The following is a 45,070-nucleotide window of genomic DNA, read 5'->3' on the forward strand; positions in this document are numbered from 1 at the left end:
ACCGCCCCCCGCGCTGCCGTCCGCACCGCCGCTACTCCCGCTGCCCCCGCGGCTCCCGCCGAAGGGGTCGTCAGCACCGAACGAGTCCGTCTCGCCCCCGGAACCGGCGTCCGGGTCGGGAGCGCTCGCTTCGCTCGCGCCGGCGTCGCTCCCGCCGCCGAAGGGGTCGTCCGCACCGAACGACCCGAACTCTCCGCCGCCGCCGACATCGCCGAACGCGTCCGCCGGTACGCCGTCTGCCGTCGAGTCGTCACCGGACCGGTCGCCCCCGGACCGGTCGCCGCTCGGCTCGTCGGTCCCTCCGAACGGGTCACCGTCGTCGGCCGTGTCGCCGGAGGAGCGCGCCTCGCCGTCATCGGTCGCACCGCCGAACGGGTCCCCGTCGCCCGCGTCGGCGTCCGATTCCCCGCGGTTCCCGCCGAAGGGGTCCGCGGGCTCGGCGTCGTCACTCGATGCGCCGAGTTCGACCGCCGGGTCGTCGAACTCCCGCTCCGCACCCCCGTCGCCGGGAGCGTCGGACTCGTCCGGTACTCCCGTCGCGTCCTCCGCCTCGTCCGGCGCGTCATCCCGCTCTTGCGCATCATCCGACTCCCCGGGCCCGCCGTCGGATCCGCGCTCCGCGTCGCCCACCGGCCGCTCGTCGGACTCCTCGTCGGTCTCGCGCAGCGCGCGCTCGAACCAGTCGTCCTCCTCGCTCATCGTTTCCGCCGCCCGTGGGGGTTCGGCATGAGCCGAGCAACGCGACCAAGCGGCTTGAAACTTTCCGGCGAACTCCCGCGCGTTGAGAACTCGATCGGGCTCCCCGATGTCCGCACGCTTTTATCCGGGGACGGGGATGGCTTCCGCATGGAAGTGGGCATCGTCGCGCGAAAGGGCAGCGAGCGGGCGGCGTCGCTCGCGGCGACTCTCCGAGACATCGTCACCGAAGAAGGAGAGAGCGTCTGGCTCGACGCGGAGACCGCCGCCGCGCTCGACGCGGGCGACGACGCCCGGGCGGTCGACGCGTTCGACGACTGCGACCTGGTCGTCGCCGTCGGCGGCGACGGCACGTTCCTGTTCGTCGCGCGCAACGCCGGCGACACCCCCATCGTCGGGGTGAACCTCGGCGAGGTCGGGTTCCTCAACGCGGTCCCGCCTGCCGACGCGGCGGCGGCGCTCCGCGCCGAGGTCCGGGCGTTCCGGAACGGGGGGCTGGACGTCCGGGAAGCCCCGCGGCTCGCCGCCAGCGCCGGCGGCTGGACGTCGACGCCGGCCGCGAACGAGGTGGTGATTCAGGGCGACCGACGCGGCCCCGGCGGCGGGATCGACTACGAGGTGCGGGTCGACGGGTCGCGGTACGCCGGGGGGCACGCAGACGGGGTCCTCGTGGCCACGCCGACCGGGTCGACCGCGTACAACCTCTCCGAGCGCGGGCCCCTCGTCCACCCCGAGGTGAACGGGCTGATCGTCAACGAGATGGTCGCCGAGGATGGGATGCCGCCGCTCGTCGTCGACGCCGACGCGAGTATAACCGTCGCGGTCGCGGACGACGCGGGGGCGACCGTCGTCAGCGACGGACGCGACACCGCGGCGCTCGACGGGCCGACCGAAGTGACCGTCGAACGCGCCGCGCCGCCGATACGGATCGCCGGCCCCCCCTCCGACTTCTTCGAGGCGCTCGGCAAGCTGTCCTGAGCCGGCGGCTGCCCGGCGGCGGCCGGACGCACCCACAAAGGGTTTACCGGACGCCCGCGGACGCCGGAGCGTGAATCGCCGGTCGGCGCTCGGACGGTACGCGGTCGCCGGGGTCCTCGTCGCGGCGGTGGCGGCAGTGACCCTCGCGGTCTCTCCCGAGGCAGCGCTCTCGCGGCTCCGGTGGCTCGCGACAGACCCGCTGCGGTTCGGCGCCGCCGTCGTCGCGCTCGCGGCGGTCAGGCCGCTCCTCGCGTGGCCCACGACCCTGCTTGCCGTCGCCGTCGGCTTCGGGTACGGCTGGGCCGGGACGCCGCTCGCGCTCGCGCTCGTCGTCGGCACCGCGCTCCCCCCGTACGCGCTCGCCCGGGCGGGGAGATTCCGCCTCCGAGACGGCGCCAACGCGGGCGACGCGTCGGGAATCGCCGACAGGTTCTGTCGCGCCGGCGAGCGCTTCGCGGCCGAGTCAGGGAGCGTGCGCGCCGTGACCGGGACCCGCCTGCTGCCGCTCCCGTCGGACGCGGTGACGGTCGGGGCCGCGGCCGCCGGCGTCGGCGTCCGGCCGTTCATCGCCGGTACCGCGTTCGGCGAACTCCCGTGGGTCCTCGCCGGGGTCGCCGTCGGCGTCTCGCTCGACCGCCTTGCGGCGAGCGGCGGGTCGCTCGTCGACCCGGCCGTGGTCCTCGGCATGGCCGCCGTCGGCGTGCTGATACTCGCCGGACCGCTCTACCGGACGTTCCTCCGGACGGACGCGACGACGGTCTGACTCGGCGGACACTGGGCGCCGATACGGCGGATGGATCGCAGAAAGCGAAAAGACCGCCCGGGCGTGTCGTCGCTCGGGCGGTCGTGCGGGCCGTGTGCCTCTGACAGCAGACGGGTGCTCTGCGTCGGGAACCGCTCGCAGCGACGCGCGCATTCCCCCGGTCCCCGAATCCCGGGAACCGACCCAGCCCTGACCCCGAAGCCGCGGTGCGGTCCGCGCTCGCCCCTGCGAGCGCCGGACGCGGCCGCGACTCCAACGGGGGACCGGGAGAGCGCGGCGTCGCTACGAGTCGCCGTCGGTCGAGTTCTCGCCGCTCGAACCGTCCTCCGACGCCTCGGACTCGTACTCCACCTCGATCCCGCTCGGCACCGGGCGGAGGAGGTAGCGGCCGTTCCCGCGCAGCACCGGCGCGAAGTCCGCGGTGAACGTCGTCCGCGCGTTCTCGCGGATCTCGAACTGCTCGTTGAACTTCAGCGGCGCGTTACCCGGGAGATCGACGGCCGCGTCGCTCCCGTCGGTGAGGGTCCCGTCGGCCGACGACACGTCGAGCTGGAGGTACGGGTACTCGCCCGTCTGGAGCTCCCGCTCGTCGATCAGCTGCGTCTCGCCGTTCTGGAGTTCGACGAGGTCAGCCTCCTGTGACTCGTCGAACTCGAAGTACTCGCGACCCTCGGCGGCGTCCCCCTCGTCGTCGGTCCCGTTGCCGTCGGTGGTCTCGTTCCCGCCGGCGTCGGTGTCGTCGCTCCCGTCGTCCGGGTCGGTCTCGTTCGCGCCGTCAGCGTCACCTTCCTCCGGATCGGCGCCCTCCGGGCCGAGCCAGAACCCCTCGACGGTGACGACGAGCGACTCGAAGTCGCCGATGTCGGCGGGCTGGTCGGTCACCTGCGTCGCGAGCGTTCCCGTCGCGCGACCGACACAGCCGGCGAGGCCCGTCGCCCCGAGGGCGGCGGCGCCGGTCGCCTTGAGGTAAGTGCGCCTGTCGAGCGCGTCAAGGTCGAGCGCGCGGTCAGTCACGTCACGCACCCCCCGCTCCGTCGGCGGTCGTCCTGTTCTCCGCGTCGGTTCCGTCGCCCTCGCCGGCGCCGTTCCCGGCGATATCGCTCACGGTCTCGCCGAGGTCATCGACCCCGCCGCCGAGGAACTCGTTCACGCTGTCGAGGATCCCGCCGACGAAGTCCGGCACTTGGTCCGGGAGGTCGCTCGGCGGGCCCGCGTCGCCCGAGGCGTTGTCCGGGCCGGGCGTCGCCGCGACGGCACCGGCGGCCGCGCCGGTCCCGATCAGTACCACCGTGGCGACCGCCACGAGCAGCGTCGTTCGGAGTGCGTTCATTGCGACTCATCCTCGGAGCGCTACACGGTTTAATGCCCCAAGCCGTTCAGCCGAATTACGCCCGATTTAACTCGGTTTAATCGGCAGAAGACGGCCTAAACCGGGAGATCGACCTGAATAGCGGGTGATATATAAAAGGATAACTCCGGCAGCCGAGATCGGCGACGCGCCCGCGGACCGTAACCGGGGGCGCGGCCGTGGACCGTAGTCGGCGGGCGCGGGCGGGCAGGGTGGGCGTCGTTCGAACCGACTACGGCTCCAGCCGGTTGGGGTCACGCGGGAACATGATCGCCTCCTTGATGTTGTCGAGGTCGGCGACCTTCTGGACGAGGCGGTCGATACCGAGCCCGTAGCCGCCGTGGGGGGGCGTGCCGTAGCTCAGCGCCTCGATGTAGAACTCGAAGTTCGCGGTCTCGACGCCCTCCGCCTCCATGACCTCGACCATGCGCTCGACGTCGTGTTCGCGCTGGCCGCCCGAGGAGAGCTCTTGGCCCTTGTAGATGAGGTCGAACTTCCGGGAGGCGATCTCGTCGTCCGGCACGTCCTGCATGTAGTAGAACTTCTCGTCGGGGTAGCCGACGACGAAGAACGCCGGATGCCCCTGCTCCTCGAAGTGCTCGCCGAGCAGCTTCTCGCCCTTCGTGTCGAGGTCCGTCGGGTCGTCGGGGAAGTGGCCGAACTCGGTTTCGAGGATGTCGAGTGCCTCGTCGAAGGTGATCCGCGGGAAGTCGTCCTCGGGGACCTCCAGGTCCACGTCGAGAAGGTCGAGTTCGCGCTCGGCGTTCTCGGCGACCTCGCGGAGCGCGTAGCGCAGCGACTCCTCTTGGACGTCCATCACGTCGTCGTGGTCGTCGATGTAGGCCAGCTCCACGTCGAACATCGCGATCTCGGAGACGTGGCGAGAGGTGGCGAAGTCCTCGGCGCGGAACGCGGTCCCCGTCTCGTAGACGGCCTCGTAGCCCGAGGCCATCAGCATCTGCTTGTACAGCTGGGGGCTCTGCGAGAGGAACGCGTCCTGGTTGTAGTAGAGGATCGGGAACAGCTCGGCGCCGCCCTCAGCGCCGCCCTTCGAGATCAGCGGCGTCTTGATGTCGACGTACCCCTCGGCTTCGAACCACTCCTCCATCGCGGTGATCAGCTCGGAGCGCAGAGTGAACACCGCCAGCGTCTCCGGCTTCCGGAGGTCGAGCGCGCGGTTGTCGAGCCGGGTCGAGAGGTCGACCTCGATGTCCTTCGAGATCTCCAGCGGGAGCGGGGACTCAGCCTCGTCGATGACCTCGTACTCGGTCGGCGCGATCTCGACGCCCCCGGGCGCCTGATCGCTCTCCAGCGGTTCGCCGACGACGCGGACAACGTCCTCGGCGCCGACGTCCTGAACGGCCTCGAACAGCTCCGGCTCGCGCTCCTCTTTGAAGACGATCTGGATGAGCCCCTCGCGGTCCCGCACGATGAGGAACACGAGGCCCCCCAGGTCGCGGATCTCGTGGACGTGGCCGGCGATGGCGACCTCGTCCGCGTCCGGTTCGACGTCCGACGTGTGAATTCGCTCGATCATGGCGGTGACTGCTTACGCGCAACTGGTCGGGCGGCCGGCATAGGCCTGTCGTCTCGGGGGCGACTGAACGGGTCGCCCGCGGCCGCTCCGGCGGATTATCGGCGGCTTCCGGACCGAATTAGCCATGTCATGAGGTAGCATAACTAACATGATTTTAATACGAAACCGGTACTGAGGTTGGACGACGGCGCATTCAGCGCCTCGGAGACCGACCATGACCCGTTCCACCCTCCCGACGCTCGTGCGGTCCGTGAGCGTCGCGTCCCTCGGGTGGATCGGGATCGGGTATTCGGCTCCGAACTCACGGTCCGTCCGCCCGACCGCGTGACGCGCGTCGGCTGGGGAGGTTTCCCCGCGGGACGGACCACACCCGTTCTCTCCAGCCGCCGCGTTCGTCGCGCGGGTCGAACCGGACGACCGTTGCCCTCGCGAGCGCTGCCGCCGGCGACCTCGCCGCCGGCGCGTTCGAGGCCGCGGACCGGTCGCGTTCCGGGTTGTGACCCCGGGCGGCCGACCGGCCGCACCGCGTTCGACTCGCGGCGGGGGCGTATGGCGGCAGCCATCCACACGCCGTCGGTCGAGGCCACGGTGACCGTCCGCGTCTCGCAGGCGGCCACCGGCGACCTCGTCGCCGGCGCACGAGCACAGATCGAGCGAATCGACGGCCTCCGCGTCGAGGAGATCGAGATCGCCGGCCTCCGTCCCGGCCTCAACGACACCACGGTCGAGGCGGTCGCCACCCTCGCGGTCGGCGAGGAGGCGGGCCTCAACGAGGACGCCGAGGAGTTCGTCGTCGATCGCGTCCGCGAGCGCCTCGCCGACGGCTTCGGCGTCGACCCCGAGCGCGTCGAGCGGGTCGACCCCCCCCGACTGACGGGGGTGCCGGGGCGTCACCTCCCGCCCTGTTCTCGCGGGAGCTGCTCTCGCACCTCGGCTTCGACGCGGCGAAGCACCTCGCGGATCGGGAGGCCGGTCGCCTCCGCGACCGCGGCCGCGTCGTCGTACTCCCCACTGACGTCGTACACCTCCCCGTCGGTCGTCGAGGCGACCTTCACGTCGACCTCGTGGTCCTCGCCGTCGACCCGGAGCGTCGCCGTCTCGAACGCGCGGTCGGCGATCCAGCGGTGGCTCGCGCCGGACTGGCGCACCCCGAGCGTTCCCGTCTCGCGGGCGAGGCGCTCGGCGACGGCCTCGGCGTCCGCCGGCTTACAGATCACCTTCACGAGGTGTCCCGGGCGCGACTTCTTCATCGTCGTCGGGACGATCGTCACGTCCCGCGCCCCGGCCCGCGAGAGCGTCTCCTGAAGCCCGCCGAGCACCTCCGGCGCGGCGTCGTCGAGGTTCGTCTCCAGGACGGCGATGTCGTCGTGTGCGAGCCGTCCGTCGACGGGCTGCCCGGCTCGGGCTCGGTCATCGTCGCGTTTCTCGCGGTCGCCGTCAGGTCCGGGTTCTCCCCCGTCGCCGACGAGCGCGCGGAGGACGTTCGGGTGGCGCTCGAAGTCGGCGTCGCCCGCGCCGTAGCCCGCGCGTTCGACCGCGAGGTCCGGGACCGCGTCGAAGCCGTCGGCGACCGCTCCCAGTATCGCCGCGCCGGTCGGCGTGAGCAGTTCGTGGTCGATCGGCCCGCCGGCGATCCGGAACCCGGCCCGGCTCGCGATCTCGGTCGTCGCCGGGGCCGGGACGGGGTACGTCCCGTGGCTCATCTCGACCGTCCCCCCGCCGGCGGCGACCGGCGTCGTGACGACTCGCTCGGGACCGAGGTCGGCGAGCAGCAGCGCGGCGCCGACCACGTCGGCGATCGCGTCGTCCGCGCCGACCTCGTGGAAGTGGGTCTCGTCGAGGTCGGTGCCGTGGACCGACGCCTCGGCGCGGCCGAGCAGCTCGAAGGCGTCGAGCGCGGTCGACTCGACGGCCGGCGGAAGGCCCATCGACTCGACCAGATCGACCACTTCGCGGTAGCTCCGGTGGACGCCGGCCCCCTCGGCCGGTTCGTCAGATCCGGAGGTGCTCAGATCGTTGTCGTGGTCGTGGCCGTGGTCGTGGCCGTGGCCGTGGTCGTGGTCTCCGTCGGTCTCGACCGTCCTGTCATCGACGAGGACGTCGACCGTCGTCGCGCGGATCCCGTTCTTCTCGACCTCGCCGACGGCGTACCGGACCGGAAGCGCGTCGCTCACGGGGGCGAGCGCGTCGGGGTCCGCCCCGGCGGCGATCAGCGCGGCGCAGATCATGTCGCCGGCGGCCCCGGTCCGACCGTCGAAGACGAGCGTTCGCATGCTGGTTCCGACGCGACTGCCGGACAAATACCTCCGGATCCGATCGCGGGCGGGCGGCGAGGGTCGGGCGAGTTACACCCCTTGGCCGGCCGCGAACAGGTACAGTTCGCCGATCACCAGCAGCGCCACCACCGCGAGCGGGACGGCCAGAATCCCGGCGACGCCGAGCGCGTACAGCGCCGCCCCGACGAGCGCGCCGGCGACGAGGAAGGCGAGCCGAGCGAGGAGGGACCGCATTGGGCCGGAGAGGGAGTCGAACACGCCCGAAAGTCACCTCGAACGGGCAAAAAACGCCCGTTGCGGCCGCCGCAGATCCACGGCGAAAACGCACGCTTACGACGAGGTTTTAAGAACGGACGCCTAACCGTGCTATATGATAACACAACCTGCCGCGGCCGCCGACAGATCGGTGCGGAGCGGCGGCACGGGCAACAGGCTTATTCCCGGACCGGGTCCAGATACGACCATCCCCCGCGAGGAACTATGAACGAAGTCCAACTCGAAGTGGCGAAGGCGTACCCGAACGACTCGGGGCGCGGCATCGCCCGACTCGACCCCGATACCCTGTTACATCTGAAGCTCTCGCCCGGCGACATCATCGAGATCGAGGGCGCGGAGACCACCGCGGCGAAGGTCTGGCGCGCCGACCGCCAGGACTGGAACACCGACACCGTCAGGGTGGACGGGTTCACCCGCCAGAACGCGGACGTCGGCATCGGCGAGCGCGTCACCATCCGGAAGGCGGAGGCTGAGAAGGCCGACAAGCTCGTCTTGGCCCCGCCCGAGGAGGCGTCCGTCCAGTTCGGCTCCGACGCCGCCGGCATGGTGAAACGCCAGATCCTCAAGCGGCCGGTCGTCGAGCGCGACATCGTCCCCGTGATGTCGTCGACGAACCACCCGTTCATGCGGTCGCCCGGGCAGGCGATCCCGCTGATCGCAGTCGAGACGGAGCCCGATGGCGTCTGTCTCATCACGGAGGACACCGAGGTCGAGCTGCGCGAGGAGCCGATCTCCGGGTTCGAGAAGACCGGGGGCGGAATTACGTACGAGGACATCGGCGGCCTCCAGTCGGAGATCCAGCGCGTCCGCGAGATGGTCGAGCTGCCGATGAAACACCCGCAGATCTTCTCGAAGCTCGGGATCGAGCCGCCGCAGGGCGTCCTGCTCCACGGCCCGCCCGGCACCGGGAAGACGCTGCTCGCGAAGGCGGTCGCCAACGAGACTTCGGCGTCGTTCTTCTCGATCGCCGGCCCCGAGATCATCTCGAAGTACTACGGCGAGTCCGAACAACAGCTCAGGGAGATATTCGAGGACGCGAAGGAGGAGTCGCCCTCGATCATCTTCATCGACGAGCTCGACTCGATCGCGCCGAAACGGGAGGACGTCACCGGCGAGGTCGAGCGCCGCGTCGTCGCGCAGCTGCTGACGATGATGGACGGGCTGGAGACCCGCGGGCAGGTGATCGTCATCGGCGCGACGAACCGTGTCGACAGCGTCGACCCCGCGCTCCGCCGCCCCGGGCGCTTCGACCGCGAGATCGAGATCGGCGTCCCGGACGAGGTCGGCCGCAAGGAGATCCTCCAGATCCACACCCGCGGGATGCCGCTCTCGGACGACGTGAGCCTCGACCACCTCGCCGACGAGACGCACGGCTTCGTCGGCGCCGACATCGAGAGCCTCACGAAGGAGGCCGCGATGAAAGCGCTCCGGCGCTACCTCCCCGAGATCGACTTAGACGAGGAGGAGGTGCCGCCGAGCCTCATCGACCGGATGATCGTCAAGCGCGACGACTTCTCGGGCGCGCTGAACGAGGTGGAGCCGTCGGCGATGCGCGAGGTGCTCGTCGAACTCCCGAAGATATCCTGGGACAACGTCGGCGGACTCGAAGAGGCCAAACAGCAGGTTCAGGAGTCGGTCGAGTGGCCGCTCACCTCTCCCGAGAAGTTCGACCGGATGGGCGTCGACGCGCCGAAGGGCGTGCTGCTGTACGGCCCGCCCGGGACGGGGAAGACCCTGATGGCGAAGGCGGTCGCCAACGAGACGAACGCGAACTTCATCTCGGTGCGGGGGCCGCAGCTGCTCTCGAAGTGGGTCGGCGAGTCTGAGAAGGCGATCCGGCAGACCTTCCGGAAGGCCCGGCAGGTGAGCCCGACGATCATCTTCTTCGACGAGCTCGACAGCCTCGCACCCTCGCGCGGCCAGGAGATGGGGAACAACGTCTCCGAGCGCGTCGTCAATCAGCTCCTGACGGAGCTCGACGGCCTCGAAGACATGGGCGACGTGATGGTGATCGGCGCCACGAACCGCCCGGACATGATCGACCCCGCGCTGCTCCGCTCCGGCCGGTTCGACCGGCTCGTGATGATCGGCCAGCCCGATCAGGAGGGCCGCGAGCAGATCCTCGACATCCACACCGAGAACACGCCGCTCGCGCCCGACGTGAGCCTGCGTGAGGTCGCCGAGATCACTGACGGCTACGTCGGCTCCGACCTGGAGGGGATCGCCCGCGAGGCCGCCATCGAGGCCCTGCGCGACGACGACGACGCCGAGGAGGTCGAGATGAAGCACTTCCGGCGCGCCATGGAGTCGGTGCGGCCGACGATAAACGACGACATCCTCGCGTACTACGAGGACGTCAGAGAGCAGTTCAAGGGCGGCGGCGGCGAGTCGCTGCGCGACACCGGCGGTCGGATCGGGTTCCAGTAACGCGGCCGGCGGTCGATCTCCTGCGGGGACGTTTTGAGTGTCGCGCGCGTAGCGATGCTCATGTCCGACGACGTGACCGTCGACGTGGAGGTCGAGGTGGAGGTCGACCGGGACGAACTGGAGATCGAGCGCGACGACGCCGAGTCGATCGAGGCGACCTACGAGGCGAACGGGATCGAGATCGAGGTCGAAGCGGAGGTGGAGACGGACGGCGGAGACGGCGAGTCCGCCGAAGAGGAGGACGAATCCGCTGAGAGCGGCGGAGAATCCGGCTACGAGGACTCCGAGTAGCGGGCGTCGAGTCGCCGCCGCTCCCCCCGGCGCACCGACCCGTTCCGCTCCTTTTAACCTCGCCAGCGACCAAAGAGAGCTATGTCCAAGCCCCGCGTCCCCGGCGGCGACGAGAACGCGCTGGAGCTACCCTGCGGGGAGACGATCGGCGTCGGCGAACTGGACCTCGGGATGCGCGAGTACGAGTGCGACTGCGGCGAGACCCACGCAGTCGTGATGGACGTCCATCCCCCGGAGCGGTTCCTCCCCGACTTCTTGGTCGAGGTGCTCCGGGAGGCGATCGAAACGACCAGCGAGGAGATGCCGGAGTTCGACACGCCGCACCTCCTCGGCGTCGTCTTGGAGGAGTTCCCCGAGGCGGTCGTCGCGCACGACGCCAGCGAGAACGCCGACGTGGGGTACGCGATGGTGTGGGTGACCGAGTTCGACTCCCGCCGGCTCCACGAGGTCGTCGTCGAACTGGTGGTCGAGCTGATGGAGCACGCCGTGAGCCACGCCGACGACGACGAGGCGCTGTCGGCGTTCGAACGAGAGATGGTCGAGTTCGACGTGAGCGAGTTCGTCGAGCAGTACCGCGCGGAGCGCGACCTCGAAGCCGAAGACCCCTACGCCTGAGCGTCGGACTCACCGCGGTGACGACCGCGAGAATCGCTCAGCCCCCGGAACGCGGCCGCTTCGATGCCTGCGTCTGACAGTCGTCCGACTCCTGTCTCACTGAACCCTATATGTTCGGAGACCCTACGTAAGACGTATGAGCGCCGGCGAATACGACCGGTACGACCGAATTCGCGGCGTGCTCGCCGAGGCCGACGAGCCGCTGACCGCCCGGGAGATCCTCGCGCTCGTCGAGGAGTGCGACGAGTGCGAGGCGATCGACAGCCCGCACAGGGTCGCCACCGTGTTAGGGCGACGGGCCGAGCGCGGCGAGGTCGAGGTCATCGCGGGCCAACCGTACCGGTACCGGCTGGAGACCTGAGGGGCGGCCGGAGGCCCGGAAGGCAACTGTCTGCGGCCGGGCGTGCGATCGTTCGGCTGAGCCCGCGAGCGTGCTACGGCGTCACGATGAGATCGAACCGATAGACGCCGTCACGGTACTCGACGACGACGTTCCGGAAGTCGACGCGCTCCTCGTAGCTGTCGATCGGTTCGAGGTCCTCGGCGATACCGAGCGCGCCGAGGGCCTCGCTGAGTTCGTCCGAGGGCGGCGCGCCCTCCTCGTAGCGGCGGGGCTCCTCGGCGATCGCACCGTCAAAGACCCCTTGAGCGGCCTGCGAGAGCCCGGCGTCGGTGAGATTGCGCTCGACGATGGCGTCGCGCGCGTACGCGATAAAGTCGGCCCGCGAGTCGCTGACCTCGCCGTCGGCCCGCGAGTCGCTGACCTCGCCGATCGCGTACGTCCACTCCGGGACTTCGACGGTCCGGCGCTCCGTCACGGCCCGGAAGTACTCGTCCTCGTACTCGACGAACTCGAACGGGGCCGAGGGGACGAGGGCGCTCGCATCGGCGTCGAGCCCGTGATGGAACTCGACGGTCTGTAGCTCGTCGAACTCCGGGTCCCCGAGGAAGCCGTCGTTGCCCGCGTACACGGCGTCGAGCGCCGCGTCGAGCACGCGCTCGTCCTGGTCGGAGAGGTCGAAGGGCGGTTCCGCGACCGCCGCGCCGTCGGGCGGCGTCTCGTCGACCCGGTCGAGCGCGAAGTGCCAGCGCTCGCGTTCGAGGACGCGCTCGTCGGTGATCCGGACCTCGTAGAAGGTCTCGTCCCGGCGGAGGAACGTCGGCCGCGGGCGCGTCTCGGTCCCCCACTCGTCTCGACCGACCAGCGGCCACTGTCTAACGGTCACCGTCCCGGTCTCGAACAGCGCGGAGAGGGACGCGGTCTTGGCTTCGGTCGTGAAGTCGACGCGGGTGGTGGCGTCGATGACCGTGGGATCGGGCCACAGGTAGGGGGGTCCGATCGACGAGAGGTCCAGTTCGTCCCCGATGAGGGCGTACGAGTCGAGGATGCCGGGGCTCAGGCACCCGGCCGTCGCGGCGGTCGCGCCGGCGGTGCCGAGCAGTTGGAGGGCACGGCGGCGGGAACAGGGCATGTCGTCCGGGAGTTCCCGACATCTCGGTAAATTCCTTGCGATGGGCGGCTCAGGCCGTTACGCCGGCGGTGACGCGTCGTACGAGCCGGGCGTCGTGACTCGGTTCCTGACGGCGGTGTCGGCTATCGTGAGATGTCGTAACACTCACCGTGATACGGAATAGCTTGCGAAAATCGCAAATCTACTGCGAGATTCGTACTCTACCGCCGACCTTATTACGATGAGCGTATTCCGTCCGCGTAATGAGCGAAGACCGGACGATTCTCCTTATCGGCAGCGGACCGATCCAGATCGGACAGGCGGCCGAGTTCGACTACTCCGGCGCACAGGCGTGCCGCGCCCTACAGGAGGAGGGCGCCCGCGTCGTCCTAGTGAACTCGAACCCCGCGACGATCATGACCGACCCCGAGACGGCCGACCGGGTGTACATCGAGCCGATCACGCCCGAGGCGATCGCGGAGGTCATCCGGATCGAGGAGCCGGACGGCGTCATCGCCGGGCTCGGCGGACAGACGGGGCTCAACGTCACCGCCGAGCTCGCCGAGGAGGGCATTCTGGAGGAACACGACGTCGAGGTGATGGGGACGCCGCTCGACACCATCTACGCGACGGAGGACCGCGACCTGTTCCGCCGGCGGATGGAGGACCTCGGCCAGCCGGTCCCCAAGTCGACGACCATCTCCTTAGACGAGGGCGAGTCGGTCACCGACTTCGACGAGGCGGCGTTCCGGGGGCGCGTCCAGGAGGCTGTCGACGCGGTCGGCGGCCTCCCGGTCATCGCCCGGACCACCTACACCCTCGGCGGCTCCGGCTCCGGGGTCGTCGACGAGTTCGAGGAGCTCGTCGAGCGCGTCCGCAAGGGGCTCCGCCTCTCGCGCAACAGCGAGGTCCTCGTCACCGAGTCCATCTCGGGGTGGGTCGAACTGGAGTACGAGGTGATGCGGGACGCCGACGACTCCTGTATCATCATCTGTAACATGGAGAACATCGACCCGATGGGGATCCACACCGGCGAGTCGACGGTGGTCACCCCCTCGCAGGTCATCCCCGACGACGGCCACCAGGAGATGCGCGACGCGGCGCTCGAAGTGATCCGCGACCTCGGCATTCAGGGCGGCTGTAACATCCAGTTCGCGTGGCACGACGACGGCACCCCGGGCGGCGAGTACCGCGTCGTCGAGGTGAACCCGCGCGTCTCGCGGTCCTCCGCGCTCGCGTCCAAGGCGACGGGCTACCCGATCGCCCGCGTCACTGCGAAGGTCGCGCTCGGAAAGCGGCTCCACGAGATCGACAACGAGATCACCGGCGAGACGACCGCCGCCTTCGAGCCCGCCATCGACTACGTGGTGACGAAGGTGCCGCGCTGGCCGATCGACAAGTTCGACGACGTGGACTTCGAGCTCGGCACGGCGATGAAGTCCACCGGCGAGGCGATGTCGATCGGGCGGACGTTCGAGGAGAGCATGGTGAAGGCGCTGCGCTCCTCCGAGTACGACCCCGCCGTCGACTTCGAGACGGTGAGCGACGACGAGCTAGAGTCGGAGTACCTCGAACGTCCGAGCCCGGACCGCCCGTACGCGATGTTCGAGGCGTTCGACCGCGGCTACGACGTCGACGACGTGATCGACCTCACCGGCATCCACCGCTGGTACGTCGAGCGCTTCGAGCGCATCGCCGCCGGGACCGCGGCGGCCGCCGAGGGCGACTTCACCGAGGCCGCGATGGTCGGCCGCACCGACGCGGAGATCGCGGCGACCGCCGCCGCCGCCGGCGTCGACGCCGACGTGGGGCAGGTCGAGAGCGCGGTGCCGGACCGGACTTACAAGCAGGTCGACACCTGCGCGGGCGAGTTCGAGGCTTCGACGCCGTACTACTACTCCGCGCGGCTGCCGGAGTTCCTCCGGGGCGCCGACACCGCGGGCGCGGCGAACGAGGTCCGCGTCGACCCCGACGTGGAGAGCGTCGTGGTCGTCGGCGGCGGCCCGATCCGCATCGGACAGGGCGTGGAGTTCGACTACTGCGCGGTCCACGCGGTGCGCGCGCTCCGCGAGCTCGGCATCGACGCGCACGTGATCAACAACAACCCCGAGACGGTGTCGACGGACTACGACACCTCCGACGGGCTGTTCTTCGAGCCCATCTCCGCCGAGGAGGTCGCCGACGTGATCGAGACGACCGGCGCCGACGGCGTGATGGTCCAGTTCGGCGGGCAGACCTCGGTGAACGTGGGCGAACCCCTTCAGGCGGAGATCGAGCGCCGCGGGCTCGACTGCGAGATCCTGGGGACGAGCGTCGAGGCGATGGACTTAGCGGAGGACCGCGACCGGTTCAACGTCCTGATGGACGAACTGGGCGTCGCCCAGCCCGAGGGCGGCACCGCGACGAGCGAGGCGGAGGCGCTCGAACTGGCCCACGGGATCGGCTACCCGGTCCTCGTTCGCCCCTCCTACGTGCTGGGCGGGCGCGCGATGCGCGTCGTCGAGGACGACGCGGAGTTAGAGGAGTACATCGAGGAGGCGGTCCGCGTCTCCCCCGACAAGCCGATCCTCGTCGACCAGTTCCTCGACGACGCGGTCGAGCTGGACGTCGACGCGGTCGCGGACGGCGAGGACGTGCTCCTCGGCGGCGTGATGGAACACGTCGAGAGCGCCGGCGTCCACTCGGGCGACTCCGCGTGCATGATCCCGCCGCGCTCGCTCGGCGACGAGACGCTGGGCCGGGTCCGCGAGGTCACCGAGGATATCGCCCGCGCGCTCGACACGGTCGGACTGCTCAACGTCCAACTCGCGGTGACGGGGGTCGACGACCCCGACGCCGAGAGCGAGGTGTACGTGCTGGAGGCGAACCCGCGCTCCTCGCGGACCGTCCCGTTCGTCTCGAAGGCGACGGGCGTCCCCATCGCCAAGCTCGCGGCGAAGGTGATGACCGACGACCTGACGCTCGCCGACCTCGACGCCGCCGAGCAGATCCCCGAACACCGCAGCGTGAAGGAGGTCGTCCTCCCGTTCGACCGGCTGCCGGGGTCGGACCCGCGGCTCGGCCCCGAGATGAAGTCCACCGGCGAGGTGATGGGCACGGCCACCTCCTTCGGCAAGGCGTACGACAAGGCGCAGGACTCGACCGGGAAGCCGATCCCCGAGTCCGGCACCGCCGTCGTCGACCTCTCGGCCGAGGAGTTCCCGGACCCGGGCACCGAGGCGGGCGAGGCGCTGGTCGCGGGGTACGCCGAGCACTTCGAGCTGAGCGAGGCGACGGACCTGATTGAGGCGGCCAAGCGCGGCGAGCTCGACTTCATCGTCTCGCGCCAGCGCGACCTGCTGGAGGTCGCCGTCGAGGAGGAGATTACCTACTTCTCGACGCAGGCCTCCGCGACGGCCGCGCTGGAGGCGCTCGACCACGCGGGCGACGACCTCGACGTGATGGCCGTCTCCGACCGGCCGAAGCGCGTCGAGCAGTGGGGCGCCGGGGGGTAGCCGACGCGGGACTCGTAGTGCCGTCGACTGCGTCCGCGTTCACCGGGGCGTGGGCTCGCGCAGGTGTCCGGTGAGGACGCGCCATCGTCGGCTGGCTCGGGGTGGAGGTCCGCACCGAACCGCTCGGCGAGTCCAAACTCTCAGGCGGGGTCGTTGGTCGTCAGACTGACACATGGCAGCGTCGATCGTATAAAAACGGCGTCGCGCGGAAACGACCCGACGCTCACGACGGGGGTACGCTCAGATCGAGGGACGGGAACCGCCGATAGCCGGTGACACCACCGGCAACCCCCGAGAAGATGAGCGTCACAGCTAGCTGCCCGATATCTGAAACGCCGGCGCCTGATAACAACCCGGCAACTGCTACCGTGATAACGAACACACCAACGCCGATAGCTGCTTCACGGGATAAGACAGGTTTTAGCCGCTCACGACGCTGTGAGCGGTTAAATCGGAACACCGGCGACTGGTCTCGTAGCCGGGTCTGGACAAGGTAATTTGTGAAGGCTGCGAGTACGCCCCCGAACAATGACCACTGGAGCGTGACGGTTCCAAACTGAAGCCCACCAGGCTCAAGCGCCGGGTCAGCGGCATCTCCGCCACCGTCTGACAGCGTTTCGTTGCTAATAGACTCTTGTGTGTCTGGATCTGTCGAAGATCCGTTCTCACTGTCACCGCTGTCCCCGGTGTTGTCTCCGGCGCCTGGATCCGTCTCACCATCATCGGTGTCACCCGACTCAGTCCCAGTGCCTTCCGTGTCGTCCGTATCGCCACCGCCCGAGTCGGTCTCCGGTCCATTACCGTCAGATTCCTCGGTGTTGTCAGACGCGTCGTCCGTCACACCACCGGGAGATCCAGCACCGCCTCCGTTTCCTTCCGTGGTGTCCTCGTCGGGGATTTTCACCTCAAGATCGACCGCCCCAGTAATACTGGCTTGATCTGTCTCGATGATCACACCGAACGTGACGCTCTCACCCGGCTGAAGTGTTATCTCACCGCTGTCAAAGGTCGCTCCCGTGTCCATCCGCTTGAGAGTGATGTGCGCGCTACTGCTGCTAAGCCCGACTGCTGTGGCATTGTCGCTGTCTTGATACCCGTCGAATCCGACGACGAACAGGTCATCGGCACGAGTGCGGCTTCCGGGTGGCACCCCATCGAACTGGAGACGGACTTCGTCGCTCGCATCGAACTGAACGTACTTGTCCGCGTTCTCACTGTCAGCAGCATCAAGATACACGTTAGATCCGGGTGCGACCTCGTCACCGTCAGTGAACGCCGCAACAGGAGCTGCTGTGCCACTGATGAGGAGGAAAGCGAGCACGACGACACTGGTGCGATTCATGTTGAGACGGGAACTTCGGGATGTATTACTCACACCGCTTTGAGACTGTTCGCGGGGTCGCTACGGCATTGTCACAGTAACGCTATATCCACCACTAGACGCTGTTTGCGACAAACGTGATCTCGGTAATATCATCAAACGTACTTCCATCAACGCTACTGTCCCGGAGATCGATTACGACATCAAGCGACTGTGAACCACCGTCGGTGGAAACCTCAACGGCGTTGGTGCTGCCAACGATTGAGTTGCTATCGGTTGCAGTCTGGAGGTCAAGCACATCAGCGCTTTCAGTTCCCACGGGCACTGAGCTTTCGTCTTCGATATAAATGTCAACGGCTGGGTCACCAGCTCCTCCGTTGTTCGTCACGGTGAGCGCGTCTTCGAACACCGTCTTCGCCCGGTCGTTGAGGTCGGATTTGGAAACGGTGATGACATTAACACTGCTGGAGTCCGTACTAGTTCCGATAATGCTGCTTGCCCCACTCCCCGGGGAGAACCCGATCCGAGCGCTCTCGTCCTTTTGAACCGAGAGATCGACCGTTCGGTTCGCGCTAACTGTGGTGAATGCGCCAGATCCAAACGCAGCCCCGACGCCGATACTCGACAGGCCGATACCCGCGAGCAGTGCTCGTCTTTGCATTATCGTTTTATACACCCTAGGGAGGTATAATATTGAGCCGCTTTAGCCATCTCGCCGGATCGAGTGAGTGGTTCAGGGTGTGCCTGAAGCGGCTCGCTGTCGCTAAATGTGGCAGTTAGAATCCTAACCCGGCGGTTTACTAAGTAGATGCCCTGCTTACTGTAGAGTACATCCATGAAAATGAACCGACGGAGTGTGTTAGGTGCGATCGGGGTTGTGGGCGTTGGAACGGGTGCGGCGTTCGGGTCGGGCGCGTTTAGCTCGACGACGGCACAGCGTGCGGTCGAAGTCAACGTGTTCGGTGCGGGCGTCAGTGATTCAGGAGTTGATGGCCTCGTCTCTGGATTGACTGAGACGGAAGAAAAAGATCTCGCGGACGACATCACCGCCAACTTTGTCGATGTCCTCGTCGACGCGTCGTCTGACACCGTCGATATTTATAACGAAGCTGGTGACAGTAGGGAATCTACTGATGGCACTGATATATTCCCTGAAAATCCGAATTCAACAGAAACGTACTCCGGAATAGGAAGCAACTACGTCAGTCTCGTTGCCAACGACGTGACGATTGTGTTCGGTGATGACAACGGTCTACCGCCGAACTCTACAGTGAGCTACGACGAGCTGTTCGCCTTCGTCGAGAACGATACTACTAGCTACAATGTTACGTTCGGAGATACGAACGGTGGTAGCATTCTTTCTTCCGTCAACGAATCTGACGTTAGCAGCGGGTCTACGGTTGAGGTGTCCTCGAGCTCGTCATCGCCGGTAAACGCTGAGGTAGAAACCGGAACTAGCGGCAACAGTCGCGAGGCCTTGGATATCCGTATTGAAGAGACCCCGTCCCCGTAACGCGCCGTAGCGGGGGTGTGAATTCACACGGACTCGTTCGTGGTGCGTCGGCTCATCCAATTTCGCTGTTTGCGGTCGTGGTAAGTGAAGGATAATCAAGAAGAGTAGCTGTATCGAGAGTGATAATCCTGTGACTCTGTGCCGAACACTCTCGTCAATGATTTTGCGTGGTGTCCGCTCTCATTCTACAGAAGCTAACTCAGTACACCCGGTAAAAGCTCTGTATAGAGCGTGTTCCGACACAGTACACTGAGCTCCCGTCCCACTGCTTTCTTAGATTAATACCGCGATGTTCGTTTCACTAAAATATATAAAGTCTTATTACTATCTGATACATCTGTTAATATATACTTACAGAGAAGACGACGCCGTCGTCTTTTCTCCCGTACCATGAGCGCGTTATCCCAACCCACACAAACTAGTACGCAACTGTCACACACTGATATACACGACCTATTGAGTAACTCGCGACGCCGGCATACAATTCACATCCTGAAGCGTGACGACGGCGAAGGCGCTCTATCGAGCATCGCTGAAGAGGTCGCGGCGTGGGAAAATGACAAACCAGTGGCAGCGGTCGAATCAAGCGAACGCCATCGCGTGTACACCTCGATTCAACAGAACCACATCCCCCGATTAGAGCGCGCTGGCATCATCACACACGACAGGGGCGATCTCGAGTTGACCAGCGAGGCTGACAGGCTTGACCTCTATATGGACGTTGTTCCCGACGACTCAATCCCGTGGGGCGAGTATTATCTGGGGTTGTCTGCGTTCTCACTCGGACTCGTTGCCGCGGCGTGGGTTGGCGTGTTCCCGGCGTCGATTCCGACCCTGATGTGGGCAGCACTCATCGGGCTGCTCTTTGCTGGGTCATCGGCGTATCACGTGTATGAAAGTAGTCAACAGTTGCTCGGTAATAGCGAAAAGCCACCAGAGTTCAACGCATGACCCGAGACCACAGGTGGACTCGACGAGCCGCACTCGGATTCCTGGGGGCGGGCTTTGGCTTAGCGGCGATCAGTACCGATGCGGCAACACGCGTTCACTCGGATCGGGCCGTCGAACTCACGACAACCACTGATTCGACGGCGTTGTTGCCGCTCGAGGAGGAATCGCCATTCACTCCGATCAGTAGGCAGAATCCGTCGACGGTGATCTATACGATACTGGCCAGTGAAAGTGATACAGAATATACGTTCTCGGAGCTTAGTGTGACGGTTACGGATGTCTTAGACAGCTCAGGCACCTCGATCACTACTGAGGCGGTCGAAACGTCGCTAGATGAAACCGGAAGTGGAGACTACGCCGTAACGCTGGCGTGTGCTGACTCAGCAGGTGGATTCAGTGGGGAATACTACGTCACGTTAGCACTCGTCGCCGACACTGAATCGTTCTCCGTCGACGCGACGCGAACGACGGGAGAGGCGGTAAGTATCACTTGTCCGATCGATTACGGGAACGCAAACAACTACAGTGACGATGCTGCTGGCGAGGCCGCCCGTCCCGGCGACGCGGCCACTGGTACGGTTGTGGGTTCACAGAACGTGAACAACGGAGACAATGGGTCGTCTGCGGATCTGAAAGGTAGTGGCGGTAACGGGCTCTACGTCGGATTCAAGCTTCCGCCTGTTCCGTCTGCTACCACGTACGCGCTCGAGATTGAGGCATCGGAGACGACTGGAAACCTCATCGCGTATCTTGTGGATGGGAGCGGAGACAGGGTGATCTTCGTGGACGAGAACGGAACCGAACTGAGCTCAGAATTCGTCCTGAAAAATAGGAATCGCCCGTTCGAGTTTACTGTTGAGCCGGAGAACGATATTAGCAACAGCGAGCTGTTTTTGATATTCGAGGGGGGTACGAGTGGGCAGAACGCCAGTAAACTGGAGGGGTTCAGTTTCGAACCCTCGGAGTAGCCGCACGGCACTTACCTTTTTGTCCGATTGTGGTTCCTGTCAAGGGAATTATAAATTCACCGCAGTATAGTTCAGAGCAGTTCACACTCGGCTTCGACGGCGCCGCGTTCGCCGTGGCCCGAGGCCGAAGGCCGCGCCGATGAGTGTCGTGGTCGTCCCGATGATCAATAGGTTGAACGCGGCGATCGCGACGAGCGGGTGAATTGCGTGAAGCCGTGTAATAACTGTCGCCGGCGCAATGAGGAAATAGCGGTGCTCAGACACTGTTACCACTGCTTGCTCTCCTGGTGGGGGTGCTGTCACAGTCAAGCTCGCGGTTGCTGACTGGCCGCGAGGGACAACTAACTCCTCACGCCCGAGCTCTCCCTCTGGATGTGTCGTCTCAAGCAGTACGAGCATCGTTACAAGCCCACCGTTTTCGGCAGTGAGACTGGTGTCGACGGCTTCTCCTGCCGTTGTGCCGGCTGGCAGGTCATCGCCGTCAACGACGATCTGATGCGTACCCGTCGGTGCGAACATCGCCGCATTTGCCGGGACGAGAATCAAGAACGCGAGGCCGAGTGCCACCCACCGACCGTCGATACCTTGATCGTCAAATCGAGATCGACTGCGGATACGGTCGCGTGTATGTGACGTGCGCAGGTTGTCAGCGAACACGGCCAGCAGCAAGACCAAGCCGACCGCGATAAACAGTCCACTGAGGCCCTCTGAATCAGCGGTTGCTTCGATTCCAAGAGCTTCTGCCAGCGTTGTCTGTAGACGCGTTGCGGTCTCTCGAACCGCTTCGATACCAGTACCGAGCCGTGGGATTCGGACGACTTGCCCGTTCACCTGAAGTACGGTTGCGACAATCCGCCCGTCCGTTACGACCGGCTCATCGCCATCTTGGTCCGTGAATGGATTGTTGTCCCCTTGCGTGAGGTAGCCGGTGTCAGTCTCTCCGACTACTCGGTGCGTTGTGAGCCCGCCACCCTGTAGCTCAACGGCCTCGAATACGACTACGTCTCCAGTCTCGATATCACCGCCTAGCTGCGCCGGGACCGCAACGAACCCATCACCGGCTTCCAGTGTGGGGGCCATGCTCTCTGAGGTAACGAACCCCAGCAGGACCGGCTGGCCGGTGAGTTGTCCCACAACCAGTGCGACAACTGCGATAACCGCGAGCACGGCAAGGACATCTGTCGCGGTTCGCCGCAGCATACGATGTTTTCGAGTCGTCTGTGTTTTAACGTAGCGCTTCGTTCGACGTGTACCCTGAGTCAGTCCACGACCGCTGTTGTACTAACGTTACGAGTTCGGATAGTATGACTCACAGAGCCGTTCAAACGGCTTCACGGCGTGTTATCGTTTGTTAAGGAGTCGCAGGGCGACGAGCACGGCGACTACAAGCCCAACTGAGGGAACCTGTGGACGTGAGCCCGTATCGCGATGAATTTCGAACAGCCGAACCCACGGCGACCCGTCGCGTCTGCTCTTCGTATCGCCCGTCTCTGAGTTCCGGCGTCTTTCCGTCGGTGCCGAGATTCATCTCGCATTCCGGTAGGCGTGATACGCCGCGGTGCGGTGAAGCGCATCCCGATGACCGTCGCCCACGCGAGGCGCGGCACCGGCTCCGGGAAGACACCGGACGGGACGACAGCGACGAGACTAAGCGAAACCGGACCCGATCCGAGATGACAGCACGCCGCAACTCGTCACGACGTTGGCCTTCTCGGCCGTCGTCGGCGGCGTGTCCGGCGTCAGAGGGCTCCCGAGAATCTGAGCTCACCCTCCGGATGAACCGGTATCCGACCCTACAGCGCCTCAAGCGTCGCGCGGTCCACCTCGGTGGCGGGCATCGCCTCGCCGCCGTACTCCGCGACGAAGTCCTCCACGTCGTCCTCGTCGGTGAACGGGACCAAGTCCGGCCCCATCGCGCCGATCACCTCGCTGCGCGCGACGACCGTGAGGGTCGTCTCGCGGGCGAACGCCTCGCTTTCGACGTGCGAGGAAAACATCGTGTCGCCGCCCTCCTCGAACACCTCCTGGTCGACCGCCGAGTAGTCGGTGAGGAAGGTCGCGAGCGGCGTCCGTCCCGCGTCCGCCGCGTCGAACCGGTAGGTGTACGTACAGGTGCCGCTACAGAACTGCGCCGGGCGCCCGCCCTCCGGCTCGTCGTCCTCGAAGTGGACCTGCCCGACCGTTCCGGGGTGGTCCGCGACGATCATCCCGCACTGGTCGCAGGCCTGGTCGTCGTCGATCGAGACGGGGGACACGGACTCTGACCCTCCGCCGGCACAGCCGGCGACCGCGGCGGCGCCGCCGGCGGCGAGTCCGGCGAGCAGGCGTCGCCGCGGGATGTTCTCGCGTCGGTCGGGTGCGCTCGTCGGCTGGTTGTCGCTCGTCATAGTTGTATTTGGAATACCGGGCTATTAGCCCCTCTGGACGCGTTCAACGGTTCGTTCGAGGAACGAACCAGACGTTCTAAGGCGCTGCCGATCGAAGCGGACGCGTGGCAGTTTTCGACCCCGCTACCGCCCGGTCGCGTCGCCTCCGGCTCGCGCTCCTCGGGCTCGTCGCGCTCGCCGCGGTCGCGACCGCGGGCGCGTTCGCCGCGGACCCGAGCGAGTCGGTACCCGAGCCGGTGCGGTTCGACGACGCGGTCGAGCTGGGGCTCTCCTCGGAGACGGACGCGCTGATGGCCGGCGACGCGACGCTCCCGCGCGTCCAGGTGTTCTACTCGCAGCTCCAGTACGTCGTCGGGTACAACGGGATCGCCTCGTTCGTCGACTCGCGCCGCGACGGGCGGACGGAGCGCCAGTTCGGCTATCCGCTCGTCGCGTACGTCGAGACGTTCGACCATCGGGACCCGGGCACGACCGAGTCGGGGCTGTTCGCCGCGGGCGGCGCGGGCGGCTGGACGCCCGTCGGAGAAGCGCGGTACGTGGTCGACAGCGACGCGCGGACGCCGGCCGGGCCGGTCGTCGTCCCATTCGCGAGCCGCGACGCCGCGGCGGCGTTCGCCGACGAACACGGCGGCTCCGTCGTCGGCTGGGCGGCGGTCCGAAGTCGGTCGTTCGACGTCGACTCCGCGGCGACCGTGCGGGCGCTCGCCCCGGACCGCTGGCGGACGGCGAACGACCGGATCGCCGCGGCGGAGCGGCGCGCGGACCGCCCGGCCTCCGTCGTCGTCGGCGAGGACGCCCCCACGATCGGCGCCGCGGTCGCGGCCGCGCCGCCGAACACGACGGTCCGCGTCCCGCCCGGGACCTACGAGGAGACCGTGACGGTGAACCGGTCCGTGACGATCGCCGGCGCGGGCAGCGGCACCGGCCCCGGAGCGACCCGCGTCGTCGGCGACGGGAACGGGTCCGTGATCACCGTTCACGCGCGCGACGTGGCGGTCACGGGGCTGCGGATCGCGGGCACGGGGAACCGCACCCGCGACCCGGAGGCGGCCCGCGCGTCCCGCGAGAGCGAGGGCGGGACGTGGGACACGAACATCCAGCTTGGCTACGGCTACGGCGACGCCGGGATCAAGGCGGTCGGCGCGCCCGGGCTCGTCGTCGACGATGTCGCCGTCGACACGGAGGCGAGCGGGATCCTGTTGCGCGACGGGTCGCATGCGACCGCGAGCGGACTCCTCGTCGAGGGGACCGACGAGTGGCAGGACGGGTTCATGGGCGTCACCGGGATGAAGTCGCGCGTCACCGTCACCAACAGCCGGTTCGAGGGCGGACGCGACGGGATCTACCTCCACCGCGCCGACGGCTCGATCGTGCGGAACTCGACGTTCGTCGACAACCGGTACGGGACGCACCTCATGTACACCGGCGACGCGCTGGTCGCGGACAACGCCTTCCGGAACGAGCTGTTCGCCGGAGTCACCGTGATGACGCGGCCGGCCGGCAACGCGATCGTCGGCAACGACGTCCGCAACTCCAGCGCGGGGATCCAGGCGTCCGGCACGCGGACGTACGTCGGGTACAACACGCTGGTCGGGAACGAGCTCGGCTTCTCGACGAGCGCCCGGGGGTCGCTGTACGAACACAACGTCGTCGTCGACAACGAGCTCGGCGCGCGGGCGACGACCGTGGTCCCCTCCAGCCGGGTCGTCGCGAACGACTTCGTCGGCAACGGCGACCACGCCACGGCCGGGGCCGGGGCGCTCCGCGTGTGGGCCGACGGCGACCGCGGGAACTACTGGGACGGCGCGAGCGTCGGCCCGCACGCTCCCGGGAGCCGGGCGTATCGTCCGACTTCGCCCGTGGACGCCGCGCTCCACCGCCACGTGAGCGCGGCCGCGGTGCGCGAGTCGCCCGCGGCGCGGCTGCTCGACGCCCTCCGGGGGACCGTCCCCGGCGCCCGCTCGGGGAGCATCATCGACCCCGCGCCGGCGGCCGCGCCGTACCACCCCGAGCGGGTCGACGCGGTCACCGGTGCGGGCGCCGACGCCGACGGACCGGTCCGAGCGGACTGGCGGGCCGCCGGCGAGCCCGCCGGAAACGCCACGGCGACCGCGGAGGGGTCGGCGTGAGCGAGCCGACGCTCGCGGCCGTCGACGGCGTCACCCGAACCTACGGCGGCGTCCCGGTCCTCGATGGCGTCTCGCTGTCGGTCGAGGCCGGCGTCACCGCCGTCGTCGGCCCCAACGGGTCCGGCAAGTCGACGCTCCTCGGGATCCTCTCGGGCGCCGTCGAGCCCACCGCGGGGAGCGTCCGGTACCCCGAGGGCGGCCCGCGCGCCGGGTCCGAGAAGCACGTCGGGTACCTGCCGCAGCGGGTGCCGTTCCGCGACGGGTTCACCGCCCGGGAGACGCTCGGGTTCTACGCGGCGCTGGCGGGCGGCGACCCGGACGCGGCGCTGGCCGGCGTCGGGCTGTCCGACGCGGCCGGAAAGCGGGTGGGAGCCCTCTCGGGCGGGATGCGGCGACTGCTCGGGATCGCGCAGGCGACGCTCGGCGACCCGGACGTGGTCGTCCTCGACGAGCCGACGAGCGGGCTCGACCCGGAGATGCGGGAGCGGGCCTTCCGGGCGGCGGCCCGCGCGGGTGACGACGCCGCCGTCGTCGTCAGCTCGCACGACCTCGACCTCGTCGACGCGCACGCGGACGCCGTCGTCGTCCTCCGTCGCGGTCGGGTCGCCGCGGCGGGGGCGCGCGACCGGCTCCTCGACGACCACGGGGTCGACGGCGTCGCCGAGCTGTACCGCGCGGTCGCGGGCGGCGCCGAACCGCCGGCCTCGCCCGCCGAAAGCGAGTCAGCGGACGACGGAGAGGGGGGTCGGGACGACGGCGAGGTCCACGTCACGGGGGTGTCAGAGCGATGAACCGGCGACTTGGCGGGGTCTGGGTCGTCTTCCGCCGTGAACTGGCCACGGTGCGGCGGACGCCCGGGTACGCCGTCCTCGCGGTCGGCCTCCTCGTCGTCCTCGGCGGGCTCGTCGCGGTCGGCGGCGGCGGCGCGACCGGGTTCGTGCCCGCGGTCGTCGACCTCCTCTTACCGACCGAAGTGTTGGTGCCGCTGCTGGCGGTCGTGCTCGGCTACCGCGCGCTGTTCGCCGACGCGGCGAGCGGGGAGCTCGGCGTGATCAGGACGTACCCGGTGAGCGCGGCCGGGTACGTCGTCGGCGTGCTGCTCGCGCGGACGGCCGCGCTCGTTGTCCTCGTCGGCGGGCCGTTCGCGCTCGTCGGCGCGTACGTGTGGCTCACCGCCGCGCCGGACACGGGGATCTTCGCGACGCACTCGGGCGTCGACTCGCCGGTGCTGTTCCTCCGCTTCCTCGCGCTTGTCGTCCCGTTCGGCGCGGCGTACCTCTCGCTGTCGGCTGCGGTGTCGACGATCGCGACGACCCGGCGGAGCGCGTTCGCGCTCGGCCTCCTCGCGCTGCTCGCCGGCGTCCTCGGCGGCGACCTCGCGGTGCTCCGGTCGCTGTCGGCCGGGGCGTCGCCGAGCGGGATCGCCGGCTCGCTCGCCCTCTCGCCGAACGGGGCGTTCAGGGGACTCGTCTTCGAGCACGTCATCGGCGTCTCCTTCGCGCCGGAGGGCGGGTTCGTCGACACCGGGCGGGCGGTGGCCTCGCTCGTCGGGTGGATCGTCGTCGGGGGCGTCGCGGCCGTCGCCGCCATCGCGCTCGGTCCCCGCGTCGACGTCGCGGTCGAGCACCTCCGCGCGCGGCTCGACCGATGAGCCGGTCGGTCGAATCGACCTGAAGCAAGCCGGCCGGTCGACTCACTTCGAGGCCGCGTCGTCGCCGATCGCCCCGGGCGCGTGGGCGTACACCGCGTAGAGGACGAGCGCGGCGATCAGGAAGTCGAGGCTGTGCGCGAGGAGGTGGTGGACCGGCATCGGCACGACCCCGAGGACGGTCCCGACGCCCACCACCGAGCGGGCCAAGAGCGCGCCGACGGCGAGGGAGATCAGTCGGTACTGCGCTCGGCGGCGGCGGCGGTACGCGGCGAGGCTGACGGCGAAGAGGAGGCTCGTCCCGAGTCCGGCGGCGACCACGACCGCCAGGATCGGGAGCGATCCCTCCACGGACCAGCCGGCGAGCGCCGGCACCTCCCCCGGGATCGACTGCGTCACGGGTCGCCCTTGGGAGGGGACGGATAAGAAGACGTTCCCGTTCGCCGTTCCCAGACGGGGGGACCGCACGAGCGCCTTTTATTCCAGAGGCGGGTAGTACGGACAGTCAGGAATGTCGGACACCAGAGCCCGGATCCGACGCCACGTCCGCGACACGCCCGGCGTCCACTTCAACCGGATCGGTCGCGACCTCGAGATCGCGACCGGGCAGGCGCAGTATCACCTCCGCCGGCTCGTCCGCGACGGCGAGCTCGCGGTCGAGCGGATCGGCGGGCGGGCACACTACTTCGACCCGACGGTCGACCCGTGGGACCGACGGACCCTCGCGTTCCTCCGGCGGGAGACGGCCCGCGAGATCGTCGTCCGCCTCCACGCCGCGGGACCGACGCGGCCGTCGGCGCTCGCGGACGACCTCGACCTCGCGCGGAGCACGGTGTCGTGGCACGTCTCGACGCTCGCCGACCACGGGATCGTCGAGAAGTCCCCCGACCGGCCGATGACAGTCTCGCTCGCCCGGCCGGACCGCACGGCCGCGCTCCTCGACGAGGTGTCGCCGTCGCTCCCCGACCGCATCGTCGACCGCTTCGTCCGCACCGTCGACTCGCTCTTCGACGCCGACGGGTGACGCCGCCGACCGGGTGGCGGCTCCCCCCGGACCGACGCCGCGCGCGAACCGCTCCCGTTCGCCGATCGCACCAGATCGGTTAGCGGTCTCCGGTACCTCCGTCCGATATGGACCTCTCCAGCCTCGGCGCGCTCCGAGCGCTCGTCGCCACCGGCGGCGGCGCGACGTGCGAGCCGACCGGCTCCCTGTACGCGACCGACTCGCTCGGCCTCGGCGTCTTCCTCCTCATCGGGCTGCTCGGCGGAGCCCACTGCCTCGGCATGTGCGGTCCACTCGTCGGCACCTACGCCGACCGGATGCGGTCCGCGGAGGCCGGCGGACGCGACGGGCGGGACGACCTCACCGTGCGGCAGGTCCGGCAGCACGCGCTGTTCAACCTCGGCCGGACCGCGAGCTACGCGACGCTCGGCGGTCTCTTCGGCCTCGCCGGGAGCCTCGCGTTCGTCACGGGGCGGACGGTCACGACCCTCGCAGACGACGTCCACGCGCTCACCGGAATCGCGGTCGGCGGGGTGATCGTCGCCCTCGGCGCGCGCTACGCGCTCCGGCTGGAGTTCGAGTCGCTCCCGATACCGGGGTTCGACCGGGCGGCCGCGGCGGTGAGCGACCGGATCGTCGCCCGCGTCGACGCGTGGGTCGGCGACTGGCGCATCCTCGGGCTGGGGGCGGCACACGGGTTCCTGCCGTGCCCGCTGCTGTACCCGGCGTTCCTGTACGCGTTCGTTCAGGGGAGCGCGCTCGGCGGCGCCGTCTCGCTGGGCGTCCTCGGCCTCGGGACGGTTCCGGCGCTCCTGTTGTTCGGGACGGCCTTCCAGTCGATGCGCCTCGAGACCCGGCTCCGGTTCCACCGCGTCCTCGGCGTCGCGTTCGTCGCGCTCGGCTACCTCCCGCTCCAGCACGGGCTCGCGACGCTCGGCGTCCCGCTGCCGCATCCGCCGATCCCGTACTACACGCCGTTTTGAGGGATCGACGGCGCCCCGGGAGCCCGCGCACCCAATATCCCAATTCCCACCCGCCGCGGCCGCTCGTTCGTCGATCGCACCAGACGCGTTATGCGCCGCTCGGCCCTTCACACGGGTATGAATCGCCGCACGCTGCTCGCCGGGGCCGGAACGGTCGCGTCCGGCTCCCTCGCGGGCTGTACGTCGCGTCTGTTCGGCGGGACGCCGGACGGCGTCGTGCTCGACCCGCAGGAAGACCAGATCGCGGACAGCGAAGACCTCGCGTACCCCGCGTACGGCCAGCCGCTGCCGTCGTTCGAGCTGTCGGCCCCGCTCGCGGAGAAGACGTTCGACAGCGACGCGCTCGACCGGACCGCGCTCGTGACGGGCGTGTTCACCTTCTGCCCCGCGGAGTGTTCGATCCTGCTCCGACAGTGGGCTCGGATTCAGGGCCGCGTCGCGGACGCGGGGCTGACGGAGGACGTGTACTTCCTCCCGATCACGTTCGATCCCGAGCGCGACGACGCGGCCGCGCTCCGCGAGAACGCCGCGTCGGTCGGCGCCGACCTCGACGCGGGCAACTGGCTGTACCTCCGGCCCGAGACGCCGGCCCGCGCGAAGACGGTGGTCGAGGACCGACTGGGGATCGCCTTCGAGCGGACGACCGAGAGCGAGCGCCTCCCCGGGTACGACTTCACGCACATGGTGGTGACGTTCCTCGTCAACCCCGACGGGATCGTCGAGCGCGCCTACCGCGGCGAGCGGGTCGACCGGGACCGCGTCGTCGCGGACATCGAGCGGGTCGCGTCGGCGTTCGCCGACGAGTGACGCGGCGACCGGGGCTGACGGCTCGGCGCTGCGGGTCACCGGGAGTCGCCCGATCGGAGGGGAACGCACAAGCCCGCGCCGCTCGTTCGGCCCGGCATGAACGTCGATATTCTGGTGTACGACGGGTTCGACGAACTGGACGGTATCGGCCCGTACGAGGTGTTCGACTACGCGCTCGGCTACGCCGCCGAGGAGGACGACGGGACGACAGGGGACGACGGGGCAATAGGGGACGACGGGGCGTCAGGAGACGACGGCGGCCGCGTCCGATACGTGTCGCTCGACGAGCGCGAGACGGTGACCGCGAGCCACGGGACCCGCGTCGGCGTGGACGGAACGCTCCCCGGCCCGGGAGGAGAGGACGCCCCGGACCTGCTGGTCGTGCCCGGGGGCGGGTGGAACGCGCGCAACCAGGAGGCGAGCGCGTGGGCCGAGGCGCAGAAGGGCGACGTGCCGCGCGCGCTCGCCGCGTACCACGCGGCGGACACCCGGATCGCCTCGGTGTGTACCGGGTCGATGCTGCTCGCGGAGGCGGGCGTCACCGACGGCCGCCGGGCCGTCACGCACGCCTCCGCCGTCGAGGAGCTCCGGGAGTCGGGCGCGGAGGTCGTCGACGCGCGGGTCGTCGACGACGGCGACGTGCTCAGCGCGGGCGGGGTCACCTCCGGGATCGATCTGGCGCTGTACGTCGTCGAGCGCGAGTTCGGCGAGTCGGTCGCCGACCGGGCGGCGACCGTCATCGAGTACGAGCGGCGGTACGAGGTCGCGACGCGGGACGGGTCGCGGCGCGGGGAGAACTAGTCGTCCGGGAGCGGCGCGGCGTCGTCGTCGGCGTCGTTCGTCGTGGTCTCTCCGTCCGCGTCCACGGTGATCACGGTACAGTCGAGTTGGCTGCGGAGGAACGAGTCGATGTCGGGGTCGGAGAGCAACTTCTGGACCATCCGGCGCCACCGCCCCGCCTGTTTCGACCCGATGACGACCACGTCGGCCCCCTCGGCGACGATCTCTTCGAGGATCGTCTCCTCGACGAGGAAGCCCCGACGGACGACGTACCGCGCCCGGTCGATCCGGCCGATCCGCTCCTCGGCGGCGCGCTTGAGGTCGCTGCGCGAGACGCCCCCCGAGCGCTGGTATAAGTCGACGTGGAGGACCGTGAGGTCGGCGTCGCGCTCCGCGGCGACGCGGGCCGCCTCGCGGAGCGTCGCCGCCGAGTGCGACGAGGGAGGGAATCGAACCGGGACGACGACGAGCGTCATGTCGGGTCGGAGGGGTTGGGGGCGTAAATACGCTGTCGGTGTGGCCCTCGCTCTCGGTCGGTCGCGGTCGTCACTCTCACTCAGTCCTGACCGCCGATCGGCGGCGGCTCGGCTCACCGCGCTCACCGCCAGCGCATTTTTCCCTGCGCTCTCGAATGAACCGTTGTGGACCGCAGTTCGGCCGCGTGAGACATCATGGACCGACTTCCCACGGACCGGCTCTCGCCGCTGGCGAGCCGCGTCGACGACGTCCTCGCCCTGTACGGCTACGAGATACGACCGGCGATCGACGCCATCGACGACGCGGTGACCGGCTACGGCGGGCTGTTCGGCCCGACGACGACCGACGCCGAGATCCGGACCGCGGTCGAGTCGGTCCTCGCCGCCGACCCGCCGCGATCGGGCGACGACCGCGGCGAGTCCGCCGACGACATCGTTCTCTACGTCGACGGGAGCTCGCGCGGAAACCCCGGACCGGCCGGCGCGGGGGCCGTGCTGCTGGTCGGCGATGACCCCCTCGTTCGGCTGGGCCGACCCGTCGGGGCTCGCGCCGAGAACAACACCGCGGAGTACGCGGCGCTCCACCTCGGACTGGAGGCGCTGGCCGCGCGCTGCGACCCTGCGGCCGTCGAGGTCCGGATCGACTCGCGGACCGTCATCGACGACATCTGGGGCAGCGGTGACGGGATCGCGTCGGCCGCACCGTACCGGCCGGCCATCCGGGACCGCATCGCCGCGCTACCCGCCTGCGAGTGGACGCATCTGGCCGACAGCGACCCGAACCCGGCCGACGCCCGCGCGGCGGTCGGAGCCGATATCGCGGCACTCGGTCCGTAGCGGAGGGGAAGCGGCTGCGGTGTTACGACCGGTCCCCGTCGTCTCGCGGCGAGACGGCTTCGACCGCTCCCGTTGGCGGGTCAAGCCGGACGGTGTGACGCGTGTGGCGCGCGTGCGTCTCCGCCCAGCGCCGCGCCGGACGCTCCGCGAGGAAGCGCTCCCCGTCCGGGCAGCGGTCGCACCGGGCGACCCACGGGGTCACGCCGTCCGGGTAGTGGCCGGTGTGGCGCTCGTGGTCGAGCGCGAACTGCTCGATCGCGTGGCTCCCGGGGTCGAGGTCGTCGACCTCGCGGTCGAGCACCCACTCCCGGTCGCACCGCTCGCACGCGACGGTCGGTGCGTCTCGCTCGTCGTCGGGACGCGCGTCGTCGGTCACGGGTCCGCTTCGGTCCGCCCGCACTTGAACGGCGACGCCGGGACGACCCGAGCGCACCTCACAGCGCCGGCGGCTCGCCGCGGCCGATCACGATCTCCTGGCCCTCCACGTCCTCCAAGGCGGCGACGCGGCCGCCGATCTCGACGCGGCCGTTCTCGGTCTCGACGACCAGCGACGCCACCTCCTCCGTGTCGACGAACGCGACGTCGACGACCTTCCCGCGGACAGTGACCTCCTCGCCGGTCTCGATGTCGCGGCCCTCGACGGTCGCGTAGAACTCCTCGTCGCCGAACTCGCGGACGTCCTTCACGGCCCGACGGATGGAGGCGTAGCGGCGCGGGAAGGGCCGGTCCTCGCCGTCGGCGGCGAGCGATTCCGCGGTCGTCCACAGGACGGTGCCGAAGAAGCCGGAGACGAGGAAGCCGAGCGCGGAGCGGTTGAAGATGACACCGTAGCGCTCGCGGTCGTCGCGCAGCGCGTCCTGCGTTGCGTACACGGAGTACTCGCCGTCGCCGACCGCGAGGACCGGCGTGGTGATCCCGCGGCGCGCGCGGGCGATCGTCGCGACCTCCAAGTAGTCGAACTCCGTCGGGTCGGGCGCGTTCGACGCCGGCGTGACGAGCAGTTCGACGGTGACGCCCTCGGCGACCTTCGCGGCGAGTTCGTCCCGGAACCGCCGCAGGAGGCCGGGGGTGAGCGACAGCGCGAGCTCGTACTCCGCGTTCGCGATCACCTCTTCGAGGTACCGGAGGATCGTCGAGCGCGACTTGACAAGCGACACCGCCTCCGTCTCCCGCGTCGGCGCGGTGTACCGCGCCTCCAGCTCGTCGACCATCTCCGTGAACGACGACCGCAGATCGCCGAAGGCGTCCTCGGGGTCGACGGCGACGATCTTCATCGGCCGCGACTCGCGGAGCTCGACGAGCCCGCGGTCCGAGAGGCTCCGGACCGTGTCATACACCCGCGGCTGCGGGATCTCGGTCCGGTCGGCGATGTCGCTCGCCGTCAGTTCGCCGTGTTCCAACACCGCGAGGTACGCGTCAATCTCGTACTCGCCGAGGTTGAATCGGTCCCCCACGCGGTCGAGCGTGTCCCGGAGATCGTCAGTCATGTACCGAAGAACGGGACCGGGGATTATAGCTTTTTACTATGAGACGAGTTGTACGCGTTTTCAGAGCCCGGTTCTCACGGTCGGGACAGATGGGGGCCACATGTCCGTGCGGTCGTGGTCCCCTCCGGCTCCCGCTCCTCGATCCGCTCGGCGACGAGGACGGTGCCGTCGCGGTCCGAGTCGGTGTACAGCCGGAGCGGGTGGCGCGGCGTCCCCTTTCGTAAACGGCGTGATCGACGGGGCGCCGTCGATCCGGACGCGCCCCGTCTCCTCGAGATCGAGGTCGTCGACCAAGTAGTGGACGGCGGTCAGGCCGGCGAGCCCGAACGAGGGGAAGCCGGCGAGCAGCGCGTCTCCCGGCTTGGTGTCGTGTTCGACGCCGAACCTCGTTGGGTCCGCAGGCGGTTGGCCCATACCGCCCGTTCGCTCAGCGGAGTCACAGTGGTTGCCCCGTCTCTCGTTCGAAGCGACTCGTTCGCCGCCGGTCGTGCGCGTGGAGAAACGCTTTTTCCGATGGCCGACAGCGGGTTCCCATGGTCTTCCCGGGGGGAACGCCGATCGCGGGGGCCGTCTCGCGGCTCGCCGATATCGGCTCTCGGCTCGCGGACCTGCCGGGAACGGGCGTGTTGACCGTCCTCGCGTCACTGGCGGTCGGCGTCGTCCTCGCGAACTTCCTCGTCCGGCTGATCGGTCGCCCCGTCGCCCGCCGCGTGTCGCGACAGAGCGTCGCGCAGACGATCGTCCGCGGGGTCCGGGTCGGCACGATCGCCGCCTCGGTGCTGGTCGGCCTGGGCGCCGTCGGCTTCCGGTTCGCGGACCTCCTCCTCGGGACCGCAGTGTTCTCGGCCGTCATCGGTATCGTCCTCGCGCCGCTCGTCGGGAACTTCATCAACGGCGTGTTCATCCTCGCGGACCAGCCGTTCGAGATCGGCGACATGATCGAGTTAGAGGACGGGACGACCGGGTTCGTCGAGGACATCACGATCCGCTACACGAAGATATTCACTCTGGATAACACCTTCCTCGTCGTGCCGAACGGGACGATGCGCGAGCGCGACGTGACGAACTTCTCGGCCGAGGACGAGCGGACCCGGCGCTCGATCGACGTGCTCGTCACCTACGAGAGCGACATCCCCGAGGCCCGGCGGCTCATCGAGCGCGCGGCGCGCGACTCCGAGGCCGTCGTCGACGGCGGCCCCGACATCCGGATCGGCGTGGCGCGGTACATGGCGGGTCCCGACTGCCGCCTCCACGAGTTCGCCGACGACGGGGTCCTCCTCCGGCTGCGGTACTGGGTGAAGAAGCCGTACAAGCTCGCGAAGGTCCAGTCGGACGTGAACACCGAGATCCGCGAGCGCCTCGCCGACGCGGACGTCGAGATGGCGTACCCGCACCGCCACCTCGTCTTCGACGACACCTCCGGCGTCGCCCGCGTCGACGCCGCCACCGAGACGTCCGGTGCCGACGGAGTACACGGCGCCGCCGATCCGACCCCGGGCGACGGAGCAGGCGCCACGGAGACGACCGAGGGCGGGCCTTCGGACGCGGACAATCCCGCCGGATCCATAGACGGTAGCGACGGGCGCCGGTGACCGGATCGGAAGCCTGATAGAGCGCGCCCGGCTTTTCAACCGCAGTGAGCGACGAGCCCGCTGCCGACCCCTCCGACCCGTCGGATTCCTCCGAGCCGCCGGACCCCTCCGGTGGACCGAGCGGCGATACCATGGGCGGCGACGACGGCCGCGACGGGGACGACGACCCCGAAGCTGCGTCCGACGCCCCCGAGCCCGCGCCCGACGACCCAGTCGGCGAGGAGTCGATCACCGAGGGGAGCCTCCTCCGACCGCTGTTCCGCCTGGCGTGGCCGATCGTCGTCATCCAGCTGCTCCAGGTGACGTACAACATCGTCGACACCCTGTACCTCGGCCGGCTCTCGGCGGAGGCCGTCGGCGCGATCAGCCTCGCGTTCCCGCTGATCTTCCTCCTGATCGCGGTCGCCGGCGGGTTCACGACGGCGGGCGCGATCCTCGTCGCGCAGTACACCGGCGCCGACGGCGAGGGCTCCGCCGGGCTCGTGGCGGGACAGACGATCTTCACCGTCTCCGTGCTGTCCGTGCTCATCGGGATCGGGGGCTACTTCTACACGCGCCCGGCCCTCGAGATCCTGCCGAGCGACGCGGAGACCGCGGCGACCGTGATCCCGCTCGCGGCAGACTACATGGAGGTGATCTTCGCCGGGATCCCCCTGATGTTCGGGTTCTTCGTCTTCTCGGCGCTGATGCGCGGCTACGGCGACACGCGGACGCCGATGGCCGTCATGTTCATTTCCGTCCTCCTGAACGTCCTCTTGGACCCGTTCTTCATCTTCGGGTTCGAGGGGAACCCGCTGTTCGAGTGGCTCGCCGCGGTTCCCGGCCTCGCGGCGCTCGACCCGGTCGCGCTGGAGGCGACGCTGCTCTCGGCGACGGGGGTCACCGGGATCGGCATCCAGGGCGCCGCGCTCGCGACGATCCTCTCGCGGGGCGTCGCGACCGCCATCGGCCTCTGGATACTGTTCGGCACCGGGTACGGCCCCGACGTGACGCTCGGCCACCTCGCGCCCGACCTCGATTTTATCCGGGACATCTTCCGGCTCGGGCTCCCCTCCAGCGTCGAGCAGACGACGAGCGCGCTCGCGATGATCACGCTCACCGCGATGATCGTCACGTTCTCGCCGCCGGTCGTCGCCGCATACGGGCTCGGCAACCGGCTCATCTCGCTCGTCTTCCTGCCCGCGATGGGGCTCGGCCGCGCTATCGACACGATGGTCGGGCAGAACCTCGGCGCGAACCGCGCCGACCGCGCCGGTAGGGCTGTGAAGTTCGCGGCCACGACCGGCGCGGGCGTGATGTTCCTCGTCGCGGTCGTCGCCGTGACGTTCACCGAACCGATCGTCGGCGCGTTCCTCGGCGACGTGCCGGACGCGCCCGCGACGATCGGCTACGCGGTGGAGTACGTCCGGATCCGGTCGGTCGAGTTCGCCTTCATCGGCGTCTCGCAGGTGATCTTAGGCGCGTTCCGCGGCGCGGGCAACACGAAGACCGCGATGGTCATCTCGATCCTCACCCTCTGGGTGGGCCGGGTCGCGAGCGTCGGGTACCTCGTGTTCGTCGCCGGGTGGGGCGAGACCGGAGTCTGGGTCGGTATGGCACTCGGAAACGTCCTCGGCGCCGTCATCGGCGTCGCGTGGTTCTCGCGCGGCACGTGGACCGAGCGGTACATCGACGAGCCCGAGCCCGGCGTCGACCCGGTGGGAGACGACTGACGAGCCCCCGGTCGCTCAGTGTCGGAAGAGGTACACCGCGTCGTCGGAACGCAGTAGGCAGAACCGCGCGCCGTCGTTCTCGGGGAACGTCGTCCCGGACTGTCGCGTGACGAAGAGCCGCGAAAAGGCGTCGTCGCACACCGGGCACGCCATCCCTTCCCTGTTCTCCCAGAGGCTCGTTCGGCCCGAGTCGCGGAGCTGTTTCAGTTCGTGACGGTGGTCGTGAACGTCGAACTCGCTCATGTGCGGGAGTCCGACCGGGGACTGTTGAACGTGTCCTCGCGAGTCTCAGTTCGGAGAACGCGGGGTCAGTCTTTCAGCCGCAACGGCTGTGCCTCCCCGTAGGTGAGCGTCCGCCACACCCACTCGACGGGACCGAACCGGAAGTACCGGAGCCAGATCACGGACAGCGGGACTTGGACCGCCCAGATCGCGACGACGATCCCCATTGCCTCGACGCGGCTGACGGAGCCGAACAGCCCGAGACCGTGACCGTAGAACACCGTCGTCGCGATCACCGTCTGGAGCAGGTAGTTGGTGAACGCGGTGCGGCCGACCGCGGCGAGCGCGCGGGCCACGAGCCCCTCACCGCGCCACCGGACGAACAGCGTGACGAGGCCGACGTACCCGCCAGCGACGAGCAGACTCCCGACGTAGTTGAACTGCCGCCAGTACAGCGCGGCGCCGGCGCTCCAGTCGTTCGCCTCGATATACGCGACGCCGGCGACGACGATTCCGACGCCGACGACGCCGCCCGCGACGAGCCGGCGGTAGAACGCGGTCGAGCGCTCGCCGGTCAACACGCCGCGCCTGTACAGTGCCATGCCGAGCAGCATGACGCCGCCCACGCGCCAGAAGCTCGACCCGATGAACCCGGACGTCTGTCGCTGGAACGACGAGGAGACGCGGTGGCTCATCTGGTCGAGCCAGCCGCCGCGGTAGGCGGCCACCTGGTCTCGGACCGCGGCCTCCGCGGGCAGCCACTGGCCGGCGATCGCCTCGCCGCCGATCGAGGTCGCGGCGAACAGCTCGATCGCGGGGACGAAGAGCAGGAATATCCCGGCGAGCCCGCCGAGCCGACGCGCGTCGAGGTCGCGGACGAAGAGGAGGAACAGACCGAGCAGCCCGTACGTGACGAGGATGTCCCCGTACCACAGCAGGTACGCGTGAAGGAGGCCGATCGCGATCAGCACCGCGGTCCGGCGGAGGTGGAGGCGGACGGCGTCTTGGCCCTTCTCCTCTTTGCTCTCGATGAACAGCAGGACGCCGGCGCCGAACAGCGCCGAGAAGACGGTGATGAACTTCGACTGCGCGAACACGTGGCCGACGAACCAGGTCCAGTAGTTGAGCCCGGTGAAGTCGCCGTACACGGTGGGGTTGAGCAGGGTCTGCTCCGGCATCGAGAAGACGCGGATGTTGATGACGAGGATGCCGAGCAGCGCGAAGCCGCGGAGCGCGTCGAGGCTGGTGATCCGTTCGGAGGGCGGCGTGGGGCCGGGATCGCTGGTCACGAGTTGTCCGCGGTGACGGTCCCCAGCACCGAATAGGTTCCCATCGCGGCTCCCGGGTCGGCCTGCTCGGTCGGCGGCTCAGTCCAGCCGCACCGCCGCGCCGGTCTCCGCGGAGCGGTAGATCGCGTCGATGACGCGCTGGACGCGTAACCCCTCCTCGACGGTGTTTATCGACGGCGCCTCGCCGTCGGCGGCCGCTTCGAGGAACGTCGCCTGCTCGGCGGCGTGCGCGTCGCCGTCGCGCGTCTCCACGCTCGCGTCCGTGAGGTGGTGGCCGCCGCCGACGCCCGCCTCGTGGACCGTGAGATCGCCGCTGCCGCGGTCGAGCGTCGCGCCCGCCTCGGTGCCCCGGACGACGAACTCGTCGGTCGCCGGCCGGTTCGTCGCCCACGCGACCTCCAGCGAGACGGTGCTCCCGTCGGCGCCGCGGATGAACGCGGACGCGGAGTCGTCGACGTCGAACCCCTCCGGCCCCGCGTCGTCGCCCCACATGTGGACGTACGCGTAGTCGTCGCGACCGCCGAACTCCGAGCGCGTGTCCCCGGACACCTCGACGACCTCGGGGTGATCGAGGAGGTAGAGCGCCAAGTCGATCGCGTGGACGCCGATATCGATGAGCGCGCCGCCGCCGGCGACGTCCGCCGACGTGAACCACGAGCCCCGGCCGGGGACGCCGCGCCGCCGGACGTAGTTCGCCTCGACGTGGGTGGTCTCGCCGAACCTCCCCTCGTCTTGGTAGTGTTTGATCACCTGAACCGGCTCCGCGAACCGGTTGTTGAACCCGACCATACAGAACCCGTCGGCGTCGCTGGCGGCGTCGGCGATCCGCTCGGCGCTGTCGAGCGTGTGCGCCAGCGGCTTCTCCAAGAGCACGTCGAGGCCGGCCGAAAGCGCCGAGGTCGCGTACTCTTCGTGGAAGCGGTTCGGGGTGGTGACCAGCACGGCGTCGCAGTCCTCGTAGAGGTCCGTCTCGTCCTCGTAGGCGGGGAGGCCGAACTCCTCGTGGAACCGTGCCCGCGCGTCGGCGTCGACGTCCATCCCGCCGACGAGGTTCGCGCCGCGCTCGGTCAGCTTCGTCGCGTGGTGGGACCCGATGCCGCCGAGGCCGACGATGCCGACGGCGACGTCGTTCGGATGCGTCATGGGCGGGCTTCACCACGGGTGTTGTTAAGGCTCCCGTCCCGCGGGACGCGCCGGAACCCGACCGCGCGTGTGGACGGCCGTCACGACCCCGCTGGCGGTCGGCTCACGCGATCGGGACGCCGACGGCGACGGCGATCGCGCCGTCGACCGCTACCGCCGCGGCGTCGGCTACTACCGTCACGCCGTCGATCGCGCCGGGCGCCATCGAGTCGACGAAGTCGAAGAGGTCGCCGAGCGAGCCGGCGTTCTCGGCGAGGCTCTCGCGCGCGTCGAGGAGCCCCCGGAACCGCTCCGGTTCGCGGGCGATCACGAACCGGCCGACCCCGGCGCCGGTGCCGAGGAAGGCGAGGAGGGCGAGCGCCCGCGAGATGGTGAGCAGTTTCAACAGGACCGGGAGCGCCAGCGCGAGCGCCAGCGCGGCGACGACGCCCGTGACGACCTCGCCGAACGACCCGCCGTCGGCGAGGTCGACGACGCCCGCGCCGGAGAGGATGACGAACCCCCCGACGCCGAGGGCCAACGTCCCCCACATGAACGCCGCCAGCAGGCGGACGGGACCGTCGTACCCACTCCCGGCGTCGTCCGGGACGTCGTCGTGAACCCACGGGTTGCGCATACGGGAAATTCAGACCCGACGAGTATATAGATCGCTTCAGATCTCGGAAACGCTCGGCGTGAAACGGACCGGTTAGGACCGGGGGTGCGGGCCGGTCATCCACTCGCTCGCCTGCGGTTCGTCCGGATCGGTGACGACCTCGACGAGGGCCGGGCCGTCGCGGTCGCGGGCGCGCTCGACGGCGTCGCCGACCGCGCCGCGCGCATGGACGCGCTCCGCGGGCAGGCCCATCCCCGACGCGACCGCGACGAGGTCGAGGCCGGTCTCCGCCCACCCGTAGCTCTGGTCCGGGAAGTCGTACGACCGCGACGCCTCCTCGCTGATGATCGCGTAGTCGTCGTTGTTGAGCGCGACGACGGTGACGTCGATCCCCTCGCTCGCCAGCGTGTGGAGCTCGTGGACGCACATCATGAGCCCGCCGTCGCCGGTGAGCGCGACCACGTCGCGGTCCGGGTTCGCCAGCTTGGCGCCGAGCGCCGACGGGAGCCCGGTACCCATCGTCGCCCACGAACCGGGGTTGACGTACGACCGCGGCCCCGCAGCGGGGAACGAGACGAGCGTCCACAGCCGGAACCCGCCCGCGTCGGCGGCGACGACCGCGTCCGCCGGGACCGCGTCGCGAACCGCCGAGAGGGCCTCGACGGAGCGGAGCGGGCGCTCCTCGCGGTCGTCGGCCGTCGACTTCCCCGAACCGTCGGCGCTCTGCTCGGACAACGCCGCGAAGCGCTCGCGGTCGGCCGCGCGGACCGACTCGGCGCGCTCGGCGCCGTCGGCGCCGCGGGGCGCCACCCCCTCGTCGTCGAGGCGGTCGGTGAGCGCCCGGAGGAAGCGGTCCGCGTCAGCGACGACGCCGAGGTCCGCTTCGTAGCCGAACCCGACGTCGTCCCCGTCGAGCGTGACGTGGATCAGCGTCTCGGGCATCGCGACGGACCACGATGCGGTCGCGACCGCGTCGAGGTCTGAGCCGACGACGAGGCCGACGTCGGCGTCCGCGAGGAGTCCCCGGAGCTCCGCGCTGGCCCCGCCGCAGAGCACGCCCGCCGACAGCTGGTGCGTCTCGGGGAGCGTCCCCTTCCCCTTGTACGTCGTCACGACCGGCGCGCCGAGCCCCTCGGCGACCGACCGGAGGGCGTCGCTCGCGTCCGCGCGCCTGACACCGCCGCCGGCGAGCACGACGGGCGCTGTGGCATCGCCGAGCAGGTCTGCGGCCTCGCGCACCGCCGCCGCGGGCGGTGCCGGCGGCGGTGACGGCTCGCGCTCGCCGACCGCGGGCTGCGGGGTCCGACCGGCGAGGAAGTCCTTCGGGATCCCCACGCGGACCGGTCCCTGCGGGTGTTCGCGGGCGGTCCGGATCGCCTCGACGACGGCGGGGACCGCGCCCGCGGGCGAGTCGACAAGGACGTTCTCCTTGACGACGGTGTCGTACGTCTCCGGCGGCGTCTCGTGGATGCCGTCGCCGCCGCGGACCGACCGTTCCGTCTCGACGGCGAGGTGGAGCAGGGGGACGCAGTCGTTCAGGGCGTTCTTCAGCCCGTTCATCGCGTTCGTGTCGCCCGGGCCGGGGACGACGCAGGTGGCTGCCATCGCGCCGGGCTCGCTCGTCTCGGCGTACCCCCACGCTTGGTGCGGGACGGCGGTCTCGTGGCGGGCGACGACGAACCGCGCGTCGCGATCGGCGAGCGCCCGGTTCAGCGGGAGGGTCTGCTTGCCGGGGATCCCGAAGACGGTGTCGACGCCGCGGTCGAGCATCGCGTCGACGACCGCCTCGGCGACGGTCGGTGGGTCGTCGTGCCTATCGGCGGCGGGCGAGGGCTCGTCAGCGTCCATGTCGCGAAGTCGGCGGAGCGTATGTTGAAAGCTTCGTCCGCCGCCGGGCCCGCGAGCGAGCGCGGGACGCGACGCGGCGGGGAGGGGAACGCATCGGAGGGGCGGCGACACTCCGCGTCACAACGGAACGAGGGGGTAACCCGCGACTTCGGTCGCGGGGCACTGACATGTACACTTATGCTAGCGTGTGCTGTCATGTGTCATGTATGCGCTTACCAGAGACTCGTGACCTGTTCGCGAGGAAACTACAGTTTCCGGCGCCCCGAAGCGAGGTGCTGGAGACGGTCGGTGACACGGAGTTGTCGCCGCCCGACGGAGAGTCCACGACGATCCGGGCGGTCATCGACCGGTCGGAGGTCGAGACGTTCGACTCGGCCGACGACCTCTACGACACGCTGATGATGCTCGTCGGCGCGCAGTTCATCGGCCGCCGGTACTACGACGACCGCGGCGGGATGCCGGGCGACGAGGAGAACGAGGTGAGCTTCTGATGTCAGTCACGATCGTGTCGGGAGTCAACGGCGTCGGCCTTTCCAGCGTCTGTCAGGCGGTCAGGCGCGGACTCGGAGATGGGTACAAGCTGATCAACTTCGGCGACGTGATGCTCGAACAGGCGGCGGCGATGGGGCTCGCGACCGAGCGGGCCAAGCTCGGCACGCTCTCACAGCCCGAGACGCGGCGGCTCCAGCGCCGCGCAGGCGAGTTCGTCGCCGAGGAAGCGGAGACGACGAACGTGATCCTCTCGACGCACCTCGCGGTCGAGACGCTGACCGGCTACGTCCAAGGGCTTCCAGTCGAAGTGCTCGAAGACGTCTCGCCTGACGCGTTCGTCCTCGTGGAGGCGGAACCGGCGACGATCCTCGAACGCAGGCGGGCGAGCGACCGCGACCTCGACGGGGTCACCGAACGCCAGATCGACTTCGAGCAGGACCTCAACCGGTCCGCGGCGCTCCAGTACGCGCGCGACCAGAACGCGCCCGTCCGGTTCGTCGAGAACGAGGGGGAGATCGAGGGGGCGGCCGAGCGCTTAGCTGACGCGCTCTGAGCGAGCGGCGCGATTCGGCACGCGTCCGGTCCGGCGGCGTCGGGCCGCGGACTACTCCGCGACGTTCGTCTCGCGGACGCGGACGCCCTTCCGCCCGAGGTGCCGCATCTGTCGCTGGGCGAACTCCTCCTCGCTCGACCCGCGCGTCGCGAGGACGTAGACCAACGCGGAGCCGGTCGGCCGCATCGTCCGTCCCGCCCGCTGTGAGCCCTGTCGTCGAGAGCCGCCGAGCCCGCTCGCGACGACGGCGAGTTCGGCGTTCGGGAGGTCGATCCCCTCGTCGCCCACCCGCGAGACGACGAGGACGTCGAGGTCGTCGTCGGCCGCCCCGCCGCCCGAACCCTCCGCTTCGCCGTCCGCCCGGAACCGGCGGAACAGCTCCGCGCGCTCGTGGTGCGGCGTCTCGCCGCTGATGAAGGGGACGCCGAGCGCGTCGGCGATCGCGGCGCCCTGGTCGAGGTACTCGACGAAGACGAGCGTCTTCTTGTCGCGGTGGGCCGCGAGCAGGTACCGGATCTCCTCGACCTTCGCGGGGTTCTCGGCCGCGAGCCGTCTGCGGTCCCGGCCGTCCGCGGCGGCGTACTCGTTGCGCGCCGTCTCGTCGCGCCACGGGACGTAGCGGATCTCGACCTCGGGCTCCTGAACGAAGCCGGCCTCGAACAGCGCGTCCCAGTCCGCCCCGATGGGCTGGCCGATGAGGGTGTAGATCTCTTCCTCGCTGCCAGTCTCGCTGACGGGCGTCGCCGAGAGTCCGAGCCGGTGTTTGCTCTGGAGCTCGGCGGTCCGCGAGTACACCGGGGCGGTGACGTGATGGCATTCGTCGAAGCAGATCAGCCCCCATTCGCGGGAGTCGAAGAGGCTCCGGTGGCGGTCCATCCCGGCGATCTGGTAGGTCGCGATCGTGACGGGGCGGATCTCCTTGGTCCCCCCGTGGTAGAGTCCGATATCGGCGGGGTCGACCGTGGAGTGCTCCAGCAGCTCCTCGCGCCACTGGTCGGCGAGCTCGCGTGAGGGGACCAAAATCAGCGTTTCGCCGCCGACCGCGGCGATCGTCGCGATCCCGGCGACGGTCTTGCCGGAGCCCGGCGGCCCGACGTACACGCCGGACTTGCGGTCGAGGAACGTCTCGACCCACGTCTCCTGGTAATCGCGGAGGTCGGTCGCGAGGTCGATCTCGACCGGGTCGCCGGTCTCGAGGTCGCGGTCGTCCTCGACCGGGTAGCCGGCGTCGTAGAGCGTGCGCTTGACCGCGGCGACCGCCGCCTCGTTCACCCACGCCTCGGTGTCCGAGATTGGCGCGCGGAGGTGGTCGTCGTCGAGGTGCTGGTCGGCGACGTTCCCCATCAGGTTCTCGGAGGCGGCCTCGAGGACGACGTACCCGTCCGCGTGGGTGTACAGCCGGAAGCGGTGCGCCCGACGCCACTGGTCGCGCACCCACGCTTCGAGGTGTTCGTACCGCCGCGGCAGCACCGACCGGAGCGCGCCCACGAGCGCGTCGGCGTCGTCGAACGGTGCTGCCCACACGTCCTCCTGGCGGATCCGATAGAGATACCCGCGGGTCCCGGGCTCGGTGCCGGTGGTGTCGACGAGGTTCGCGAACTGCGAGAGCCGCGCGCGGGTGTACTGCGTGGGGCGGTCGACGACGATCTCGCGGCGCTTCGGGAAGGTCACGACGCGCTCGCGGCTCGCCAACGCGCCCCAGTCGCGGGGGTAGAATACGACGGGGTCGGCCTCGACGTCGAGTCGGTCCACGTCGCCGCGGTCGACGAGCGCAGCGAGCGCGTCGCGCGCTGCCGCCTGCGACGTTCCGAGCCGGCGGGCGACCTCGCTCGCCGTTGCGACCGGTCGCTCCTCGGCCTCGAGCGCCTCGTGGAAGCGATCTAAGGAGAGGTCTTCAGCGTCGTCCTCGCTGGAATCGTCGCCGGCGTCGTCGCCGGTGTCGTCGGTCATCACCGCCGCTTCGGTCGCGACGCGGAAATGGATAGCGTCAGCGGACGAGACGGAACGGAGGTCTTACACATGTCGTACGGGGTTGCTCTCGGAGGAACGACCGACAACATCTCCAAAGCCCCAGTCGTGCGGCCGCAGTACGCTTCGTTGCGCTCCTCGCTCGCGTCGCCCGCCGCGGTGCTTACATCGCCTACTGCGGCCGCACGACTGGGGCTTTGGAGATGTTGTCGGT

General features: G+C 69.1%; 42 protein-coding genes and 3 pseudogenes. 23 read left to right on the forward strand and 22 right to left on the reverse strand.

The genetic code is table 11. The annotated features are described in order from the left end of the window. Nucleotides 1–699 (reverse strand): annotated as a pseudogene (locus EXE47_RS15005) (KaiC domain-containing protein); the annotation flags it as partial. Nucleotides 700–846: 147 nt separating this feature from the next. Here EXE47_RS15005 and EXE47_RS15010 point away from each other — a divergent pair. After that, nucleotides 847–1,674: an NAD(+)/NADH kinase gene (locus EXE47_RS15010; RefSeq protein WP_049932608.1), complete on the forward strand. Its 828-nt coding sequence runs from the start codon at nt 847–849 to the stop codon at nt 1,672–1,674. 70 nt (nt 1,675–1,744) lie between these two features. Next, nucleotides 1,745–2,437, forward strand: a complete 693-nt coding sequence (locus tag EXE47_RS15015; RefSeq protein WP_086217000.1) for a VTT domain-containing protein — start codon at nt 1,745–1,747, stop codon at nt 2,435–2,437. A 282-nt stretch (nt 2,438–2,719) separates the two neighbouring features. On the opposite strand, the gene EXE47_RS15020 is transcribed toward EXE47_RS15015, so the two are convergent. From EXE47_RS15020 to aspS, 3 genes are all read right to left on the reverse strand, one after another. Beyond that, on the reverse strand, nt 2,720–3,451 hold the full coding sequence (locus tag EXE47_RS15020; protein WP_089308810.1) for a DUF4382 domain-containing protein: 732 nt from the start codon (nt 3,449–3,451) through the stop codon (nt 2,720–2,722). Nucleotide 3,452: 1 nt separating this feature from the next. Next, the gene (locus tag EXE47_RS15025; RefSeq protein WP_089308793.1) at nt 3,453–3,767 is read right to left on the reverse strand and encodes a hypothetical protein; all 315 of its coding nucleotides are present in this window, start codon (nt 3,765–3,767) and stop codon (nt 3,453–3,455) included. A 250-nt stretch (nt 3,768–4,017) separates the two neighbouring features. After that, complete coding sequence (gene aspS / locus EXE47_RS15030; protein WP_089308792.1) at nt 4,018–5,322, reverse strand: aspartate--tRNA(Asn) ligase; 1,305 nt, start codon at nt 5,320–5,322, stop codon at nt 4,018–4,020. Between the two features lie 549 nt (nt 5,323–5,871). Here aspS and EXE47_RS19040 point away from each other — a divergent pair. Next, nucleotides 5,872–6,189 (forward strand): annotated as a pseudogene (locus EXE47_RS19040) (hypothetical protein); the annotation flags it as partial. Between the two features lie 23 nt (nt 6,190–6,212). Here EXE47_RS19040 and larC read toward each other — a convergent pair. Beyond that, a complete protein-coding gene (gene larC / locus EXE47_RS15040) occupies nt 6,213–7,595 on the reverse strand; it encodes a nickel pincer cofactor biosynthesis protein LarC (RefSeq protein WP_137708491.1) in 1,383 nt (460 codons plus the stop codon). Nucleotides 7,596–7,667: 72 nt separating this feature from the next. Further along, nucleotides 7,668–7,856 carry a hypothetical protein gene (locus tag EXE47_RS15045; protein WP_049932599.1) on the reverse strand — a complete coding sequence of 63 codons (189 nt, stop codon included), beginning with the start codon at nt 7,854–7,856 and terminating at the stop codon, nt 7,668–7,670. A 222-nt stretch (nt 7,857–8,078) separates the two neighbouring features. On the opposite strand from EXE47_RS15045, the gene EXE47_RS15050 reads away from it, so the two are divergent. From EXE47_RS15050 to EXE47_RS15065, 4 genes are all read left to right on the forward strand, one after another. Then, the gene (locus EXE47_RS15050) at nt 8,079–10,301 is read left to right on the forward strand and encodes a CDC48 family AAA ATPase (protein WP_049932597.1); all 2,223 of its coding nucleotides are present in this window, start codon (nt 8,079–8,081) and stop codon (nt 10,299–10,301) included. A 60-nt stretch (nt 10,302–10,361) separates the two neighbouring features. Beyond that, nucleotides 10,362–10,592: a hypothetical protein gene (locus EXE47_RS15055; protein ID WP_049932596.1), complete on the forward strand. Its 231-nt coding sequence runs from the start codon at nt 10,362–10,364 to the stop codon at nt 10,590–10,592. Nucleotides 10,593–10,673: 81 nt separating this feature from the next. Next, nucleotides 10,674–11,207, forward strand: a complete 534-nt coding sequence (locus tag EXE47_RS15060; RefSeq protein WP_094520492.1) for a DUF5815 family protein — start codon at nt 10,674–10,676, stop codon at nt 11,205–11,207. A 136-nt stretch (nt 11,208–11,343) separates the two neighbouring features. Continuing rightward, nucleotides 11,344–11,568: a hypothetical protein gene (locus tag EXE47_RS15065; protein ID WP_049932592.1), complete on the forward strand. Its 225-nt coding sequence runs from the start codon at nt 11,344–11,346 to the stop codon at nt 11,566–11,568. A gap of 73 nt (nt 11,569–11,641) precedes the next feature. On the opposite strand, the gene EXE47_RS15070 is transcribed toward EXE47_RS15065, so the two are convergent. After that, nucleotides 11,642–12,679 (reverse strand): hypothetical protein, encoded by a 1,038-nt coding sequence (locus EXE47_RS15070; protein WP_137708492.1) that lies wholly within the window; start codon nt 12,677–12,679, stop codon nt 11,642–11,644. A gap of 242 nt (nt 12,680–12,921) precedes the next feature. Here EXE47_RS15070 and carB point away from each other — a divergent pair, with 242 nt between their 5' ends. Further along, nucleotides 12,922–16,152 carry a carbamoyl-phosphate synthase large subunit gene (carB, locus tag EXE47_RS15075; protein WP_137708493.1) on the forward strand — a complete coding sequence of 1,077 codons (3,231 nt, stop codon included), beginning with the start codon at nt 12,922–12,924 and terminating at the stop codon, nt 16,150–16,152. A gap of 223 nt (nt 16,153–16,375) precedes the next feature. On the opposite strand, the gene EXE47_RS15080 is transcribed toward carB, so the two are convergent. Both EXE47_RS15080 and EXE47_RS15085 read right to left on the reverse strand, forming a co-directional pair. Then, on the reverse strand, nt 16,376–17,494 hold the full coding sequence (locus EXE47_RS15080) for a hypothetical protein (RefSeq protein WP_137708494.1): 1,119 nt from the start codon (nt 17,492–17,494) through the stop codon (nt 16,376–16,378). A gap of 94 nt (nt 17,495–17,588) precedes the next feature. Continuing rightward, a complete protein-coding gene (locus tag EXE47_RS15085; protein ID WP_137708495.1) occupies nt 17,589–18,134 on the reverse strand; it encodes a hypothetical protein in 546 nt (181 codons plus the stop codon). A 174-nt stretch (nt 18,135–18,308) separates the two neighbouring features. On the opposite strand from EXE47_RS15085, the gene EXE47_RS15090 reads away from it, so the two are divergent. The 3 genes from EXE47_RS15090 to EXE47_RS15100 all read left to right on the forward strand — a co-directional run bounded on the left by EXE47_RS15090 (nt 18,309) and on the right by EXE47_RS15100 (nt 20,905). After that, nucleotides 18,309–18,986 (forward strand): hypothetical protein, encoded by a 678-nt coding sequence (locus EXE47_RS15090; protein WP_137708496.1) that lies wholly within the window; start codon nt 18,309–18,311, stop codon nt 18,984–18,986. 567 nt (nt 18,987–19,553) lie between these two features. Next, complete coding sequence (locus tag EXE47_RS15095) at nt 19,554–19,937, forward strand: hypothetical protein (protein ID WP_321167015.1); 384 nt, start codon at nt 19,554–19,556, stop codon at nt 19,935–19,937. Beyond that, on the forward strand, nt 19,934–20,905 hold the full coding sequence (locus EXE47_RS15100) for a hypothetical protein (RefSeq protein WP_137708497.1): 972 nt from the start codon (nt 19,934–19,936) through the stop codon (nt 20,903–20,905). The genes EXE47_RS15095 and EXE47_RS15100 overlap by 4 nt, the downstream gene beginning before the upstream one ends. Before the next feature lie 81 nt (nt 20,906–20,986). On the opposite strand, the gene EXE47_RS15105 is transcribed toward EXE47_RS15100, so the two are convergent. After that, the gene (locus EXE47_RS15105; RefSeq protein WP_137692993.1) at nt 20,987–22,105 is read right to left on the reverse strand and encodes a signal peptidase I; all 1,119 of its coding nucleotides are present in this window, start codon (nt 22,103–22,105) and stop codon (nt 20,987–20,989) included. A 593-nt stretch (nt 22,106–22,698) separates the two neighbouring features. Further along, the gene (locus EXE47_RS15110) at nt 22,699–23,292 is read right to left on the reverse strand and encodes a nitrous oxide reductase accessory protein NosL (RefSeq protein ID WP_137708498.1); all 594 of its coding nucleotides are present in this window, start codon (nt 23,290–23,292) and stop codon (nt 22,699–22,701) included. 104 nt (nt 23,293–23,396) lie between these two features. On the opposite strand from EXE47_RS15110, the gene EXE47_RS15115 reads away from it, so the two are divergent. Genes EXE47_RS15115 through EXE47_RS15125 form a run of 3 tightly spaced genes read left to right on the forward strand, consistent with a single transcriptional unit; the run spans nt 23,397 to nt 27,072 of the window. Then, nucleotides 23,397–25,421 carry a NosD domain-containing protein gene (locus tag EXE47_RS15115; RefSeq protein ID WP_094495327.1) on the forward strand — a complete coding sequence of 675 codons (2,025 nt, stop codon included), beginning with the start codon at nt 23,397–23,399 and terminating at the stop codon, nt 25,419–25,421. Continuing rightward, nucleotides 25,418–26,212, forward strand: a complete 795-nt coding sequence (locus EXE47_RS15120; protein ID WP_137708499.1) for an ABC transporter ATP-binding protein — start codon at nt 25,418–25,420, stop codon at nt 26,210–26,212. The genes EXE47_RS15115 and EXE47_RS15120 overlap by 4 nt, the downstream gene beginning before the upstream one ends. Next, nucleotides 26,209–27,072 (forward strand): ABC transporter permease subunit, encoded by an 864-nt coding sequence (locus tag EXE47_RS15125; protein WP_137708500.1) that lies wholly within the window; start codon nt 26,209–26,211, stop codon nt 27,070–27,072. The genes EXE47_RS15120 and EXE47_RS15125 overlap by 4 nt, the downstream gene beginning before the upstream one ends. Before the next feature lie 42 nt (nt 27,073–27,114). Here the strand turns inward: EXE47_RS15125 and EXE47_RS15130 are convergent, their stop codons facing one another. Next, a complete protein-coding gene (locus tag EXE47_RS15130) occupies nt 27,115–27,468 on the reverse strand; it encodes a hypothetical protein (RefSeq protein WP_086216664.1) in 354 nt (117 codons plus the stop codon). A gap of 112 nt (nt 27,469–27,580) precedes the next feature. Between EXE47_RS15130 and EXE47_RS15135 the strand changes: the two genes are divergently transcribed. From EXE47_RS15135 to EXE47_RS15150, 4 genes are all read left to right on the forward strand, one after another. Continuing rightward, nucleotides 27,581–28,093, forward strand: coding sequence for a helix-turn-helix domain-containing protein (locus EXE47_RS15135; protein ID WP_094520487.1), 513 nt, complete (start codon nt 27,581–27,583; stop codon nt 28,091–28,093). Between the two features lie 107 nt (nt 28,094–28,200). Further along, the gene (locus EXE47_RS15140) at nt 28,201–29,055 is read left to right on the forward strand and encodes a sulfite exporter TauE/SafE family protein (protein WP_089308781.1); all 855 of its coding nucleotides are present in this window, start codon (nt 28,201–28,203) and stop codon (nt 29,053–29,055) included. A gap of 117 nt (nt 29,056–29,172) precedes the next feature. After that, on the forward strand, nt 29,173–29,862 hold the full coding sequence (locus EXE47_RS15145; RefSeq protein ID WP_049932567.1) for an SCO family protein: 690 nt from the start codon (nt 29,173–29,175) through the stop codon (nt 29,860–29,862). A gap of 96 nt (nt 29,863–29,958) precedes the next feature. Then, complete coding sequence (locus EXE47_RS15150; protein WP_137708501.1) at nt 29,959–30,663, forward strand: DJ-1/PfpI family protein; 705 nt, start codon at nt 29,959–29,961, stop codon at nt 30,661–30,663. On the opposite strand, the gene EXE47_RS15155 is transcribed toward EXE47_RS15150, so the two are convergent. After that, a complete protein-coding gene (locus EXE47_RS15155) occupies nt 30,660–31,118 on the reverse strand; it encodes a universal stress protein (protein WP_049932564.1) in 459 nt (152 codons plus the stop codon). The genes EXE47_RS15150 and EXE47_RS15155 overlap by 4 nt on opposite strands. A 195-nt stretch (nt 31,119–31,313) precedes the next feature. Here EXE47_RS15155 and EXE47_RS15160 point away from each other — a divergent pair, with 195 nt between their 5' ends. Further along, complete coding sequence (locus EXE47_RS15160) at nt 31,314–31,955, forward strand: ribonuclease HI family protein (RefSeq protein ID WP_086220363.1); 642 nt, start codon at nt 31,314–31,316, stop codon at nt 31,953–31,955. A 22-nt stretch (nt 31,956–31,977) separates the two neighbouring features. Here EXE47_RS15160 and EXE47_RS15165 read toward each other — a convergent pair whose 3' ends face one another. The 3 genes and pseudogenes from EXE47_RS15165 to EXE47_RS15175 all read right to left on the reverse strand — a co-directional run. Further along, a complete protein-coding gene (locus EXE47_RS15165; RefSeq protein ID WP_049932560.1) occupies nt 31,978–32,331 on the reverse strand; it encodes a hypothetical protein in 354 nt (117 codons plus the stop codon). Nucleotides 32,332–32,389: 58 nt separating this feature from the next. Further along, complete coding sequence (gene trmB, locus EXE47_RS15170) at nt 32,390–33,442, reverse strand: HTH-type sugar sensing transcriptional regulator TrmB (protein ID WP_049932559.1); 1,053 nt, start codon at nt 33,440–33,442, stop codon at nt 32,390–32,392. Nucleotides 33,443–33,585: 143 nt separating this feature from the next. Then, nucleotides 33,586–33,856 (reverse strand): annotated as a pseudogene (locus EXE47_RS15175) (PAC2 family protein); the annotation flags it as partial. A gap of 119 nt (nt 33,857–33,975) precedes the next feature. On the opposite strand from EXE47_RS15175, the gene EXE47_RS15180 reads away from it, so the two are divergent. Beyond that, on the forward strand, nt 33,976–35,034 hold the full coding sequence (locus tag EXE47_RS15180) for a mechanosensitive ion channel family protein (RefSeq protein WP_049932556.1): 1,059 nt from the start codon (nt 33,976–33,978) through the stop codon (nt 35,032–35,034). A gap of 44 nt (nt 35,035–35,078) precedes the next feature. Beyond that, on the forward strand, nt 35,079–36,746 hold the full coding sequence (locus EXE47_RS15185) for an MATE family efflux transporter (protein WP_089308776.1): 1,668 nt from the start codon (nt 35,079–35,081) through the stop codon (nt 36,744–36,746). Nucleotides 36,747–36,761: 15 nt separating this feature from the next. On the opposite strand, the gene EXE47_RS15190 is transcribed toward EXE47_RS15185, so the two are convergent. From EXE47_RS15190 to EXE47_RS15210, 5 genes are all read right to left on the reverse strand, one after another. Further along, complete coding sequence (locus EXE47_RS15190) at nt 36,762–36,989, reverse strand: hypothetical protein (RefSeq protein ID WP_049932552.1); 228 nt, start codon at nt 36,987–36,989, stop codon at nt 36,762–36,764. Nucleotides 36,990–37,054: 65 nt separating this feature from the next. Next, nucleotides 37,055–38,257 (reverse strand): DUF418 domain-containing protein, encoded by a 1,203-nt coding sequence (locus EXE47_RS15195; protein WP_089308775.1) that lies wholly within the window; start codon nt 38,255–38,257, stop codon nt 37,055–37,057. Nucleotides 38,258–38,335: 78 nt separating this feature from the next. Next, nucleotides 38,336–39,400: a Gfo/Idh/MocA family protein gene (locus tag EXE47_RS15200; RefSeq protein WP_137708502.1), complete on the reverse strand. Its 1,065-nt coding sequence runs from the start codon at nt 39,398–39,400 to the stop codon at nt 38,336–38,338. Nucleotides 39,401–39,503: 103 nt separating this feature from the next. Further along, complete coding sequence (locus tag EXE47_RS15205) at nt 39,504–40,016, reverse strand: hypothetical protein (protein WP_086216674.1); 513 nt, start codon at nt 40,014–40,016, stop codon at nt 39,504–39,506. A 72-nt stretch (nt 40,017–40,088) separates the two neighbouring features. Beyond that, nucleotides 40,089–41,843, reverse strand: a complete 1,755-nt coding sequence (locus EXE47_RS15210; protein ID WP_137692986.1) for a thiamine pyrophosphate-binding protein — start codon at nt 41,841–41,843, stop codon at nt 40,089–40,091. Between the two features lie 206 nt (nt 41,844–42,049). Here EXE47_RS15210 and EXE47_RS15215 point away from each other — a divergent pair, with 206 nt between their 5' ends. Then, a complete protein-coding gene (locus EXE47_RS15215) occupies nt 42,050–42,334 on the forward strand; it encodes a hypothetical protein (RefSeq protein ID WP_049932543.1) in 285 nt (94 codons plus the stop codon). Next, a complete protein-coding gene (locus EXE47_RS15220) occupies nt 42,334–42,888 on the forward strand; it encodes an adenylate kinase (protein WP_049932541.1) in 555 nt (184 codons plus the stop codon). Before EXE47_RS15215 ends, EXE47_RS15220 begins: the two co-directional genes overlap by 1 nt. Nucleotides 42,889–42,939: 51 nt before the next feature. Here the strand turns inward: EXE47_RS15220 and EXE47_RS15225 are convergent, their stop codons facing one another. After that, complete coding sequence (locus tag EXE47_RS15225) at nt 42,940–44,838, reverse strand: DEAD/DEAH box helicase (protein WP_049932539.1); 1,899 nt, start codon at nt 44,836–44,838, stop codon at nt 42,940–42,942. Nucleotides 44,839–45,070 lie beyond the last annotated feature (232 nt).

Origin of the sequence: Halorubrum sp. GN12_10-3_MGM, assembly GCF_005435235.1 — an archaeon.
In the GTDB taxonomy this organism is placed as follows: Archaea; Halobacteriota; Halobacteria; order Halobacteriales; family Haloferacaceae; genus Halorubrum; species Halorubrum ezzemoulense.

What these genes read in the sequence shown, in the direction of transcription:
- EXE47_RS15190 (WP_049932552.1), bottom strand. Translation starts at nt 36,989, where the DNA reads ATGAGCGAGTTCGACGTTCACGACCACCGTCACGAACTGAAACAGCTC.
- EXE47_RS15025 (WP_089308793.1), bottom strand. Translation starts at nt 3,767, where the DNA reads ATGAACGCACTCCGAACGACGCTGCTCGTGGCGGTCGCCACGGTGGTA.
- EXE47_RS15220 (WP_049932541.1), top strand. Translation starts at nt 42,334, where the DNA reads ATGTCAGTCACGATCGTGTCGGGAGTCAACGGCGTCGGCCTTTCCAGC.
- EXE47_RS15200 (WP_137708502.1), bottom strand. Translation starts at nt 39,400, where the DNA reads ATGACGCATCCGAACGACGTCGCCGTCGGCATCGTCGGCCTCGGCGGC.
- EXE47_RS15135 (WP_094520487.1), top strand. Translation starts at nt 27,581, where the DNA reads ATGTCGGACACCAGAGCCCGGATCCGACGCCACGTCCGCGACACGCCC.
- larC (WP_137708491.1), bottom strand. Translation starts at nt 7,595, where the DNA reads ATGCGAACGCTCGTCTTCGACGGTCGGACCGGGGCCGCCGGCGACATG.
- EXE47_RS15090 (WP_137708496.1), top strand. Translation starts at nt 18,309, where the DNA reads ATGAAAATGAACCGACGGAGTGTGTTAGGTGCGATCGGGGTTGTGGGC.
- aspS (WP_089308792.1), bottom strand. Translation starts at nt 5,322, where the DNA reads ATGATCGAGCGAATTCACACGTCGGACGTCGAACCGGACGCGGACGAG.
- EXE47_RS15140 (WP_089308781.1), top strand. Translation starts at nt 28,201, where the DNA reads ATGGACCTCTCCAGCCTCGGCGCGCTCCGAGCGCTCGTCGCCACCGGC.
- EXE47_RS15180 (WP_049932556.1), top strand. Translation starts at nt 33,976, where the DNA reads ATGGTCTTCCCGGGGGGAACGCCGATCGCGGGGGCCGTCTCGCGGCTC.
- EXE47_RS15105 (WP_137692993.1), bottom strand. Translation starts at nt 22,105, where the DNA reads ATGCTGCGGCGAACCGCGACAGATGTCCTTGCCGTGCTCGCGGTTATC.
- EXE47_RS15050 (WP_049932597.1), top strand. Translation starts at nt 8,079, where the DNA reads ATGAACGAAGTCCAACTCGAAGTGGCGAAGGCGTACCCGAACGACTCG.
- carB (WP_137708493.1), top strand. Translation starts at nt 12,922, where the DNA reads ATGAGCGAAGACCGGACGATTCTCCTTATCGGCAGCGGACCGATCCAG.
- EXE47_RS15065 (WP_049932592.1), top strand. Translation starts at nt 11,344, where the DNA reads ATGAGCGCCGGCGAATACGACCGGTACGACCGAATTCGCGGCGTGCTC.
- EXE47_RS15055 (WP_049932596.1), top strand. Translation starts at nt 10,362, where the DNA reads ATGTCCGACGACGTGACCGTCGACGTGGAGGTCGAGGTGGAGGTCGAC.
- EXE47_RS15080 (WP_137708494.1), bottom strand. Translation starts at nt 17,494, where the DNA reads ATGAATCGCACCAGTGTCGTCGTGCTCGCTTTCCTCCTCATCAGTGGC.
- EXE47_RS15225 (WP_049932539.1), bottom strand. Translation starts at nt 44,838, where the DNA reads ATGACCGACGACACCGGCGACGACGCCGGCGACGATTCCAGCGAGGAC.
- EXE47_RS15155 (WP_049932564.1), bottom strand. Translation starts at nt 31,118, where the DNA reads ATGACGCTCGTCGTCGTCCCGGTTCGATTCCCTCCCTCGTCGCACTCG.
- EXE47_RS15160 (WP_086220363.1), top strand. Translation starts at nt 31,314, where the DNA reads ATGGACCGACTTCCCACGGACCGGCTCTCGCCGCTGGCGAGCCGCGTC.
- EXE47_RS15085 (WP_137708495.1), bottom strand. Translation starts at nt 18,134, where the DNA reads ATGCAAAGACGAGCACTGCTCGCGGGTATCGGCCTGTCGAGTATCGGC.
- EXE47_RS15215 (WP_049932543.1), top strand. Translation starts at nt 42,050, where the DNA reads ATGCGCTTACCAGAGACTCGTGACCTGTTCGCGAGGAAACTACAGTTT.
- EXE47_RS15125 (WP_137708500.1), top strand. Translation starts at nt 26,209, where the DNA reads ATGAACCGGCGACTTGGCGGGGTCTGGGTCGTCTTCCGCCGTGAACTG.
- EXE47_RS15060 (WP_094520492.1), top strand. Translation starts at nt 10,674, where the DNA reads ATGTCCAAGCCCCGCGTCCCCGGCGGCGACGAGAACGCGCTGGAGCTA.
- EXE47_RS15150 (WP_137708501.1), top strand. Translation starts at nt 29,959, where the DNA reads ATGAACGTCGATATTCTGGTGTACGACGGGTTCGACGAACTGGACGGT.
- EXE47_RS15110 (WP_137708498.1), bottom strand. Translation starts at nt 23,292, where the DNA reads ATGACGAGCGACAACCAGCCGACGAGCGCACCCGACCGACGCGAGAAC.
- EXE47_RS15205 (WP_086216674.1), bottom strand. Translation starts at nt 40,016, where the DNA reads ATGCGCAACCCGTGGGTTCACGACGACGTCCCGGACGACGCCGGGAGT.
- EXE47_RS15010 (WP_049932608.1), top strand. Translation starts at nt 847, where the DNA reads ATGGAAGTGGGCATCGTCGCGCGAAAGGGCAGCGAGCGGGCGGCGTCG.
- EXE47_RS15145 (WP_049932567.1), top strand. Translation starts at nt 29,173, where the DNA reads ATGAATCGCCGCACGCTGCTCGCCGGGGCCGGAACGGTCGCGTCCGGC.
- EXE47_RS15210 (WP_137692986.1), bottom strand. Translation starts at nt 41,843, where the DNA reads ATGGACGCTGACGAGCCCTCGCCCGCCGCCGATAGGCACGACGACCCA.
- EXE47_RS15100 (WP_137708497.1), top strand. Translation starts at nt 19,934, where the DNA reads ATGACCCGAGACCACAGGTGGACTCGACGAGCCGCACTCGGATTCCTG.
- EXE47_RS15070 (WP_137708492.1), bottom strand. Translation starts at nt 12,679, where the DNA reads ATGCCCTGTTCCCGCCGCCGTGCCCTCCAACTGCTCGGCACCGCCGGC.
- trmB (WP_049932559.1), bottom strand. Translation starts at nt 33,442, where the DNA reads ATGACTGACGATCTCCGGGACACGCTCGACCGCGTGGGGGACCGATTC.